This is a genomic window from Bradyrhizobium australafricanum, from assembly GCF_020329495.1.
GTDB classification, from domain to species: Bacteria; Pseudomonadota; Alphaproteobacteria; order Rhizobiales; family Xanthobacteraceae; genus Bradyrhizobium; species Bradyrhizobium australafricanum.
This window is the reverse complement of the sequence record NZ_JAGKJL010000010.1, coordinates 114,687-172,222: the sequence shown is the minus strand read 5'-3', so window position 1 is coordinate 172,222 and position 57,536 is coordinate 114,687. Positions and strand designations below refer to the sequence as shown.

Sequence of the window (57,536 nt, the reverse complement as noted above, 5' to 3'; positions counted from 1 at the left end):
AAAGTCAGGTGAATTCAGTAAAGTCAGGTCAAGGTCGCGCTACACACTCGGTGTCGTCCCTGCTTTCGCACTAGCGTATATACATATCCTCCGCAGTCTTTCCGGAGTCTTCTCAAAGAGTTGGCCGAAAACCGCAGAGAACTTACTCATCTGCACTAGGGTTGCGCCCGCCGATTTCGGCTCTCGCCTAGTAGCTAACCCCTTGATGATGAGTCGGTTTTCTAGCCTCGAAGAGATGTGTAAATGCCCTAGTGCGAAAGCAGGGACCCATACCCCGCAGCGGCTGTCGCGAACCGCGCTCGTCGCTCCCGCGCCGCGCAACAATCAGCATTCGTGGTTATGGGTCCCTGCTCCCGTGCGCAATTGCGCACTAGGCAGGGACGACGTCCTTATGTGGAGGCAGGCTCGCACAACGTTGCCTCACGTAAAGGCCGCTTCCACCTTGCCGAGGCCGTCGAGCTCCATCATGACCGTGTCGCCCGCCTTCAGCCACACCGTCTTGACCAGGCTGCCGGTCAGCACGATCTGGCCGGCATGCAGGCCACGGCCCTCAGTGGCGAGATGATTGGCGAGCCAGGCGAGCGCGTTGTGGGGATGCCCGAGCACGTCGGCGCCGGTGCCGCGGCCTTCTTCCTTGCCGTTGACGATCGCGCGTCCCGCGACCGCGCGCAGATCGGGCACGGTGATGCGCGGCACCTCCTCCCCGAGCACGCAACCGGCGGCGAAGAAGTCGTCGGCAATCAGCGTCGGCGCGCCCAATGTCTCCCATTTGACGTAGCGGTCGTCGACGATCTCGATCGCGGGATAGTAGGCATCGATCGCTTCCGCGACCCATTCGGCGGTAAACGGCGCCTCGCTGGGAGCGAGATTGCGGGCGAGCCGCACCGCGATCTCGCACTCGACGCCGACATGGACGAACTCGGCCGCCGGCAGCCGCACGCCACTGTCATGCACGACCTTCTCGAACACGCCACCGACGCAGGGGTGCGGGATGTTGATATATTCCTGCATCACCGCGCTGGTGCAGCCGATCTTGTAGCCGACGAGGCTGCCCACGTGTGGCTGCATCAGAGCGTGCAGCGCGTACTGCACCTGATAGCCTTCGGCTTCGTCGCGCGGCACCACGTCTTTCGGAAGCGCCTTGAGCGGCGCCCGGCTGCGGCGCGCGCTGGCGATCGCCTTTGCGGCCGCGAGGACCCGATCCATCTGCGCAGCCTCCCTGGTGTTCTCGGCGGCGCGGTGGCGCCTCCGTCTGCTCGCTGCAATTCAGCACTCGCCGACGCGTCTGGCAAGCACGCTGCACGGGAGCTGCGGTCAGGCCTTGACGAGGCCGAGCCGGATCAGGCTCTCGGCGGTCGCGACGATCATCTCCTCATTGCCGCGCGGGCGCCAGCCGAGCAGGTGCTGCGCCTTGGCGCTGGTCGCGCGGCGCACCTTGCCGAGCAGCGGCAGCGCGGCACGGGCCATCGGGTTGCGCCGTGCGGCGAGCCGCATCATCCAGTCCGGCGCCTGGAACCGCGGCACACGCCGCGCCTTGCTGCCGAGTTTTGCGCGCAGCACCCGGGCGACCCCGAGGATCGACATGGTCTCGCCGGCGACCGCCAGGAAGCGCTCACCGCTGGCCTCGGGCGACATCATGGCGCGCAGATGCAGGTCGGCGACATCGCGGACGTCAACGAGGCCGAAATGGATCCGCGGCACCGCCGGCATCGCGCCGTCGAGCAGCGCCTTGATGATGCCGATCGACTCGGAGAAATCGGCACCGAGCGCCGGGCCGAACACCGCGGTGGGATTGACCACGGCAAGCTCGAGGCCATTGCCTTCGCGCGCGACGAAATCCCAGGCGGCGCGCTCGGCCAGCGTCTTGGATTTCGGATAGGCCTGCACGCCGGGACCGTCGAGATTGGACCACACGGTCTCGTTGAACGGCGCCGCTTGCGGCGGATGGCCGTAGCCGATTGCCGCGAACGACGACGTCACGACCACGCGCTTGACGCCAGCGTCACGCGCGGCGCGCAACACCCGCAGCGTGCCTTCCCGCGCCGGGACGATCAGCTCGTTCTCGTCCTCGGGCACATAGGCGCCGAGCGGCGATGCGACATGCAGCACGTAGTCGCACCCGGTGGCCGCTTCGTGCCAACCGTCGTCGCGCAACAGGTCGGCGATGACGAAGCCGACCTGGTCGGGCGCCGACGCACCGCCCTCGCGCAGCATCGCGATCACGTCGTTGCTGCGACCGGGATTGCGCACCGTCGTTCGCACCGCATGCCCGTCGGCAAGCAGCTGCAGAATCGTATGCACGCCGATGAATCCCGATCCGCCTGTGACCAAAACCGTGCTCATGTCCCTGCCCTCTTCATGGTTCGGCGGATGGGCCCAACATTGCACCGCCCGCCCTGCACAGGCCGCATCTGGTCACTATCTGACCTTGGACAAGTAGGATGAAATTCGAGACCGGTATGGAAAACAATACCAGCGATATGTGTGACGGCGGTGAATGCGAGAGCTGTCCCACCGACCCCAATGTGCTGATCGAATTCAAGCACGCGATCCAGGCGCTCGGGGGAAAATGGAAGTTCGAGATCCTGTTCACGCTGATGAATGGCGGCGTGCGGTTCGGCGCGCTGCGCCGCGCGCTCGCGCCGATCACCCAGCACATGCTGACCGCGCAGCTGCGCGAGCTCGAGCGCGACGGCCTGGTGGCGCGCAAGGTGCTCGCCGAGAAGCCGCTGCAGGTCGAATACGAGCTGACGGATTCGGCCTGGAGCCTGACGCCGGCTTTCCGCGAATTGCTGGCATGGTCGAAGACGTTCGGCCCGCGGCGCAGTGCCGCGGCAAGTGCGACGACGCTCGGAGCCGGACTGACCTGAACGTCGTCTCGCCATAAACCGTTTCGGCATAGGAATTACATTCCCTCTCCCGCCTGCGGGGTCCGAGGCGAGCGAAGCTCGCTCTCGAGGCTAGGGTGGGGGTATCTCCACGAGTCACATCGTGGAGAGAGCCCCCACCCGCCGCGCGCCTTGCGCGCGTCGACCTAAGAGCGAGCTTCGCTCGTCTCGACCCCGCAAGCTGGAGAGGTGCAGCGAATGCGTGGCAAGGCTTGACCACGCATCATCGCACTTCACCCCATGCCAAGCGCCTTTCGGATCGCGATCTCGACCGGCGAATACGCACCGTCCGCGCGTTCCAGCCGGTACGGTTCGCCGGCAGCGAGCGACGGCTGGGCCATGAAGCGCGGTGTCGTGCCCCGATGCTTCTGCGCGGCATGCACCAGCAACGGATGGCACAGATAGACCGTGCCGGCCTCGCCGGTCGCGAGCGCGACCTCGCAGTCGGCGCCAACACCGTCGAGCACCATGCGTGCGCGCCCGGCCTCGCCCGCCGGCGCGAGGTAGCGCGCCATCGGCCAATGCGAGCCGACCCTGATCCGGGTCGGCGCGTCGTCCTCGCCGACGTCGGAGAACAGGAACAGCAGCAACAGCGCCCGGCCACGCGAAACGACATTGGCCCGCCAGGCGGAGAAGTCGCTGCGCTCGTTCGGGTCGCAATCCTCGCCGGGGAAGCTGACGTCGACGTGCCAGCCGGCATCGCCGGGATCGTCCGGATGCGGGAAGCGCACCGGAAAGGTTCCGATGTCGTCGCGCGGGCGCCAGCGGCCGGGACCGGCGATCTGATCGAACGCCCGGTGCAGCAGCGGCGTGTTGATCGCTTCGCGAAACGGCGCACCGCCATAGCCGGGCAGCCGGATCACCGGGCGCGTCCAGGTCGCAGGATCGTGCTCGCTGCATGGCAGGTCGCGCCACATGACGGCGCGTCCCTGGTCGGCGAGTTCCCGGGGAAAGGCGCTGTCGATCCGGACAAAGCCCTGTTGGATGAATTGCTCGATCTGCGCGCCGTCAAGCGCACGCGCGTCGTTTCGATGGGTCATGATTGTCTCTCAAACTGTCGCCAGCCATCGATGCTCCGCGATGCGCGGAACCTGACCGGCTCATTCGGTTTCACTGGAATCCCAGGAGCGAAAGCTCGTGGGGCCGCTCGGCGCTTCCAGGAGGAAGCGGGATCAGCCCAGGAAAAACACCGAAGCGATGTTGAGAGTGCGTGTCATCATAGCGGCGCGAACGTACAACCGGTACGCGCCGGTAGCAATCCGTGGCGATCCGTCGCCACTATTCGTCGCGATAGACCTTCTCGCGCTTCTCGTGGCGTTCCTGCGCCTCCACCGACAGCGTTGCGATCGGGCGAGCTTCGAGCCGCTTCAGCGAGATCGGTTCACCGGTCTCTTCGCAATAGCCGTAGGTGTTGTCTTCGATGCGCTGGAGCGCCGCGTCGATCTTGGAGATCAGCTTGCGCTGACGGTCGCGGGCACGAAGCTCGATCGCGCGGTCGGTTTCCGAGGACGCTCGGTCCGCGAGGTCGGGATGATTGACGTTCTCTTCCTGCAACGTCTGCAACGTGACCTTCGATTCGCGGAGGATTTCATCCTTCCAGGCCAGCAGCTTGGCGCGGAAATAATCGCGCTGCCGCTCATTCATGAAAGGCTCTTTTTCAGTCGGCCGGTAGTTCTTCAGCTTTTCCAAAGGCAGCCATGTCCCTGTCAGGCGGAGGGAACACAACTCCTCCGCGCGGCGCCTTATATAGCCACGTCATGTGACAGACAATATCTGCCACCGCGAAAGGCGGGCCGCCCCCAAGGCCTTGCACAGGCAAACTTATCCGCCCTGCCCGGGGACGGCCCTGCCCCCTCAATAACCGATCGTGAAACGCCGGCGGATATGGGCCGGACGCTCGATTTCGTCGGCGAGTGCAACTGCGAAATCCTCGAACGAGATCGAGCTTTTGCCGTCGGCTGCGGTCAAGAGCTGGTCGGTTCCGAGGCGGAACTTGCCGGTCCGCTCGCCCGCCACGAACAGGGCCGAGGGCGACAAGAAGGTCCAGTTCAGGTCCTTCTCCTGGCGCAGCAGGTCGAGGAATTCAGCCCCCTTGGAGGCCTCGGCCTTGTATTGGGGCGGAAAGTTGGGGGTGGTCACCAGGCGGACGCCCGGCGCCACCTCAAGGCTGCCGGCGCCGCCGACCACGAGATAGCGGCCGACCCCGGACGACTTGGCCGCCCCGATCAGCTTGGCGGGGTCGCTGGCCAGGAAATGGATCGAACTGACCGCGGCATCGTGGCCGGCCCACAGCGCAGCCAAGGCGGCCTGGTCGTTCGCGTCACCCTTGCGGGCGGTGACATTGGGCAGGCTGGCGATCTTCTCCGGGTTGCGGGCGATGGCGGTGACGGCGTGGCCGCGGCGGGCGAGTTCCGCGGTGATGCGCGAGCCGGCCTGGCCGGACGCGCCGGCGATGGCGATCTTCATCTCAAGTCTCCGATTGATGGTTTCCAATGGTGACTAGATAGCGAAGAGGATGTAGGTGTGAAGAAGGCACTCTCGCCTCACCTGATCACGCCGGAGTAACCGCGATGAAAGCCACGAGCCTCAAGCCGGACGCCTATGCCGCCAATTGCCCGACGCGCCAGATCCTCGACCGGGTCGGCGACAAATGGGCGGTGCTGATCCTGCTGCTGCTGCGCAGCGAGCCGATGCGCTTCAACCAGCTCCGACGCGCGATCGAAGGCATCTCGCAGAAGATGCTGTCGCAGGTGCTGAAAAGCCTGGAGCGCGACGGGCTGCTGCGTCGCCGGGCGATCGCAACGGTGCCGGTGACGGTGGAGTATTCAATCACGCCGCTCGGATCGACGCTCGCCGAAGCCGTCGATCCGCTGCGCGACTGGGCCGAACGGAATCTGAAGGAGGTGCTGGCCGCGCAGCGCCGCTACGACGCGCAGCGCAAGGCGCTGGCGGCTTGAGGCACCTGCAGGCACTGGCGGCGTGGGACAGGTGAGTTGATCGAGAGGAGCCTAGTATTGCCCGGCCTTGGCGAGCTCGACCTCGACGCGCAGTTCGATCTCGCCGAGCACGGCATCGAGGCCGGGGTCGCCGGAAGATTCCTTCAGGCTCGCCGCGGCGTCACGCAGCCGGTTCACTGTCGAAGAATCGAAATTGCCGGACAGCAGGCCGAGCTTGAGCGCATCGAGCACGTCGAGCGCGCCCTTGCCGCGGGCCACCGAGCGCTTGCGGCGTTCGGTCGGGTCCTCGACGCCCTGCAGCGCGAGCAGCGCATCGAGGCTGGCGGCGGCCTTCGGCGCCGCGGTGGAGCGCACCTCCTCCTGCGCGGTCGTCGCATCCGGCAGCGAGAAGCCGCTCGACGAGGTGCGCCGCGTGGCGCTGGTAGACGTGCCAAGCGTGGTGCCGTTCGGTCCGTAGATGCGCATCGTCGTGATGATCCCGCAGGCCTGAATGGGCCGAGCATCGCTGTTTTATGGTTAACGGCGCGTAAACGACCCGGCAATTTCTGCCGCCGCGCGGCAGTTTCGCGCTCCCTGGCGAACCGGAGCAAAATGACGACCCGACAATTTCGATAAATATATCAACACATTGCCCAAGCGAAGCGGAGTGGCACGCAGCTCGCATGGTTAATGGCGGATCGCCGTCATGGGAGTGTCGCGCAATCCGCGAGTTCAGTTCGAGGGGAGCATCGGGATGCCCGGCATCCGCATCGCAAATCTGTTCGGAGTGGCCTGCGCCGTGCTGCTGGCGCTGGCGGCCTCCGTCATGCCGGCGGCCGCGACGTCGCGGATCAAGGATCTCGCCAATATCGAGGGCGTGCGCCAGAACCAGCTGATCGGCTACGGCCTCGTGGTCGGCCTCAACGGCACCGGCGATACGCTCAACAACATCCCCTTCACCAAGCAATCGCTGCAGGCGATGCTCGAGCGCATGGGCGTCAACATCCGCGGCGCCACCATCCGCACCGGCAACGTCGCCGCCGTGATGGTGACCGGCAATCTGCCGGCGTTCGGCACCCAGGGCACGCGCATGGACGTCACCGTCTCGGCGCTCGGCGATGCCAAGAACCTGCAGGGCGGCACCCTGCTCGTCACCCCCCTGCTCGGCGCCGACGGCAATGTCTATGCGGTGGCGCAGGGATCGGTGGCGGTCGCCGGCTTCGCGGCCGAAGGTGCCGCCGCCAGCGTCGTACGCGGCGTCCCGACCGTCGGCCGGATCGCCAACGGCGCCATCATCGAGCGCGAGATCGAGTTCGCGCTCAACCGCCTGCCCAATGTGCGCCTCGCGCTGCGCAACGCCGATTTCACCACCGCCAAGCGGATCGCCGCCGCCGTCAACGACTATCTCGGCGTCAAGACCGCCGAGCCGATCGATCCCTCCACGGTGCAGCTTGCGATCCCGACGGAGTTCAAGGGCAACGTCGTCGCCTTCCTGACCGAGATCGAGCAGCTGCAGGTCGATCCCGATCTCGTGGCGAAGATCGTGATCGACGAGCGTTCCGGCATCATCGTGATGGGCCGCGACGTCCGCGTCGCCACCGTCGCCGTCGCGCAGGGCAATCTCACCGTCTCGATCTCCGAGAGTCCGCAGGTCAGCCAGCCCAATCCGCTGTCGCGCGGCCGAACAGTCGTGACACCGCGCACCAGCGTCGGCGTCAGCGAGGACGGCAAGAAGTTCGCCGTGGTCAAGGACGGCGTCTCGCTGCAGCAGCTGGTCGACGGCCTCAATGGCCTCGGCATCGGACCGCGCGACCTCATCAGTATCCTGCAGGCGATCAAGGCCGCCGGCGCGATCGAAGCCGACATCGAGGTGATGTGATGGCGAGCCTGATCAACAGCACCACCGGCAGCATGCCGAACAAGGCGTTGATGCCGATGTTCAACGGCCGCCCCGATCCCGTACTGCAGGACGCGCTGAAGAAGGTGACGCCGCAGCAGGCCGCCAAGGCGAAGGCGACCGCGACCGATTTCGAATCGATGTTCCTGAATTCGATGTTCTCGCAGATGACGACCGGCCTGAAGGGCGATGGCCCGTACGGCGACACCGTCGGCACCGGCGCATGGCGGTCGATGCTGACCGACGAATACTCGAAGAATTTCGCCAAGGCCGGCGGCGTCGGCATTTCCAACGAGGTGTTCCGCTCGCTGATCCTGCAGCAGGCGAACAAGGGCTAGGGTTTCAAGGAGCAGCGCGATGAACCAGCGTCCACAGCAGCCGCGGCCAGTAGCATCCGCCCCCGCCGCGCGGTCCGCGACGTCGACGCCGCCGGACGTCGCGCGTCTCGCCAACGAGCTGACCGAGGTGATGAGCGGCCTGCTTGCCGTGATCGAGCAGGAGACCGAGTTCGTCCGCGCCGGCAAGATCCGCGAGGGCATGCGGCTCGAGCCGCAGAAGTCCGAGCTGTCGCGGCGCTACATGTTCGCGGTGGAGCATCTGAAATCGATGCAGAAGATGCTGTCGCAGACCGATCCCGAGCTGCTCGCGACACTGCGCCGTCATCACGAGACGTTCCGCGCCATGCTGCAGGTCAATTTGACCGTGCTTGCAACGGCGCACGCCGTCTCCGAAGGCATCGTGCGCGGCGTCAATGCCGAGGTGCAGCGCCGCAACATTCCGAACACCTATACCGCAAGCGGACAGCGCGCCACGCCGGGCCCGCGCAACATGACGCCGATCGCGATCAGCCGCACACTCTGACGCCTACGCCTACAATTTAGCTCAATTCGACGCCGCCCCGGCAGCGCGGCATTCAGCGTGTTTTCTAACAGCCTATTGAGAGGTTCCCCGTAGAGTTGCGGACCGTGAGGGGTTGGGATTTGACTCAAGCAAACTAGTGCCTGTGCACTACGAGGCTGCCATGAGTACAGATTTCAACATCAAGCCGGTGGGGGCACCGGTCGCGGCGCCGATGGTCTCTCCCACGAGCGATACGGCGCAGAAGGCGGTCAAGACTGAACTGCCGGCGAGCCAGAGCGTCACCGCTCCGGAGCCGAGCGTGCGCGTCACCATCGATCCCAACGCCGTCAACGCATCGATTTCAAATCAGGCTCCGTCGGTCAGCGACCAGGTCATCATCGACCGCGACGCGCGCGCCGTGGTCTATCAGGTGGTCGATAATCGCACGAATTTGGTGGTGAGGCAGTTTCCGGAAGAAGCCGTATTGCGCCGCCGCGCCTATTTCCACGCGCTCGATCTCAGCAAGGACGCGCCGACGCGGGTGCGCGCCACCGATCGCCGCGCCTAGCGCGGAGCAACGACCGCTCAGGTCTTCTGCGTGGCGTAGGCCTTGTCGAGATAGGTCGCCCCGGTGGCCGGATCGGTGACGACATTGGCGATCAACGCCGTCCCCTGCTGCACCAGCGCGAACTTGGTATCGCCGATCCGGAACCCGCCATCCTTGATCAGCACGTCCTGATACTTGCTGGTGCCGTCGCTCTGGTAGTGGACCTTGGCGCGGAAGCCATCGACGTTCGACACCGAGATGTTGAACGACTTGTTGTTGGCGTACTTGCCGCTCCAGCTGCCCTCATAGAGGTTCGGATCGACGGCCACATAGGGCGTCTTCGACGGGACCGTCAGGCCGGCGGCCTTGTAGTTGGCCGACAGGATGCTCAACACGTCGGCCATGCCGAGGGCTCCGTCAGGAATCGATCGATCAGCCGCGACCCGAGAGGCCGGCGGCGATATTGCAGTTGATATCGATCAGCGACTTCAGTTTCGCCGGATCCGGATTCATCTGGATGTCGACAGTCTGCTTCATCACGAACACGCCGATATTGGCGATGTTCTGGCGAATCTCGAGCGGCTGCGGATTGTCGTCGCCCTGCGCGGCGCTGAGAAAGATCGACCACAGCCGGCGGTTGAACAGCAACGCGTGATCGAGCGCCTTGTCGGGACCGTTCCAGTTCGTCTGGACTTCCTGCAGCTGCCGCGCGGCCTTCAACAGCGCCTGCGCTTCGATTTCACGTGGGGACGCCGTCATCGTGGAGGTACGAGCGTAGGCCTGGGCTGCATTCGACATTCAATGACCTCGATGGGATGCGGATTTCTCGAGCCGCGAAGACGCAATTCTAGCGCCCGATATTTATGCATCCGGCGCCTTTAAATATGGTTAGCAGGCGTTACGAAATGCGTCGTTCTGACGGCATGGACAGACACCGTAATATCCCGGAGACAAAAGAAAACGGCGGGGTTTCCCCCGCCGTTCTCGAAGCACTTGTCGGCACGGTTAGCGGAGCAGCTGCAGCACGCTCTGCTGGCTCTGGTTGGCGAGCGCCAGCGCGGAGACCGCGATCGACTGGCGGGTCGACAGCGCCTGGCTGTTGGCCGCTTCCTCGTTGGTGTCGGCCAGCGTCAGGTTGGACGAACCGGTCTGCAGCACGTTGATCAGGTTCTTCGAGAAGTCCTGGCGGATCTGCACGATCGACAGGTTCGAACCGAGCGTCGAGGCTTCGCTGCGCAACGCGGAGCTCGCCGAGCTCAGCGACGAGATGACGCTGTTCGCCGAGTTGTTGTCGAGGAAGTCGGTGCCGGCGGTCAGCGCCTTCAGACCGAGGCCGCTGGCATTGAAGGTGACGCCGGTGATGCTGAGCGTCGACTTGCCGGTCTCGTTGAAAGTCAGCTTCAGGCTGTCGCCGTTCAACAGGTTGATGCCGTTGAACGACGCGTCCTGCGCCGTGGTCGTGATCTGCGCGATGGTGTTGTTGTACTGCGTCACCAGAGCGGCGCGCGCCGACTGCGACGCCTGGTCGGCAACCGGGGCCGTGCCGGCCGCGCTGAACGTCGCGGTGCCGCCGCCGGTGTTGGTGAAGGTCACCGCACCGATCGTCGAGGACGCCGCGTCATTGGTCGTGGTGATGACGAGCTTGTTGGAGCTGTCGAGGCTCGCCGTCAGGTTGCTGGCCGCCAGCGACGTGTTCAGCTGCGCCAGCGACGTGCTGGCCCCGAAGGTGAAGCTGAAGGCGGGTTGGCCGGCCGAAGCCGCGATCGCCAGCACGTCGCCGCTCTTGATCGTGGTGCCGTCGACGAGGTTGGCAGAGGTGCCGCCGAGCGCCGCGGTGGAGGTGACCGTCGACCTGGTGGTGTAGCCGGTCGGGCTCTGCAGCACCTGGTTGGCAATCGACTTCGCGGTATCGACCAGCTTCTGCAGCGAGGTGATGCCGGTGTTGGCGGCCTGCAGCACCTGCACGCCGTTGCCGATGCCGTCGAGCAGGTTGTTGATGTCGCTGGCGCGGTTGTCGAGCGACTGCGCGGTGAAGAAGTTGGTCGGGTTGTCGAGCGCCGTGTTGACCTTCTTGCCGGTGGCAAGGCGGTTCTGCGTCGTGGAGAGCAGATCGGCGGTGGACTGGAGGGAGAGGAGGTTCTGGCGAACGGAGGAGGAGAGAATGATATCGGACATTTTCATACCTTTCTGGTGTGAAACTGAGAAAAAAGCCGCTCCAATCCTTTCTGATCGGGCGGATGGCCGGATCCTGCGGTCAAGCCGCGAAGGAAAAAGAAATCTCCAGCACGGCATTTGAGACAAAGGCCGAAGAATAAAATTGGCGCCATTGGGCGAGGTTCGTCCCGAAAACTACTGACATGACTGTCAATTCCGACGACGTACAGACGTTCGCGCCCGCCCCTCGTTCACCAAGCATTAACCATCATGGGAAAGGATCGCTGTCGCATCGGCCCCTGCCCGCAACGGCGGCTGCTAAGCAGTGCCGAACCACTTCGCTCCGCCAGCGAAGACGTCGCGCGACTGCAGGCAAAGGAGAACGGTCATGGCCCTGAAGGTCGAACTCAAACCGAACGAACGCATCATCGTCGGCAATTGCGTGATCACCAACACCGACCAGCGCGCCCGCCTGCTGATCGACGGCGACCGCATCCCGATCCTGCGCGAGAAGGATATCTTGACGCCCGAGACCGCGGACACGCCGGCGAAGCTGATCTATCTGGCAGTGCAGCTGATGTATCTGTCGCCGGATCCGATGGCGCACCACCCGACCTATTTCAGTTTGGTGCGCGACATCATCACCGCGATGCCGAGCGCGTGGCCCTTCATCGAAAGCGTCAACAACTTCATCCTCAACGGCGACCTCTATCACGCGTTGAAGGAATCCAAGAAGCTGATCGCGCACGAAGAGAAGCTGCTGGAAACCGCGCGCGACCAGCAGAACGCCGATCGCGACGACGCACGCAAGAGCGCCTAGAGCTTCTTGTTTTGACGCGTTTTCTTCACGCGAACCGGCGTCCACGTCGCTTGAAAACGCCCCAGCCCCACTCGCCTCAACGAAAAAGGCCTCCGCGCGGAGGCCTTTTTGCTGGCTGGAGTTCAGGGGCGCGTGATCAGCTGATCGGCAGATATTTCAGCAGCGTCGTCTGATACAGCATCGACGTGGTCTGGTACGACGCCTGCAAGCTGGTTTGCAGCGCCAGGATCTTGGTCGCGACCTCGTCCTGATTGACGCCCTCGACCGAGTCGAGCATCGTTTCCGCCATCCCCTTCAGCTGGGTCTGCCGATCAGTGGCCGCCTTGGTCGCAGTCTGGGCACCGGCGAATTCGGCCTGCACGTCCTGGATCTGCTGCTGACCGTTTTGCGGGGCGAGGTTGGCGCTCACGCGCTGCGCGAGCGCCGTCACCTGCGCGCTCGCATTCGGGTTGCTGGCATTGGTGGTGACCGCTGCGTACACCGCGACGTTCTGCAGCAAATAGCGGAAGGCCTGCTCGTTGGCGCGCGCGCCATACTGCACGGTGATCGACTGATCGACCTGCGCGACCGCGGTGCCGCGCGCCGACCCCGGGCCATTCTCGCCGGTATACCAGTAGACGGTGTTGCCGGGCGTGCCCGCGACCAGGTTGGTCGCGGTGTCGAACGGCGGTCCCCCCACCCTGAGCGGCGCCGGCGCTGCGGTGGTGTTGTTGGCGATGCCGAGCGCGCCGAGTGCGGCTGTATTGGAGCTCGAGATCGACAGGCTCTCGCCGTCGGCGCCGTGCAAGGTGATCGCGCCGTTGCTGATGGTCGACGGGTTCTTGGTGCCGCTGATCTGGTCGATCTTGGCCATCAGCGTCTGCACGCTGTCGGTGACGTTGACCTGGTTGCCGGTGGCGCCCGAGGCCACGAAGGTGATCGGCGTGCCATTCACCGTGATGGTATCGCCGGCGGCAAAGCTCGTCGACAGCGAGTCGGTGCCCGTCGCCCCCGACAGCGCCGTGGCGCCGCTGATCGGCGCCGGCGGCGTGTTATGGTTGTTGACCGCCGCGCCCGAGACGGTAGCGACCGGATTGAAGAAATTGTTCGACGCCGCCACCGCGGACGCCGCGACCAGCGACGTGTCGCTCAACGTCTTGATCGACAAGGTCAGCGTCGACTGCAGGTTGGCCGTCGTCGCCGCGGTGTCGGTGCCGATCAGGAACGAGCCGGCGGGCGGCGGGTTCGTCGTCGTCGCCGTGAGTTCGATCGCTTCGGTGGTGCCGTCGGGCAGCGTGAAGTTGAACTTGATCTTGTCGCCGTCCTTCGGATTGACGGCGCCGAGATCGACCGACGCGGTCTTCGGCGTGCCGGCCGGCTGCGTCACCGTGGCGCCACCCGTCAACGACGACTGCACCGACAAAAGCTTCAGGCCGAACGGCGAGCCGTCCTCGGCGATACTCGTTACCGTCGTGGTCGCCGGCGGCGACGAGACGCTCAGGCGCCCCATCATGCCGGCGCCCTGATCGGCCTGCTTGCGCTCATTGATGAGCTGCGTCAGGCCGGCCTGGGTTGCCGTGCCCTTGAGCATGGTATCGGCGGACACCGTGGCCGGCGTATCCATCGCGCGGCCGGAAAACAGATAGCGGTCGCCGGACTGGCTGTTCAGCATCGCGACCGCGTTGGCGAAGGCCGCCTGCGCCGTGATCTGGCCCGAGGTCTGGCCGCTATCGTTGAGCGTCAGCGTCGCCGTCGTCGCGGCGTTCTTCACCTGGGTCCCGACGTCCGAGAGGCCCTGCAAGGTGAGGTTCGCGACACTCAGGCGCGTGTTGAGGTTGGTGGCGGTATCGGAGAACGCGTTGATGCCGCTGATCTGCGCGCGCAGGCTGAGCGCGAAACCGCGATCGAGCCCCTGCCCCGCATAGGTGGTCGATACCTTGCCGGTCGCAAGCTGCGTGGTCAGGTCATTGAGCTGATTCCGCAGGTTGAGGATCGTGGTGCCGATATAGGAAGTTCTGCCGCTTACGCCGTCGATCGACATGTTACCCTCACGTGAGCTGCAGCAGCGCGTCGTACATCTGCTTGATCGACGACATCACGCGCGCATTGGCGGAATAGGCGTTCTGCAGCGAAAGCAGATGCGCCATCTCCTCGTCCATGTTGACGCCGGAAGTCGAGTCCATCTTGGTCTGCAGCGTGTTCAGCACGACGTCCTGGCCGTCAGCCAGCTGCTTGGCGGCGGTCGCCGACTCGCCCTGCTGGCTGATGAACTGCTTGGCAAAGTTCAGTAAGGTGCCGGTGAACGGCGCGCCTGACGTGCCAAGGCCGGTCTGCGGCGAATAGCTGTACGAGGCGTTCGACAGCTGGTTCAGAACGAGGTTGGCGCGCGTGGTGTCGCCGGCCGGCGTCTGCGGATTGGTCGAGTACACCACCATGCGCGAGGGATCGCCGATCAAGCCGGTGTTGACGCTGATGCGCGCGGCAAGGCCGATGGTCTGCGAGCCGTTCGCGGTGATCGCGCCGGTGTAGAGCCCGCCATTCTCGGTGAACAGCGGAAGGTGCGGATCGCCCGAGGTCAGCGACGAAACCGTCGATGTGACCGACGCCGCGGTCACATCGGCCTTGTTGGCGGCGCCGTCGTCGAGCACGCGCAGCGTCGACCCCGACGGATTGGAGAATTGCAGACCGGTTCCGCCGAGTGCGCCGTTGAGCTGCGACAGCACCGCGCTCATGCCGCCCGAGAAATCAATGCCCAGCACCTCGTCGTTCGGATCGACGGTCGCGGTATTGCTCAGCGGCAGTACGCTCGGATCGTCGACGCGAATGATCGACAGATTATGCGTCAGGCCGGTGGTATTGTCCTTGTAGGAGACGTGGATGGTGTTGCCGTTCTGCAGCCCCGAGAGATCGAGGTCGAAGCCGGACTGCGCCCCCGCCGTCGCCGCGGTGCCCGCGGTCGTCTTGTCCGACAACGCGCTCGACATCGCGGCGGCAAACTGATCGATCTGTGTCTGGGCCTGCGCCAGCGTGTTGTCGCGCAACTCGAGATAGGCGGCGATCTTGCCGGAGCGAATCGAGTTGGTCGACACCATGTCATAGGTGCCGCCATGCGGGAACGTGATGGTGATGGCGCCGACGGTGCTCTTGGTCGGGTCGGTATTGTACAACGTGTTGGGCGTCATCGTGCCCTGGGCGTTGAAGCTGAGCGTCGCGGCCTCGGTGCCGACCAGCTGCACGCCGGAATTGGTGAACACGCTCACCTGGTTCTGGCTGTTGGTGACGGTGCGGATGTCCATCAGCTGCGAGAGCTGCGTGACGTAGCGGTCGCGCTGATCGAGCAATGCCGCGGTCGAGGCATCGGTCGTGCCGCCATTGGCCGCCAGCTGGACATTGAGGCGGGCAATCTGCTGCAACGCATTGTTGGCGCTGTTGATGGAGTCGCTGATGCCGGCCTCGGCGTTGGCGCGCAGCGTCTGGATTCCCTGCGAGGTCGCGTTGAGCTGCTGCGCCATCGATTGCGCGGCATTGATCACGCCGATGCGGGCCGACTGCGATTCCGGGCTGGTCGACAGCCCCTGCAGCGCGGTCAGGAACTTGTTGTAGGCGTCCTCGATCGTGCCGGTGGAGTCGGGATTGCCGTACACGCCCTGCAGATTGGCCAGGAAATCCGAGCGGACGTCGGCATAGGCCGCGCCCGACGTCTCGGTGCGAAGCTGGGTCTGCAGGAATTCGTCGAGCTGGCGGTTGACGCCGGTGATGAGGACGCTCGATCCGTACTGGCCGGTGGTGCCGGTAGTCTGGTTCAGCGTCTTCCTGACGTAGCCGGGCGTCTCCGCGTTGGCGACGTTCGACGACACGAGCGAGAGCGAGGCCTGCGTGGCGCGCAGGCCCGACATCGCGGTGGAAAGGGCTTGGCTCAAACCCATGATGTATACTCGCCTTTACTTCTTCACACGTGCAGCAACGACGCGATCAGCGCACCACGTTCAGGAGGTCCTGCACCATCGAATTGGTCGTCGTGATCACCTTGGTGTTTGCCGAATAGGCCTGCTGGGTCACGATTAGCTTGGTGAATTCGTCGGCAATATCGGTGTTCGAGCTCTCGAGCGAGGAGCCGACGATGGTGCCGGCCTTGCCGAACAGCGCCGCGCCGGACTCGTCGGTCGCCTCGAACGCACCGCCGTCGATGCGCTTGAGGAAGTTGGTGCCGTTGAAGGTCGCCACCGAGATTTCGGCGAGGTCGATGTTGCGGCCGTTGGTGTAGTTGCCGACGATGCGACCGTTGGTCGAGACGCTGACCGACTGCAGCTGGCCGGCGGGGAAACCGTCCTGCTGGATCTGGTTGACCTGAACGTTGCCGTTGGCGTCGGCGAACTGGGTCACGCCACCGGAGCCGAAATTGATCACGGGGCTGCCGAGCGACACGCCGTTGACGACGGCATTGGTGAGCGCCACCGAGGAGATCGCCGGCGACATCTGGCCGTTCGAGGCGAAGGTGAAGTTGACATTGACGTTCTGCCAGGAGACCTGCGTGCCGGTCGCATTGGGATTGACCTGATAGAACAGGTTCCAAGTGTCGGTATGTCCGCTGCCCAGCGAAGAGCTGTCGGTCTTGGCCCAGCGGAATTGCAGGTTCACCGGCGCGCCCGACACGTCGTAGGCCGTGACGGCGCCGCCCGAGACGGATTCGTTCAGGAAGGTCGAGTTGTCGTTGCCGACAACCTGGCCGGTGCCGACCGTGCCGCCGCCGCCGCGAACCGCAACCGCCGACCCGGTGAAGCCGAGCGCCGCAAAGGCGGTCGCGTTCGAGCTCGTCACGTTGAGATCGGCCAATTTGCCGGAGTGCAAGGTGATCTTGCCGCCGCTGATCGTCGATGACGTCGTGGTACCGGTAATCGCGTCGATCTTCGCAAGCAGCGTTCCGATGCTATCGGTGACGTTGAGCTGGTTGCCGGTCGCCCCCGAAGCCACGAAGGTGATGACGGTGCCGTTGACCGTAATCGTGTCGGCGGGCACGACGGGCGGGCCGGCGGAGCCGGCGCTGAAGTTGGTATTGATCGAATCGGTGCCGGCTGCGCCCGAAAGCAGGGTCGCGGCGGTAATGGCCACCGACGGCGTCGCCTTGTTGTTTTGCGCGGTGCCGGTGATGGCGGAATCGGTATACGGCGCCGCCGGCGTGCCCAGCACCAACGGATTATTTCCACTGCTGAACGCGCCCGGCCGGATCAGCTCCGAACCGGGAACCGAAGTGTCGTGCGCCGTGGTCAAGGGATAGGACGCGAGGTTGGCGCGATAGTCGATCTTGGTGGTCTGCTGCGCCGGCAGGAAGTCGTTCTTGAATTGCAGCACCTGCGGCGATGAGCCCGCCGGGTTGCCGGTGGTCGGGTCGATCGGCACGCCCTCGAGATAGTAGCCGGCGCCGTTGACGAGATAGCCGTCCTTGTTGAGCTGGAAATCGCCGCGGCGGGTATAGCGGTCAACGCCGTCGAACACCGGGGCGCCGTCGGTGAAGCTGCCGGGCTTCTGCACCGCGAAGAAACCGTTGCCGTTGATCGCCATGAAGGTCGCGACCGATGCCGACTGGACGTCGCCCTGCACCGAGTTGGTCGAACGGGACTGCGCGGTGACGCCGCCGGCAAGTTGCGCGGTCAGCGCGGTCTGCGGGACGAGGTCGAGGAACGAGGTATCGATGCGCTTGAAGGCGGTGGTCTGCGAGTTGGCGATGTTGCCGGAGATGTTTTCGAGCGCGTACGACCCTGCGCGCAAGCCACCGACAGCCGTCGTGAGAGCGCCGAAGATACCCATGACATGTTCTCCAATTCGATTCCCGGCGGCTGGCAATCACAGGAATGGCCGCATCGGCGGAGCATGTCGCAAAGGTCGTGCCACGAAACAAAACGTAACAAAATCATCCGCTTGAAAAAAATGCCCCGGTCGTTCGACCGGGGCACATTTGCCGGGAGCGGCAACAATTGCCGGGAAGGAATGTCAGGTCGCCGATGGCGCCGCCGGGTGAAACACCAGCGCGAAACCGTCCATGCAGTACCGCAGTCCGGTCGGTTTCGGGCCGTCGTCGAAGACGTGGCCGAGATGGCCGCCGCAGCGGCGGCAATGCACCTCGGTGCGCACCATGCCGAAGGTGCGGTCCGACGTCGTGCCGACCGCATTCTCCAACGGCTTCCAGAAGCTCGGCCAGCCGGTGCCGCTCTCATACTTGGTCTCGGACGAGAACAGCGGCAGGTCGCAACCGGCGCAGGCGAAGGTGCCCTTGCGGTGCTCCTTGAGCAGCGGGCTCGATCCCGGCCGCTCGGTGCCCTGGTTGCGCAGGATCTCGTATTGCTGCGGCGTCAGCTGCGCGCGCCATTCGGCGTCGGTCTTCTCGATCTCGAATTTCTCGGCGGCCTGCGCCGGCGAGGCGCGCAGCCAGCGGAAGGCGGCGAAGCCGAACAGGCCGGCGACGGAAGCAAGCAGGATGCGGCGATCGATCATCAATCATCTCCGGTGCGGACGGCTCGGGGGGCGCGCCCGAGGTTCGTCAACAGATACGAACCCCGCCGGCGGACGTTACATCCGCCCGTCGGAGATCCGCTCACTTTCTTGCGAGGCACCCGGATACGGCGCCTCGCCGTCCTCGATCGGCCTGGGCGCGGACGGACGCGCCGGCCGCACAGCCGACGGGGGTGGACGGCGGGGTGCGGGTCCCCTGGTTCCCGCCCTGAGATTGGCCTCGGCGAGCCGCGCCTCGCGCAGGCGTTCCTTCGCACGTGCACCCTCGCGGTAGCGCGCCAGAACACCCGCCACGGACGAGGCCCCCCTCGCCCACAGGCTGACGAAATGACCGGCGACGCGGCCGGTGGCGCCGCCGGCCCAGACCAGCTCGAACGGCGAAAACAGCCGCCAGCGATCGTCACCCCACAGGATGCTGCGCGCGATCAGTTGCCCGGCGAGCGCCGAGGTGTTGAGTCCCTGCCGGCCGAAGCCGCTCGCCACCCACAGGCCCCGGCGCAACTGGCCGATCTGCGGCATGCCGTGCACGGTGACGCCGACCGCGCCACCGAACATCTCCGCGATCGGAACCTTGCCGAGTTGCGGAAACACCGTGGCGACGCGGCGCTGCACCGCTGAGCCGAGGCGCTCCGGCCGTGCGTCCCAAGTGGTCTCGGGGCTGGCCCACAACAGCCTATCGCCATCGACGACACGGAAATGGTCGATGCCGTCGCTGTCGACGACCGAGCCGGGAAAGGCGATGGTCTCGGCTAGCCGCTCCCCGAGCGGCTCGGTCAATGCCGCGTAGCGCCACACCGGCAGCAGCGTATCGGACAGCCGCTTCAACGGCGCTCCGAGATGGATATTGCCGGCGAGGACAATATGATTGGCGCGCAGCCGCGCCGTCGGCGTCACGATGCGTTTGCGGATGCCGGAAAAATCGATGCTGACGACCGGCGTCTCCTCGAAGATCCGCACGCCAGCTCGCATCGCCAGCGCGGCGAGGCCGTGCACATATTTGCGGCCATCGATCTGGAACGCCTTCGGATAATAGATGCCGTGGAAATAGCGGCCGGTCCTAAGCACGCCGCGCACGCGATCGACCTGCCAGCCCTCGACCTCGGTCGCGAAATCCTCGCCCAGCGTCTGCAGGCGGCTGATCAACGCCTCGCCGACATCGACATTGGAGACTTCCAGCGCGCCATCGCTCGGCTTGATGCCCGGGATCAAATCCTCGGTAGCGGTGGCGCGGACATAATCGGCACCCTCCTTCGACAGCGCCCACAATTCGCGGGCATCGTTGAGGCCGACGCGCTCGATCACATCTGATATCGGCAGGCCGAATCCCGGCATCACGGTGCCGAGATGGTGACCGGAGGCGTTCCAGCCGATCTGGCGGCCCTCGAGCACCGCAACGCTCGCACCGAGCCGCGCCGCCTCACGCGCCACGGTCAGGCCGGCCAGCCCCGCCCCGACCACGCAAATGTCGACGTCGAGGTCGAACGCCAGACGGTCGCGGAACGGCGAGGCCGCCTGATCGGGGCCGTCTGCCGCACTTGTGGAACTCTCGCTCATGGCGTTTCTTACGAACCGCCGCGGCGCTTGTCACCTTGTCCAGGGCATGAGCCTGTAGAATTAATTCGACCTGACCGAATCGAGAATGGAAGTCCATGCGCCGTTTGCTGCTCCTGCGTCACGCCAAAACCGAACACGACGCGCCTTCGGGGCACGACCAGGACCGCCGTCTCGACGAGCGCGGCCACCGCGACGCAGCGGAGATCGGCGGCTGGATCGCCCGTCATCCGCCCCTGCCCAATCTGGCGCTGGTCTCGCCGGCGGTCCGCACCAGGCAGACCTGGGAGATCGTGCGCGAGGCGCTGAAGGACGCCGGGCATGCGCCGAAAGTCGAATTCGTGCCGGACCTCTACGGCGCCGATCCGGTGCAATTGCTGACCGCGATCCGGATGGCTTCGGTCACCGATCCGAAGCGGCTGATGCTGATCGGCCATAATCCCGGCATGCACGAGCTCGCGCTGACCCTGACCGGCAGCGGCGACGAGGCCGCCAAGCGCGCGCTCGGCGACAATCTGCCGACCTCGGGGCTCGCCGTCTTCGACTTCGCGACCGACGACTGGAACGACGTCTCGTTCCGGCGCGGCAAGCTCGTCCTGTTCGTCAGCCCTAAGCTGTTGAAGCAGGCCTCGCGCAGCTGACGCAAGCGGACAGCGCCGCTCCGCCATGCTATATTGACGTCTGCGCGACAGGGGGACCGGTTCGCGTCGATACCAGAACGACTTCAAGAAAAAGAAGGCGCGCGTCCCAGGCACAGGGACCAAACGGCTCCAGACCAATCGCGGACAGGAGGCGCAGATGTACAAGTCCATTCTCGTTCCGATCGACCTCGCCGATACCGATCTGGCGAAGCCGGCGATCGCAACCGCCGCGACGCTGTCGCAGACATGGAACGGGGCGGTGCGTCTGCTCAACGTGCTGCCGATGACGCCGGTGATGCTCGCCGAATACGTGCCGGCGGATTTCGACAGCCAGCAGCGCGAAACGTCGGAAGAGGCGCTTGCGATCGTCGCGCGCGAATCCGGCATCGCGCCCTCCCGCATCTCGGGCGTGGTCCGCCAGGGCGGCATCTATCATGAGATCCTCGAGGAGGCGGCGGCCATGAAGGCCGACCTGATCGTGATGACCTCGCACCGGCCGGCGATGCGCACCTACTTCCTCGGCTCAAATGCCGGCCACGTGGTGCGCTACGCCAAATGCTCGGTGCTGGTGGTCCGGCACTAAAGCGGGATGATTTTATGGGGCCGTCGCAGGCGGCGCTGCCAAAATATCGAAAACAACCCCATGCAAAGTAGCCGGCGGCTGCCGGCGCTCGGCCAGACGACTTGACACGTCGGGCAACTCAGGGATATTCTTCTAATATTCCGAAATTGCTTTCGCGTCCCCTCGCCCCATACGTCGCAGGCGGGAAAGGGAACGCGCCCTATTTGCGGGCGCAGCCTAATCTCAGCCTGCTTTAATCCAACCAGGGACGTGGACTCATTAGCGCGTAGCCACAGCCGGATTGACGCGAGTTGGATGAACGCGAAGCAGTTGGCAGCGCGTTTGTCCGGTATGATGGCCCAAACGCCACAAGCCTGTTGATACAGCACATGCCTTTAAGGGTGAGGCATGAAAATCAAAATGTGAGCAGCCAACACCGCTGTCCCGACGAAGGCGAGAGCTACGTATCCAGCGATTTCCATCCAGCGTGGGTACATGATCTCATTTTAGGATGAGGCGTGGATTTCTTCCAGTGCCACTACCTACTTCGGTCAGGCGCTGAAACTACGGCTCGGCGGTCAGGCTCGATGAGGCGCTGACCGACGGCGATTGGTCGCGATGCACCCGAAAGCGGACGCATTGTGCTCACGTAGAGTTCTTCACCTTTTGGCCCCAACCCCGACATGTCCGCACGCTCGCGGAGTATCCATTGGCTGATTGCGTCGCTACCGCCGCGCCAGATTGAGCCTTCAGCACGCCGCCGGTGGCAGCGTCACCGCTATTGCTATTTCGTGAATCTGGGCCTTGTGGATGTCGGCGGCGTTGGCGCCGTGGGCTGAAGATTGAACGTCAGCCAGACGTTCCAGCCTGCTGGCCGATTTTCATTGGCGAATTCGCCATAGCCCTTCAGGTTCAGATATCCCTGCATGTCTCCGACCGGAAAAATGTAGCCGACCTGCGGGCCGACGCCGGCCACGCGCGACCGGAAGCAGCCGACGCGATCGCCGGAGCCGCTGTCGCAGCCGAGCTGCTGATAGAGGTAACCGACGAGGCCGACCTGCCACTGCTTGGTCAGGAATTGCGATGCGCCCCAGTCGAGGTGCATGTCGACGCCGCTTTGATATTGGGTGGAGGGGTTGACGAAGTTGTAGGTGAATCCCAGCACCGTCGAAAATTCATGCCCGGTCTTTGGATCGAAATAGGTGTAGCCGCCGCCCGCGTCGACCGCCCAGTGCCCAAGCCCCAAATTCGCCAGGCGGCCCGACTGATAGGCGCCGACCGGAAGGTCGGCGGTGACGTACGTCATGTAATTGTTGACACCGGCATTCCAGCGCAGCGCGAACTGCGGGATCAGGTCGCCGAATGCGATGAGCGAGCTGTCGATGCTGTCAAACCGGGAGAAGGGGAACGTGCCGCCGCCCGGTCCCGTCAATGTCCCAACGAGCGATCCCGCCAGCGACGTGGAGTTGGAGCCGTAGGTCGCCAACAAACTGGCAGAGGCCTGACCGCCCAGCACCGGCGTTGCAAAGGTGTAGGTCCCGGCGACAAGTCCAAGATTCACATTCGCATTGACGCTCGCGTTCACGTTGGCCGTCAGATTCGCGGGAAAGCGACCAAGCGTGATTTCGCGCGACCGCGCCACGTCGCCGCCGGCGGAAACAGAGGTGTGATAATAAACCGTGGTCACCGACCAGCCCGGCGCCTGCTGAGGAACGGCCGCGAGGCTGCCAAAAAATCCGGGTAGCCAAAAGCTGATGCCATTTTCATCGGCGCGAGCCGCATCAATGGGGAGCCCAAGTAAGGCGGCGACTGCCGCCGCGCCCAACCGCAAAACGAAACTAGTCCTCGATATCGATTTCCTGCCCTTCATCGCGGATCTCCCACCCCTCCACGGCCTGTAACGGACCGAGGTTGCACGACCACAAATTTCCCGAATCTCACTCGTTGCAGACGGTTTCTATCTCTCCGGGAATAGTAGAGACAATTGGGCTCGCAATTGCCAGTTTGGCGCGCCGGTTGGACGAACGACGTTGTAATAGCCGGCTATATTTGCACTCACTGGCTGGTCGCCGAGCTTGAAGATTCGACCAAGGCCGCCACCGATCGGTACGGTCCACTGCTGACCCGGCGCCGCCAGCCAGTCCGCGGTGATAACTGGTGAGCTTGTCAGGTACCACCCGTGCGCCATGTTGTAGTTGACAAACGGCTGCGCGAGAAACTCGTTCACGGGCGGCCGCAACGGATTGCCGCCAACTGACCACTGATTGTTAACCAGTACGCCGATCACCCAATGTCCGGGCGTTACGAGGGCAACGGCGGTCGGACCGAACAACACCTTACCGGTTCCGAGAATCGGATCGGTCGCGGACGGCACCGTAAAGACGGGACCGACGCCCCAGATTAGAGAGCCAGGATGGGCGGGGGTGAAAAAGAACTGCTGAGTAATGTCCCCAATTCCATTCGTGTTGTTGTTAAAAAGCGGACTAGGTTGACTGATCACGGGCATGATGGTGCGCGAGATCACGTTCCAGTCCGCGTTGATGCGCAGCGGAATGACCGGCTGAATGTTGAGAACTTCCTGGGTGCGGTTGTACGGCCCGGCGTTGAAATTCGTGTTGCTTTGGAACGGAACGCTGACCATATCGGCGATAGGGTTCTGCGATTTCTTGGCTAGGTCTTCGCCTTCGGAGCGCACGGCAGAATGCACGGTACGTGCCGGCGCGACCGTATCGGGAAGCCCGCTCTCGAACTTATAGTTCGCACCGAACTTGACCATTTGGAGGTCGCGGTTCAGGGGGATCGCCGGGACCGTGGCCGAAGTCCAGTGTCCCAGCCCAATGTAATCGTATTCGAGCTTGATCGTCCAATGCGATTTAAAGCCGCACTCGATGCCCACGCCGCCCAGCCAGCCAGAGCTCGTGTTGGAGCCCTGCCAAGTGACGCCGGGAAAATTCAACGAGGCATTGCTCTGCACCCAGCCACCGCCAAACTTGCCGTAGACAAGCCAACGATCCTCGACGAGGCCGACGCGGCCTGCCACCGTTCCGATCCAATTCGGTCTCACCGAGCCGAGAGTCGGAGTCGGAAGTACGGGATGACCAAAAGTCACCCCATCGAAATCGCCTTCCACACCAAGCAAGAGATGGCCGGCTTGAAAATTGTAGCCGGCCTGAACACCACCGATGAATTCGGTGATGCCGCCATACAAGTTGTTACCTGAAATAGGCAGGCTGCCGCTGGTCCACGCTCCGCCGAGATTTGCACCGAGATAAAATCCCGACCAATTGTAGGGTGGCGGTAAAGCGGGCGGAGCCTTCACCGGCAAGTCTGCGGCACGCGCTGTGAAACTCACGCAGACTGCAAACAGACCAACGCTTGCAAGGAATGATTTCATGGAGCCTCCCCAAAAGGGGAATGATGCTGCCACTGCGAAAAAAATCTGCGTCCCAAACCCGGTCCAAAGCACCGCATCGCCGATCCCCGACTCTCGCGAGCCCGCCATCGCTCCGGGCGGGGTAGAAACTCGAAAACAATAAGCTGACGCCGCCGTTCGTCCATGCGAAATCGGCTTACTTGCGTACAGCCGGAGGTTTATTGAAGGGTTGTGTCCATGACGCCACAACTGGCACTTTTTGCATAGTCGTCAGGGGCTCTCGGCTAGGAAGAGGCGACGTGGCTCGATTGATCTAGATCAATAGAAGAAGGTTGTGCCGCTGCGAACGTGCCACCGCTTCAGATGTTCGATTGTCATGTTGACTGACTAAGGTGTTAAGCCGCGCTCCTCCCCGGCAGAATCGACGCTAGGAAGCTGCCGAGAGATTCTTGGGGGCGACGCTCGAAATTTTGAAACTCGTTCACTGCGAGTAGCCCATGCACGACGTTGGCGTTGCGGCAGGCGTACCTTTGTCGGATGGGGCCAGTGAGAGGGGTATGGTCTGGATTCCGGGCGGCACGTTCCGCATGGGCTCAGACAGGCACTATGCCGAAGAGGCGCCGGTCCATCGCGTCTCGGTGAGCGGCTTCTGGATGGACCGCACGCCGGTCACCAATCGCGATTTCCGCAAGTTCGTCAACGCAACAGGCTACGTGACGTCAGCGGAGACGCGGCCTGACGCAAAGGACTATCCAGGCGCACTGCCGCACATGCTCAAGGCAGGCTCGCTGGTTTTCACGCCACCGAAGCGTCCGGTCGATTTGCGCGACTGGTCGCAATGGTGGAATTTCAAATTTGGCGCCAACTGGCGCCGGCCATATGGCCCCCGCAGTTCGATCAGCGGCCTCGACGATCATCCCGTGGTCCACATTGCCTATCGCGATGCCGAGGCCTACGCGACATGGGCTGGCAAGGACTTGCCGACCGAAGCCGAATGGGAGTTTGCCGCGCGCGGCGGCCTCGACGGAGCCGAGTTCGCCTGGGGCGACGAGCTGATGCCCGGCGGCAGGCCAATGGCGAATACCTGGCAAGGTGTTTTTCCATACCAGAATCTTACCGACGATGGTCACGCGCGCACCTCGCCGGTGATGGCGTTCCCACCGAATGGCTACGGCCTTCATGACATGATCGGCAACGTCTGGGAGTGGACCACCGATTGGTGGTCCACCAGGCATGCGCCCGACGCGGCCAAGGCGTGCTGCGTTCCTCAGGATCCGCGCGGGGGGCGAGAGCAAGACAGCCACGATCCGTCTCTGCCCAGGATCAAGATTCCCCGCAAGGTTCTCAAAGGCGGCTCGCATCTCTGCGCGCCGAACTACTGCCGTCGCTATCGCCCGGCTGCGCGCCATGCGGAAGCGGTGGATACGTCCACGAGCCATGTTGGCTTTCGATGCATCATAAGGAAGGGAGCAAGTGATGAGCGACGACAAGGATAATGCCTCACGCGATATGAGCCGTCGAAATGTTTTGCTCGCGACGACAAGCCTGGCGGCGGCATCCGCATTAGGCGCCGCCGCATCGGTCGAAAAGGCACTGGCCCAGGCGCAGCAGACACCGAGCGGCCAGCGGCCCAATATCGTCGTCATCATGGGGGACGATATCGGCATCTGGAATATCGGTGCTTACCATCGTGGCATGATGGCCGGCCGGACGCCGAACCTCGACAAGGTCGCCGCAGAAGGCATGCTGTTTACCGATTATTACGCCGAGGCGAGTTGCACCGCAGGCCGCGCCAACTTCATCACCGGCGAGTTGCCGATCCGCACCGGCATGACAACGGTCGGCCAGGCCGGCGCCCCCACAGGCTTGCCGGCGGAGGCTGTGACCATTGCCACCGCGCTCAAGGGCATGGGCTATGCCACCGGCCAATTCGGCAAGAACCACCTTGGCGACAAGAACGAATTTCTGCCGACCGTGCACGGCTTCGACGAGTTCTTCGGCTATTTGTATCACCTCGACGCGATGGAAGATCCGGCTCACCCTGCCTATCCGCAGGAGCTGTTGAACAAGGTCGGCCCGCGCAACATGATCCATTCATGGGCGACCAATGTGGACGACGCCACCGTGGATCCCCGCTGGGGCAAGGTCGGCAAGCAGAGGATTGAAGACGCCGGAACGCTCTATCCCAAGCGGATGGAAACGGTGGACGATGAAATCCGAGACTTCGCCTTGTCGTTCATTGAAAGGGCCAAGGCCGATAACAAGCCGTTCTTCTTGTGGCTCAATCCGACCCGCATGCACATCGTCACGCATTTGTCGCCGAAGTACGAGGCGATGCGCAACTCCAAGAACGGCTGGTCGATTCATGAAGCCGGCATGGCGCAGCTCGACGACGATGTCGGCCTCGTCATGAAAAAACTCAAGGACATGGGCGTGGATGACAACACCATTGTCATCTTCACCACGGATAACGGCACCGAGGTCTTCACTTGGCCGGATGGCGGACAGACGCCTTTCGCGCAGAGCAAAGGTACGGTCATGGAAGGCGGCTTCCGCGCGCCGGCGATGATCCGCTGGCCGGGCAAGGTGCCGGCGGGCAAGGTCGAGAACGGCATCATCTCCGGGCTGGACTGGTTTCCGACCCTGCTGGCAGCTGCCGGCAACCCGAACATTGCCGAGGAACTGAAGAAGGGAAAGCAGATCGGGGATCGCAACTACAAGTGCCATCTGGACGGCTATAATCAGATGGACATGATCACCGGCAAGGGGCCGTCGAATCGACACGAAATCTGGTACTTCGGCGAGAGCGAACTGGGGGCCGTGCGCATCGACGACTACAAGTATCGTTTCATCGACCAGCCCGGTGGCTGGCTGGGCGAAAAAGCCAAGGTTGACGTCCCCTACCTGATCAACCTCCGTCTGGATCCGTTCGAGCGAACGGGCTGGCCCGACAGCGGGACCAAATACGGCGCCCAACAGTACTTCGACTGGTTCAAATATGAGTTCTGGCGCTTCGTGTTCGTTCAACAGGAGGTCGAGAAGCTGGCCATGACCGCAATCGAGTTTCCGCCGATGCAGAAGGGCGCGAGCTTCAACCTCGATTCCGTGAAGGCGAAAATCGAGGCCGCCAGGACGGCAATGGCAAAATGAGATTCATGATCGTGTTGGGCGGCGTCCATGCCGCCCAACACCGTCTCCTTCGGCCTTTCGGCCGGCGTTCGACCAGGCGACTGTCCGTAGCGGGTGAAGATGTCGTGTTTTTGTAGCTCGTGATCTGTCGCCTTCGTTGTTGATTATCGGCGTGGCCGGAAGGCGCGGACGGCTCGGCCGATTTGGTCATGCCAAGGATATTGTTGGTGGGGACTTTGTCAGTTTCTTTGTTCGACTTGAAGCCCGTTTCTCCGCCCCGACCCGCACGATCTTGACGGCGGCGCGCGCAGGAGCGGTCAAGGACGCGCGCTTGCGCGCCCGCCAGGGCTTGTCCTTGACGGCTCCGAGCACACTGCCAGGCTGAGGCGCGTCGGGGCTGATCTGCTGTCCGTTGGCGCTAAACATCGCCAACAGATGCGGTCCGAGGAACACGCTGACGGTGCCATCTGGATACTCATGGAGGCGCACCACAGCCTTGACGAAGTGAGGCCTGAGCCGGCTCTGCGGCAGCTGCAGCCGCCGACCGTTCCATGCAACGGTATTATCGTTGGCGACGGTTCGCTCCTCGATCACGCACAGCGCCTCGCGCCAGGCCTCATGCCGGTCGGCCACGAATGCCGAGCCTTCCTGTTCGGGCTTGATCGCAAACGCGGCGTTGTGCCCGGGGATGTAATGCGCCTTCAGCCACGCGTTGGCAGCCTCAACCGTCGTGATCCCGGCAAGCCGCAGCTCCTTCGGCAGCCGATCCTGCAAGGTGCCGAACACCCGCTCGGAGCGCCCGCGCGCCTGCGGCGAATAGGCTGCGATATGCTCGATCCCAAGATGCGACAAAGCCCGTCCCACCTGGGTTTGTTGCGTCTTCGAGACCTTCTCGCAAGCTTTTGGGGTAAGGAAATAATGGCTGCCGCGGTCGGTGTAGAGCGCGCAGAACAGGCCATGCTCGCCAATCACTTCGCGCAAGGCCTGGAAGGTCGAGGCCGTTCCTTCTTCCTCGACCAGGACCATCGAGTAGACCTCGCTGGTCGCATCGTCCATCGTGACGATCAGGTCCCTCGCGGGCAGACCTTCGATCCAAACGTGGCGCGATCCGTCCTGATGCAGCAGCATGCCCCGAAGCGGCCGCCGTGGCCGCTTCTTGCGGTGCGCCGAACGCTTCGGAGCCTTCCGCACCAGCCCCGCCGCGTGCAGCGCCAGCTTCGTCACCGTATAGCCCAGCACATAATCATGCCGCTTTTGCATCTGCTCGTGGAAGTGCTTCACAAGTCCGCGTACTTGTCCCGGTACAGCGCAAGCATTCGTTCCAGTTCCTCCCCCGGCGCCCGCCGTGGCGAACGACGCCCCAGCCGGCGGTCGACAGCCCGTCGTCGCCCTCCGCCTCATAGCGCTCCGCCCAGCGTTGAAACGTCCGAACACTGATCCCAAGAACCTCCGATGCTGCCTCCTGCGTCAGTTCCTTCGCCTCCGTCCGATCCAGCAAATCTGAAAACCGCATCCGTCGTACACCCTCGTGAATGGATGCCGTGCCCATCGCGCCCCCTTTGTTCCGGAGCACCAAAAACACGACACTTCACGAGCTACAAACAGGCGACAGATCACGAGCTACTGACACGTTCGACCAGGCGACTTGACACGTCGGGCAACTCAGGGATATTCTTCTAATATTCAGAAATTGCGCACAAAGATGCCGTTGAGGACGCGGCGGTCATTCGCTCGTCGCACGCCGCGCTGCTTGTTGGGCAGCATCGGCTCGATGGCAGTCCATTCGTCGTCGGAGAGTTCGTGGCGCAGGATTCGGCGCCTTCGGTCCGGCGCTGGAACCAGGCTTGCAGTCAGATCAGTGAGGCGCTGACCGACGGCGATTGGTCGCTATGCACCCGAAAGCGGACGCATTGTGCTCACGTTGAGCTCTTCACCTTTTGACCCATCTGGACATTCAGGGGATGCGCGCCTGCAAGACCCGAGTTGCCGTCGACGCAGCGGCTCAGGTGGGAGAATGCGATGGATTGTGACGCTTTGTCGCAGCTGTCCGCGTGCTTCCTGCAGCATCGCAGAATGTCGCCTCGCAGGGTCGAAGAGAGGGCACAACCGATTGATATTTGTGTAGCGAAGTTAAAGATCGAGATCAGAACCCCACGACGTCCGGGCGCGTCAAAGGCTCGCGGAGTTCCACAACTTCGGTCCTGTGACTTTTCGGTTACAGCCGAGTCACACGTCCTCAGTTATCCGATCCTCATTTATTTTATTTGTGTTTGAGGTTGGGAATGCGGGGCACTAGGTGGGGATTGTCGCTCGCCCTTTCGTTGATGGCGACTGCAGCGAGCGCACAGAATTTTTCGAGATCGTATTTTTTCGGAGATAGCCTGACCGATACCGGTTGGTTCTTGTACAAGCCGCTCGGCGGTGCCGGGTTCGGTCTTGCAGGGCCCGGTGCGGGAACGTGGACGACCAATCCTGATCCAGGATGGGCGCAGATTTTCGCGAGCAAGTTTGGAGGAGCGGCGACGCCTTCCGACACGCCCGGCGTCGGCGGCAACAATTATGCCATCGGTGGTGCACGCGTCGTGGCCCAAGGGGGCAATGTTCTATCGACACAAACGCAGATCGCGACCTACTTGGCGAGTACCGGCGGGATTGCTGATCCGAATGCGATCTACACCTATTGGGCCGGCAGCAACGATCTGAAGACCACAACGGTTGCCAACGGCGCTTCTCCCGGCAATATCGTTAACCCACAAAACGTGCCCCAACTCCTCGCCGTTGCGGCACAGGCGGCAAGCCAGGTGACGCAGCTCTGGAACGCGGGTGCCCGGTACATTGTCGTGCCAAACACACCGGCCTTGAACGCCGCGGCCGCGGCCGCGTCTGCCAGGCCCTACGATCCCGTGCTCGTCCAGTCACGGTCCATCTACGATCAGGCACTCTGGAACAATCTCGCTGCGGCGGGAGTCAGGGTTATTCCTGGCGATATTGCGAGCATCTACAACTACGTCCTGGCCAATCCGGCACCGTTCGGAATCACGGTTACGAGCGCGCTGACGCCTGCTTGCGGTAACGTAAATTCCTATCAGTGTACCCCGGCAAACTATGTCGCTCCGAATGCGAACAAGACACATTTCTGGGCGGACGGCCCTGGGGCTCCCGACGGAGGCGGTCATGCGACCGGAGCCGTGCAGCAGATCGTGGCCGACTATCTATACAGCCTCGTCGTTGCTCCCAGCGAGATATCGTTTCTCGCCGAAGCGCCTTTGAAGACGCGGTTCGCGGTCATCAACTCGATCCAGAACCAAATCCCGCTCTCGTTCGGCCAGGCCGGAACATTCCGCGGTTGGGCGAGCGGAGATTTGTCGTGGCTGAAGATGACGAGCGGCGTCAACGGATTCCCCAACGACCCGGGCACGCCGGCTGCGGTCACGGGCGGCTTCGACTACTCGATCACATCCAATTGGCTGGTCGGCGCAGCGTTCTCCGGCCAGACCACCAAACAGACCTTCAGCCTGGGCGGCGACTACAGGCAGGAAGAGTTTGCAGTCAGCCTTTACACGGCCTATCGCCACGATGCCCTCTGGATCGACGCGATCGGGAGCTGGGGCACATTGCGCGATACGGTCAATCGGCAAATTCCCCTGGGGACGACGACACAGTCGAACCTGGGCAGCACGAGGGGAAGCAACATCTCGTTCGCCGGCGAGATTGGATATGATTTCGGCGCGCCGTCTGCCCCGCCGGCGAAGACCGGAGTTTCCTACAAAGCGCCTGTCGCTCCGGTCCCGTCTTTCTTGCTGACGCACGGCCCGGTGGCCGGCGTCATTCTCCAACAGGTCTATGTTGACGGTTTCACCGAAACCAATCCGAGCGGTGCGCCAACAGCGCTCTCGTTCGGCTCGCAGACGCGCAACTCCGCGGTCACCGAATTTGGCTATCGGGCAAGCGTGAAGCTCGGGATCTGGGAACCCTACGCCAAGCTGACGTGGGATCACGAATTCGCCGATCTGAATCGGTTGGTCACCGCCTCCTTGACGTCAATCGTTGCGCCGTCGTTCTCGATACCCGGCGTGATCCTTGGCCGCGATTGGGCAGCCGCAACGATCGGGACGAGGTTCAGGTTGGCAAACAACATCAGTGGATACGCGGCATTGACCGGTCAATTGGGCCAGAACAACGCGACGACCTATGGCGGACAAATCGGCCTGAACGTCGCCTTTGATCCTACAGGTACTGTTGTCGCCAAGTACTAGGAAGTACCACGTGGCGCCTGCCTGAACCGCATCTCAAGCAGGCTGCCGCGCCTCGACCGACTTCGCACGGCAAGCAGTTGATCTCCGCGCCGGCTGCTGCACCTCTGGCGTCCGGTTCTGGGCCCTTCTCGAACCTCCGGCGAGGTCCGCTTTCTCGCGGCTGTCAGGGTGAGAGCGGACATCAAGGGCCCCTCATCCAACTCCGATTTGTGAGTACACAGCCTACTAGCTCATTGGTCAGCTTCCACCATCGAGGCAACGCCACGGGCAAAAGAAAGCTGCCAAAGAGTGTTCGCCTAGAGGCGATTCCGTTTCGGCTGCATCCGGGGCGCCTCGCGCTCGATGCCGGCGGCGACCAGCGGCGCCTTGTCGGCGGCGATCGGCGGGGAAAACACGAAGCCCTGCACCAAATCGCAATCGAGCCCGCCGAGCACGTCCAGTTCGGCGGACAATTCGGCGCCCTCCGCCACGACCGTCATGCCCAGCCCGTGCGACAGGGCGATGATGCCGCCGAGCAGCTTGCGCTTCTCCGGCGCGGTGGAAATGCCATCCACGAAGGCCCGGTCCACTTTCAGGCAGTCGAAAGGCAGGCGCGTCAGGTAGCCGAGCGAGGAATAGCCCGAGCCAAAATCGTCCAGCGCCAGCCGGGCGCCCAAGCCGGACAGCGCCGTCAGCGTGCGACTGATCCGTTGCTCGGTATGATCCACGAACAGGCTTTCGGTCAGCTCCAGGCAGAGCAGCTCCGCCGGAAAGCCGGTCTCTGCCAGGATGGCCGAGACCGCGGTCTCGAAATCCACGCTCCAGATCTGCGCCGGCGAGACATTGACCGAGATGGAGCGCGGCGGCAGCCCGGCATCCAGCCAGGCGCGGCCCTGCCCGCAGGCCTCGCGCAGCACCCACAGGCCGAGATCGACGATGAGACCGGAGCTTTCGGCGATCGGGATGAACTCCGCCGGCGAGATCGGCCCGCGCTCGGGATGGGTCCAGCGCAGCAGCGCCTCGAAGCCGGTGACGCGGCCGGTCTTCAGATCCACCTGCGGCTGGTAATGGGCCTCGAGGGCGCCGGCCTCCACGGCGTGGCGCAGATGGCGGCCGAGATCGAGCCTTTCATCGACCGCCTGCGCATAGACCGGCTCGAACAGTTGCGCCCGGCCGCGCCCGGCCTCCTTGGCCATGTAGAGCGCGAGGTCCGCGTTGCGCACGGCGGTCTCCGCCGTCGCGCCGTGCTCCGGCAGGCGGGCAATGCCGATGGTGGCGCCGACCGAGGCCTCGCCCTCGGCGAGATCGACGGGGCCGGACAGTTTGCCGACGAGCCGATCGGCAAGCCCGGTCAGCGCGGCGTCGGACGTGTCGCATCCATCCGCCAGCACGGCGAATTCGTCGCCGCCGAGCCGGGCGATGAAGGCGCGCGGCCCCAAGTCCTGCCGCAACGCAGCCGCCACCTTGATCAGCAATTCGTCACCGGCGGCATGGCCGAGGGAATCATTGACCTCCTTGAAGCGATCGAGGTCGATGAGCAGCAGCGCACCGGTCCGGCCTCCTTGGGAGCAGCCTTCGATCAGGGCGGCGAGCTGGCGCGTGAACAGTGCGCGATTGGCAAGACCGGTCAACGGATCGCTGTAGGCGAGCTGCTCGAGCTGGCGCTCGGCTTCCTTGCGCTCGGTGACGTCCTGCACGGTACCGATGATGCCGATGACCTTGTCGTGGGCAACCTCCGCCTTGCAAATCATAGCCAGATCGCGGGGCATGCCGTCCGCGTGCAAGATGCGCAGGTCGGTGGCCTCGGTCCGGCGGGTGCGCAGCACCCGTTTCTGCACGTGCCGGAAGCGGTCGGCGTCGCCGTCCAGGAAATAGGGTCCCATGTTCTCGTCGGTCGGCTCGAACGTGTCGGGCAGGCCGAGAAGCTGGTAGAGTTCGGGCGCCCAGATCGTGCGGCCGCTGTCCAGCCGGAAGCTCCAGGTGCCGATCTTGCCGAGGCGGTGGGCCTCCTCCAGCGCCCGCGTGCGCTGGTCAAGCAGCGCCTTGGCCGCCCTGAGCTGGGTGATGTCGCTGGAGGTGCCGCGGTAGCCGAGAAAGCTGCCGTCATCGGCGAAGATCGGCTTGCCGCTGGTGCAAATGCTGACGCGCGAGCCGTCCTTGCCGATCAGCGTATAGGTGAAGTCGCGAAAAAGGCGATGGGCCTCCATATCGGCCCGGTGCCGCGCCATCGCCTCCCCGTCCTCGGGCGCATAAGTCAGTTCCCAGCGCGCCTTCCTGCCAGCGGCCACCGTCTGGAACGCCGCATTGCCGGCAAGCGATTTGGGATAGGGCAGCAGCCGATGCTCGGCGTCGCTCTCCCAGCACCAGTCCGAGGCGGTCGAGACAAAATCGGCCAGCCGTTGCTCGCTCTCCGCCAGGCGCCGCAGCGCGGAGGTCTCCTCCGTGACGTCGCGGACGATGCCGGACACGCGCCGAACCTGGCCGTCCGCGTCGAATTCCGGCTCGCCGTGCACCACGCAATCGAGCAGGCTGCCATCGGAACTGCGGAGCCTCGTCCGCACCGCATAGGGCCGCCCCTCCGCCCAGCAGGCCGCGTAATGCGCCTCCAGGAGCTTCCGGCTTTCGGGCAAATAGCGCTCGCGCACCGTGGCGATGGGGATGTAGCCGTCGGCGGTGTCGAATTCGAAGAATGCGGCGAGCTCGGGCGATATCCACAGATCGGTCGCGGCGGCACTCTGCGACTCCCAGTAGCCCATGCGGGCCAACCGGATCGCACAGCGCAGCGATCGCTCCTCATGCCAGCGGCGACGCGCTTCCCGGGTCGGGGCCTGCCCTTGCGACAATTTGCGAGCGGCCATCGGTCCCCAACTACAACGCTAGCGTACGCAGCCAATACGCTAGCATAGAGCGTCACAACCTTGGAGCGACGGCGGTGACGAGACGGGGCTCTTCCGCTTCTTTGGTGTAGTTTCGGTGAATTCTGCAACCGGCAGTCGGCGCCCGGCTCGAGCGCCGCACCGGCATCTTAACGGATCCGCACCAGCTCCAGGTCGAAGTCGCCGGTGACGGCGGTCTCGATCTGGCAGCGCGAGAGCCCGATATCGCGCAGCGCCCGGTCATCGAGCTGGCGCAGCGTCTTGATCGCCTCGCGGCGCACCCAGTAGGTCGCGAGTGCGTCGCCCCACAGTCGGAGCAATCGGAGTAATCCGCCCAACGTATTAGGCCGCGCGGGCGCTGCGGCGGCTGAGGATATCGCTGACATTGTCATCTCCTTCGCTGCCCATAGACAAAGCTAGGCCGTTGACGCAAATGCCATTTCAGCGCCTGCGTCGTGGGGACCTCGGATTGCTTGCGCGCTCCTCGGTGCAATCATGGGCTTGTTCCCTCTTAGATGATCCGGTACATTGCTCGGAGCAAGTAAAACATTGCTCTCGGTGCAATAATGTCGAGGTTCGAATATCTGAAGCTGGCGGATGCGGTGGCCGCCGAGATCGCCAGCGGCGCGCTGAAGGCAGGCGACCGGCTGCCGCCGCAGCGTCATTTCGCCTATGACCGCAACATCGCGGTCTCGACGGCGAGCCGGGTCTACACCGAGCTGTTGCGGCGCGGGCTGGTGGTCGGTGAAGTCGGCCGCGGCACTTTCGTGTCCGGCGAGGCACGCCGCGGTATCACGGCCCCGACCGAACCGCGCGGCGCCCGCATCGACCTCGAGTTCAACTACCCGCTGCTGCCGCACCAGGCGACGATGATCGCCAAAAGCCTCGAAGGGCTGGAGCGGCCCGAGGTGCTCGAGGGCGCGCTGCGGCCGGCGACCAGTTTTGGCACGCGGGCGGCACGCACCATCTCCTCGGAATTTCTGGCGCGCAAAAGCTGGACGCCGAATCCCGACCAGATCGTGTTCACCGCAAATGGCCGGCAATGCATCGCCGCCGCGCTCGCCGCCGTCGTGCCGCCCGGCGGACGCTGCGGCGTCGAGGCGCTGACCTACCCGTTCGTCAAGGGCATCGCGGCGCGGCTCGGCATCTCGCTGGTGCCGCTCGCGATGGACGAACACGGCGTGCGACCGGATGCGGTGCAGAAAGCGCATCGCGAGGCGCATCTATCCGCGATCTACGTCCAGCCCACGATCCAGAACCCGCTCAGCATCACCATGCCGCCCGAGCGCCGCGCCGAGCTGTTGCGGGTGGTGGAGAAGCTCGGCCTCGTCGTCATCGAGGACGGCGTCTACGGATTCCTCGATGATGAGGCGCCGCTCGCCGCGCTTGCGCCCGACAGCTGCATCGTGCTCGACAGCCTGTCGAAGAAGGTCGCGCCGGGCCTCGCGCTCGGCTTCATCGTGTCGCCGCCGCGGCTGCGCGAGAGCATCATGGCCGCGGTGCGCTCGGGTGGCTGGACCGCGTCGGGCTACGCCTTCGCCGCGGGGCAGCGGCTGATGGCCGACGGCACCGCCGCCGAATTGTCACGGCTGAAACGGATCGATGCCGGCCGCCGCCAGCTTCTGGCGGCCAAGCATCTGGCCGATTTCGAAATCCAGACCAATCCGAAGTCCTATCATCTCTGGCTGACCTTGCCGCCGCATTGGCGCTCGCAGACCCTGGTCGCCGCCGCGGCGCGCCGCGACATCGCGCTGACGCCGTCGACGACCTTTGCCGCCACGCCGGGGCACGCGCCCAATGCGGTGCGGCTCGCATTGGCCGCACCGCCGATGGAGCAGCTCGACCTCGGCCTGCGGACATTGGCGGGAATGCTGAGCGCGACCGAAGAGGATTTTGACTCGACCGAGTGACATCGCACGTTCACTCCGAAGCGGCGCCGCAGTCCAGAATTGGATACGAGTGGCACTCGCAGCGGCCCATTTCCAGTGAGCGCCGGAGCATCAAAAGCCACAGGCCGCATACGTCTTTCTCACGAGGCGAAAATGCGCGCCCTCGGCTACGAAGTCCACGTCCAGGCACTGATTGCCTTTGCGATATTCACCGATCACGCCGCACTGCAGATATTCGAGGTTTATCCGCCAGCGCTTTTCTTGCGGCGAGTAGGTCGCGAAGTCGTGCTGCGCGACCGGCGTTCCCTTGCAGATTCCGGCAACGTATTGCCGCACATCGGGCGGCAAGTCGTCTATGTGATTGGGATCAAGCGGATCATGCTTGTTGCCTACGCTGCCGCCCTTGCAAAGGGCCGGCGAGATGCTCAAGAGCACGAGGCATAGAGCCATACATGGGGTCCGGATTGTCATCTGACGCTCCAGCGGGAAGCAAATCAATCACAAAGCTTACAGCGCGTTGCTTACAGCCCGCTTACAGTCCGGCCGCGCGAACCGCTACCTCACCGATTGCGAACCGCCTTCGGCAGCAGCGCATCGGGCAATTGATCGAAGCTGTAGCGCCGCGGCCGATTGCGCGTGACGAAGCCGCCGACCTGCCAGGTGAACAGCGCCGCAAAGCCGACCAGGAACAGCGCGCCCATCCAGTTCGATGCCAGCAGCGCCGTGAGCAGCAAGCCGATCATTGCCACCGCAAGGCAGGCCAGCAGCGCCAGCGCGGCGGTGTACGTCTTCGGTCCGAGGCCTGCGACCAGCCTGGCGTTGCTGCCCGCCGCCTGCATCCGGCGATGCAGCTCGACGATGAAGTCGCGGTAGAGATGGCCCTGCGGCGCCACCAGCGTCGCGGTCTGCCAGGTGGTCGAGAGGATCGCGATCCGCCCGCCCCTGGCGTTGTCGATGTCGGCGCGAAACCGCTGCTGCTGCATCGAGACCGGGCGATAGGACAGTTTCACCGCGGAGATGTCGGCATAGTCCCACACGCCCGACCTGCCGGCGATCCGCCACGACAGCCCGTCCTCGGTCAGCTCGAACTGGTGCGCCGAGCCGATCAATGAGGCCTTGTAGGCGTAGCGCACTGCCGTGCCCTCGCCTGCCTCCGACCGGTCCTGCAACGTTGTTGGCAATCCGCCGTTCCACCTGTTCAAACGCACACGCAGCTTGCGCAGCCTGTCGCGCCTATCCTACAAGCGAGCCATGCCCGAGACGACCTATTTTCCGCGCTACCTCATCCTCGGCGGCGCGATGATATCCGGCGTGCTGCTGGCGCTTGCCGTGCACATGCTCGGCGCGCGCTACGGGCTCGATCTCGGCGGCCTGTGGCGCTCCGATAGCCACGAGTTCATGCCGGCGGGCGCCGCGATTGCGTGGTGGCTGATCGCGACCGTCGGATTTTCGGGCGGCTACTTTACCGCCAATCTGATGCACAGCGCTGTGGCCGGCCAGATCCCGCAACGGATGCGTAACTTCCTGATCGTCGTCGGCGTGCTGATGCTGGCCGGCGCCGGCCAGGCCGCGTCGGCGCCGAGCACGGTCTCGACCATATCCGCCGTGCTCGCCGGCCTTGCCGCCCTGTGCCTCGGCGCAGTGATGGCGTTCTGCGGCGCCTATTTTGCCCTGCGCAAGAACTAGAGCGTTTTCGAGCGAAGTCGACGCGGTTCGCGTGAAGAAAACGCGTCCAAACCAGAATCCAGCTCTCCGGCCTGCCAACTCAGGCGACCGACCGTTCCGGCACCCTGCGCAACATCTTGGCGACGTCGGCCGCCGGTCGCGGCGGGCTGAACAGATAGCCCTGCGCCTGCGTGCAGCCCTCCCGACGCAGCAGGTCGAACTGGGTATCGGTCTCGACCCCTTCGGCTGTCGTGACGATGCCGAGGCTCTTGCCGAGGCCGGTGACCGCGCGCACGATCGCCATCGAGTCCTCGCGTGTCGCAAGGTCGGTGACGAAGGACCGGTCGATCTTGATCTTGTCGAACGGGAAGCTGCGCAGATAGCTCAGCGAGGAATAGCCGGTGCCGAAATCGTCCAGCGAGATGCGGACGCCGAAGCCGCGCAGCTCATGCAGCACCGCGAGCGTCGCCTCGCTGTTCTGCAGCAGCACCGATTCGGTGATCTCGAGCTCAAGCCGGTCCGCCGACAGGCCCGATGCTTCCAGCGCCGCCTTCACCGACGACACCAAGCTCGGGTTCTTGAACTGCACCGGCGAGAGATTGACGGCAACCGCGACGGCCTCGGGCCAGCCCGCGGCATCCGCGCAGGCCTTGCGCAACACGATCTCGCCAAGCGGAACGATCAGCCCGGTCTCCTCGGCGACAGGAATGAAATTGTTCGGCGCGATCAGGCCACGCAGCGAATGGTTCCAGCGCGCCAGCGCCTCGAAGGCGACGATCCGATCGCCCGCGACATCACGGATCGGCTGATAGTAGACCTCGAACTCGTCATGCTCGAGCGCGAACCGCAGGTCACGCTCCAGCAGGCGGCGCGCCTGCGCACGCGCATCCATCCCGGTCTCGAAGAAGCGATAGGTGCCGCGGCCGTCGGCCTTGGCGCGGTACAGCGCGAGATCGGCCTTTTGCAGCAATTCGTCGGGATCCTTGCCGTCCTCGGGCGCGAGCGAGATGCCGATGCTGACGCCGATCACGAGCTGATGGCCGCCGATCTCGTAGGGCGCGGCGATCCGCTCGACCACGAGACTTGCCAGCGACGACACGACGGACGGCTCGCAATTGCTGCAGAACTGCACGATGGCGAATTCGTCGCCGCCAAGCCGCGCCACGGTGTCGTGCTCGGTGACGCATTCGCCGAGCCGGCGCGCCACTTCGCGGAGCAGCGCGTCGCCGATCGGATGTCCGAGCGTGTCGTTGATTTCCTTGAAATGATCGAGATCGAGACAGAGCACGGCCAGTTGGTCGGCGCGCTTGGCCAGTCGCGAGGCCTTCTCGAGCTGCTCGCGGAACAGCGTCCGGTTCGGCAAATTGGTCAGCGCGTCATGCCGCGCCATGTGTGAAATCTGTTCCTGGGCCTGCTGCCATTCGGTGATGTCCTCGAAGGTCGCAACCCAGCCGCCGCCCTTCATCGGCTGGTCGACGACACGGATCGCGCGCTCGTTGCGGCTGACGATCCGCGTCGCGCTGTGGCCGGCCTTTGCCTCGGCGACGAGAGCATTGCAGAACTCCTCGGGATCGCCGTCCCACTCGCCGATGGAATGGAGGTCCTGCAGGACGTCGATCAGCAGGCGTCCCTGCAGCGGTATGCGACTGCGCCCCATCATCTCGCTGTAGCGCTCGTTGAAGAGCATGATGCGGCCGTCGGCATCGAACATGCACAGCCCCTGCGACATGTTCTCGAGCGCGGTATCCAGCACCACCTTCTGCTTGTGAAGTTCGGTCTTGGCGCGACGGTCGAGGATCGAGGCGATCAGCGAGAGGCCGAGGATCGCGAAGGCCGCAACGGCGGTCATGAACGAGAGCACGCGCGGCGAGACCGTAAGTCCGCCGGAAACGATCGTCGGATCCGGGACGAGCGTCACCGCGCCCATCGCGGTGAAATGATGCGAGACGATCGCGACGGTCAGAAGACCGGTCGCGGCGGCAGTGGTGCCGAAACGTTCGCCACGGGTGGCGACGACGAGCGCGAGCGCGCCGAACAGGCTTCCGAACGCGATCGACGAGGCGACGATGCTGGGCGACCAGAGGATGCGCGCGGGCAGCTCCAGCCCGAGCATGCCGGTGTAATGCATGGCCGCGACACCGGCGCCGACGATCGCGCCGCCGGCCGCAACCGTCCGCCAGCGTCCATCGAGCGTGGCGACGGCCAATCCGACCGCCAGGATCGCAACCGCGAGCACCAGCGACAGCAGCGTGATGGGAATGTTGTAGCCGGCCTCGATGCCGGGATCGTACGCCAGCATGGCGACGAAATGGGTGGCCCAGATACCGCAACCGCCGACCGCCGCATCGAGGCCGATCCAGATCTCGCGGGCCCGCCCGTGGGCGGCGCGGGCACGGTGAAACAGGCTGATCGCGACGGCGCTGGCGAGCAGGCAGATCACCCCGCCGAGGACGACCAACCGCCAGTCATGTTCCAAAGTGAGACAGGTCAGAACGCGATACATATAGGCCCCCTTTATGGACCTATAAGAACAGCCGCATTCGTGTAGGAACGGTAACCGCACCGCAGCAGGGTTCCACGCATGGTGAAGAAGCCTTGAATGCAGGCGATCGGGTCAGGGCAACACGGAGATGCCTCGCTGCGGTTCGTCTCAGCGCCGAGACTCTGACCATGCGCCGATCCAGATCAGCGCAGCGGCCGCAAGCAACACGCCGGCGGAGATGACGAGGGCCGCATGCAGGCCGGCGATGAAGGCCGCGGACCGGCTGACCATCGAGCCGAACAGCGCGACGCCGAGCACGCTGCCGGTCTGCCGGGTCGCGTTCAACACCCCGGCCGCGATGCCGGCATGCTGCGGCTCGGCGCTGCCGAGCAGCGCCGATGTCAGCGGCGGCACCAGCAGGCCGAGGCCGCCGCTCATGGCCAGCAATTGCAGGCAGATCGCGAGGTAATTCGTGCCGGTGCCGATGAACAGCATCGCAAGACATCCGGCGGCCGAGAGCGTGGCGCCGAGCGCGATTGTCGCCGGCGCGCCGATCCGCTCCGCGACATGCGGCGCGATCAGGTTGGCGGGCAGCACGGCGCCGAGCATCGGCACGAACGCCAGGCCGGTGGCGAACGCCGACAGGCCGTTGACCTGCTGGAAGTAGAGGCTGAGCACGAAGATCAGGCCGTAGAACGCGACATTGACCAGGAGGCCGACCAGCGAGGTCAGGGCAAACATCCGGTGGCGGAACAGCGAGAGCGGCAGCATCGGCTGCGGCGCGCGCGCCTCACGCCAGACGAACAGCACGGAGAAGACGGCCGCGAGAACGAAGCCCGCGATCACGAACGGGCTGCCCCAGCCGAGCGCGCCGCCTTCGATCAGCGCGCCGGCCAAGGTGCCGAGCGCGGCGATCGCCGCGACCTGACCCGGCAGATCGAGCCGGTGTTGCTGATGACGCGTGGTTTCGCTGGCAAAGCGCCAGGCGAGCCACAGGCCGGTCAGGCCGATCGGCAGGTTGACCAGAAAGATCGCGCGCCAGCCGACCAGCGCGATCAGTCCGCCGCCGACGAACGGGCCGGCGGTCAGCGCAAGGCTCGCGCCCGCGGCCCAGACACCGACCGCGCGTCCCCGCGCCTTCTCGTCTTCATAGGCATGGCGGAGCAGCGCCAGCGAGTTCGGCACCAGGATGGCCGCGGCCAGCCCCTGAACGCAGCGGGCGACGATCAGCGTCGCCGCATCAGGCGCGACCGCGCAGCCAACCGATGCCGCGGTGAAGATTGCAAACCCGGCCATGAAGATGCGCTTGGCGCCGATCCGGTCACCGAGCGCGCCCGCGGTCAGGATGAAAGCCGCAAAGGCAATCGTGTAGGCGCTGACCACCCATTGCAGTTCGGCAACGCCGCCGCCGAGCGAGGCACCGATCGCATTGAGCGCCGTGTTGACGATGGTGACGTCGAGCTGCACGACGCCATAGCCGAGACTCATCGCGGCGAGCGTCAACGTCGCCGCGAGCCCGCTCGTTTGCTGATGCGACGTTGCACGGCGGTCCGGCATGTGCCGGACGTTCAGGGATGTCTGTTGCATGGTTTCGTCCTTGCTCTCGGCAACCAATGCGAGACATAGGCCTTCGTTTCGCCGCAACACTTCGCCACGGATCGAAGTGTGAAATCGCGTGCCTGGCCGATCCGTCCGACGGCGGCCCGCTTGCGCGGCGTTTTGCCTCAATAGACCTACGGACCCTCGCGCGCCTCACCGGCCCGAGCGCCGGGCGGATCATGCGCATGCGCGCTCGACTTCACACTTTGGTAAACGTCACAGCCGGCTCAGCCGTCCCCATGCTGATGCATATCGTCCATTCGCCTCGCGCCAGCCGACCCGCATCGTCGCCGGGACGGCCGCAAAATCGGCAAAAAAGCCGACGAAACTGCCTGGAACGGCGGAACATGCAGTGGCCCCGTCGCGGTCCTGCGACTCACATTCCGCAGAGCGAGAACATATGTAGCCAATATGACAATGACGCTGGACGAGGGCCGAAGCTTGGCTTGTCAAGGGCTGCACAACGCATCGGTTTTGCCTTATGGGTCATCGCGTACGGTGCGTTTGCCCGTCACCCGTCGCCGTCCGTGACCGGGTCCCACTGAAATTTGCCGCCCCGCCGGGAGGATGAATGCTTCGGCTGCTGACCACGCTCGGGCGTGGTTTCAAGGAAAAGATCGGCTGGAAACGGCTCGGGATCGCCGCGAGTGTGTTGATCATCGCGTTCGCGATCACGTCGCTTGTTCACACCCTGAAGGGCGTCGATACCGGCATCATTCTCACCGCGCTCACCAACATCGCGCCGCACCGGATCGCGCTGGCGGCGCTCTGCGTGGTCGGGGCGTTCTGCACGCTGACCTTCTACGACTTCTTCGCGCTGCGCACGATCGGCAAGATCCATGTCCCCTACCGCATCGCAGCGCTGTCGAGCTTCACGAGCTACACGATCGGCCACAATATCGGCGCCACGGTTTTCACCGGCGGCGCGATCCGCTTCCGGATCTATTCCGATTATGGCCTCTCCGCGATCGACGTCGCCAAGATCTGCTTTCTGTCGGGCCTGACCTTCTGGCTCGGCAATTTGTTCGTGCTCGGGTTCGGCATGGCCTGGCACCCGGCGGCGGCGTCGGCGATGGACCTGCTGCCGCCGGCGATGAACCGGCTGATCGCGCTCGGCTGCCTTGCCGGCATCGGCGCCTATTTCGTCTGGCTCCTGACCGGCGAGAAGCGCCGCGAGCTCGGCCAGAACGGCTGGAAGGTGGTGCTGCCCTCGGCCAAGCTGACGCTGTTGCAGATCCTGATCGGCGTGGTCGATCTCGGCTTCTGCGCGCTCGCAATGTACCTGCTGATGCCGACCGAGCCGCATATCGACTTCGTCTCGCTGGCGGTCGTGTTCATCCTGGCGACGCTGCTCGGCTTCGCCAGCCACGCCCCCGGCTCGATCGGCGTGTTCGACGCCGCGATGCTGGTGGCGCTGCCGGAGTTCAGCAAGGAACAATTGCTGGCGACGCTGGTCGTGTTCCGCATCCTCTACTTCCTGATCCCGTTCGGGATTTCGATCTCGATCATGGGCATGCGCGAGCTCTGGCTCAACGTGGTGCAGCCCTGGCAAGAGCGGAAACGACTAAGCCAAGCCTGCACGGCTTCGGCGACCGTGCGGCAACCGATCGAAAGCCGGCAGCAGCGGGTCAGGCAGCTGAAACGGTAACGGACAACGTGATCGGCCCTTGTGCGGGCCCTTCGACCCCGGATTTTCGATCCTCGCGGCCGCTTCTCTTATTTTCGCCGTACCGCTCGCGTCAAACCGCGCCATGATTGGCTTTTTGGTTCGATTTTCGTTTCGGGTGACGGTCTGCAGCGTGCTGCTCGGCAGCGCGCTGGCCGCGGTCTTCGCATCGGCCGCGGAGGCGCAGGACAACCAGCTGCAGATTTCCTGGGAGGTCCGCAACCGCTTCCGCCTGTTCCGAGAGGAACGCGACTTCCGCCTGCATGTCGAAAGCGGGCTTGGCCGCAGCGTGCTGGCCTCGGAACAGACGCTGGAACTGCAAAGCGACGGCCGCGGCTGGGCGCGCAACACCGTGAACCGGCTCTGCATCGACCTGCAGGGCCGCGTCAGCGAGCCCTGCACGCGCGACAACGTCAAGGAAAGCTATCTGACGCCGATCGATCATCCGATCGTCGTGCGGCTCACCGGGCCGGTTCCGGTCGGCGCGACCTGCGCCTGGTCGTTCGACGACGGCGACGGGCCGCAATCCTCGACATTCGATTGCGCCGAGCCGATCAACCTGCGCGTCCGCTACGGCCGCACCACGGTCGCGACCGTCGACGTCGCAAGCGGCTCGGACGCCAACCAGCGCGTAACGACGCAGATCGAGGTGCGCGACTTGCTGATCGCGGGCCTCGGCGACAGCATCGCATCCGGCGAGGGCAATCCCGACCGCGCGATTGCGCTCTCCGACGAGGGGTTCTGCTTCCGCTCCTATCTCGGCGGAGCGCAATATTACCGGCCGAGCCGCGCCGGCTACAAAGGCGGCCGCGCCTGCGAAGCACCGGATACCCTGACCAACTGGCAGCGCCAGAGCGCGCTGTGGCTCAACTCGGCGTGTCACCGGTCGCTGTACAGCTACCAGACCCGCACGGCGCTCGCGCTCGCCGTGCAATATCCGCACATCGCGGTGACCTATCTGCCGCTGGCCTGCACCGGGGCCACCATCGCCGACGGCCTGCTCGGCTCGCAGCAGGCGCGGGAATGCCTGCCGACGAAGACAGCCAACACCTGCTCGGGCACCGTCAACGGCCAGATCGCGGAGCTGCGCACGGCACTCGCCGCCGCCAAGCGCCGTCAGCCCGACCGCACCCTCGACCTCGTGCTGCTGTCGATCGGCGCCAACGACATCTACTTCTCCGGCCTCGTCGCCAACGTGATCGTCGACACGCCGACCGAGCGCACGCTGTTCAGCCGCGGCGGCTCGATGGCCAGCGTCGACGATGCCCGTTCGGCGCTGGCGCGCGACCTGCCGGCTGATTTTGCCAAGCTGCGCGACGCGCTGAAGCCGCTGGTCGGCGGCGATCTCTCGCACGTGATCTACACGGCCTATGCCAATCCGGCGCTCGCCAATGGCGGCGCGCCCTGCCCCGGCGGCCGCGCCGGCTTCGAGATCCATCCCTCGTTCAATGCGGATCCCAACCGCCTCGCGTCGGTCTCGAGCTTCGTGCAGAACGAGTTCCTGCCGCAGCTCAAGGCGATCGCGCAGTGCCAGTCCGGCATCATCTGCCGCAATCCGCAGGCCGACCGCATGACCTTCGTCGATGCGCATCAGGACGCGTTTGCGAGCCATGGCTTCTGCGCGCGTGCGTCGACCGATCCGGAATTCGACCGCGACTGCTTCGCCGCCAATGGCGACAGCTTCGTGTCGGACATCGTCGCCGCCGCCAACCAGCCGCTCAAATGCGGCCGCAGCGCCGGCGAATACCGCGCCTATCTGCCGCGCGCGCGCTGGATCCGCGACGCCAATGACAGCTACTTCACGGCGATGACCTACCCGCAGGGCCTGCCGTCCTCGATGCAGCCAAGCGACATCCACGACGCGACATGGGGCATCCTGTCGGCGGTGTATGGCGGCGCGGTGCATCCGAGCGCCGAAGGCCATGCGGCGATGGCCGATGCCGCGGTCCCCGCGGCCGCCACAGTGCTGCAGCTGAACACCGCTGTGCCCGAAGTGATTACCGAGCCGGTCGCGCCACTGCCGATGCCGATTGCACCGACGGGACAGCGCTGAACGCTCACGCTGCCACGCAAGAGCGGAGCATGAGCGCGCGCAGATCGGACGTTAGCCAGAGAGAAGTGCTAAAGCATGATCCGGAAAAGTGCGAAGCGGTTTTCCGAAAAGATCATGCTCAAACAAAGAACTAAAGCGCGATGACGATTCAACCTAATCTCATCGCGCTTTAGTGCCGCTTCGTCGCGGGCACCGGCGCCGCCGGCTTCGCCACCGCGGCTTGCGCCGGCAGGTATTTGGCGACGATCGCGGGATCGAGCTGGGCCACCGCGGTGTCAGGCAACCGGGTCCAGACCTCATCCTTGCCGAACAGCGAGATGCCGAGAAAGCCGCGCATCGTCAGCGTCTGACCATCGGCGCTCAACGTCATCTTGGCCTTGTAGACCTTGCCGTTGCGCGGATCGAGCACGTTGCCGCCTTCATAGGCGAGCCCGTTGCGCTTCATGTCGCGGATGAGGGGGATGCCGAGCCACGGCATGTCCTTGCGATCGTCGGTGCATTTCGAGCAGACCGGATTGGGCGGGTCGCCGGGCGATGAAAACATCTTTGCGATCATGCCTTCGAACAGGCCATTGCGCTCGATCACCAGGAACCAGCCCTCGGGCTTGCCGTCTTCGACCTTTTGCCACAGGCCGGCCGCCGACGGGTCGGCCGCCGAGGCCGCAAGCGGAGCAGCTAGCGCAAAGGCCGTGGCGATCGCGAGGATCAGCCGAAGTCTGGATAGCGTGTTCCGCATCATCATCACCTGATCAATCGACCAACTCGACTACAAGCAGACTACGGCCATTTCACGGAGTGTTCCAGTACTCGCGCCGCGCAGGAAATGGCCCATGCCCCTGGCACTGGTCTCCGCTCGAGTGAAATCAGTTCACCCCGAGCTTCTTCTGCAGACTCGATGACGAGGTTGTGTACTGGAACACCAGCCGCTTGTCCGGATACACGTAGCGGTGCGCCTTCTGCGCCATCAGCGCACCCTCGTGGAAGCCGGAGAGAATGAGCTTGAGCTTGCCCGGATAGGTGTTGATGTCGCCGATCGCGAAGATGCCTGACACGTTGGTCTCGAACGCCGCGGTGTCGACCGGCACCAGGTTGTTCTCCAGCGCCACGCCCCAGTTCGCGACCGGGCCGAGCTTCATGGTGAGTCCGAAGAACGGCAGCATCGTATCGCAGGCGATCGTCGAGACCGCATTGTCGTTGCCCTTGAGCGCGGCGCCCGAGAGCTGGCCGTTGGCGCCTTCGAGCCCCGTGACCTGGCCGATCTTCAGATCCATCTTGCCGTCGGCAACGAGCGCACGCATCTGCTCGACGCTGTGCGGCGCCGCGCGGAAATCGTCGCGCCGGTGCAGCAGCGTGATGCGCTTGGCGATCGGATGCAGATTGAGCGTCCAGTCGAGCGCGGAGTCGCCGCCGCCGACGATCAGAATGTTCTTGTCGCGGAATTGCTCCATCTTGCGCACGGCATAAAACACCGACGTGCCTTCATAGGCCTCGATGCCCGGCACCGGCGGGCGCTTCGGCTGGAACGAGCCGCCGCCGGCCGAGATCACGACGACCTTGCACTCGAACTCCTTGCCGGCATCGGTCTTCACCCGGAACAGGGGGTCGCCGATCTTCTCGATGCTCTCGACCATCTCGTTGAGATGGAAGGTCGGATTGAACGGCTTGATCTGCTCCAGCAGCTGTTCGGTGAGGCCCTGACCGGTGACGAAGGGAATTCCGGGAATGTCGTAGATCGGTTTCTCGGGATAGAGCTCGGCACACTGCCCGCCGATCTTGTCGAGGATGTCGACCAGATGCACCTTCATGTCGAGCAGGCCCAGTTCGAACACGGCGAACAGTCCGCAGGGGCCCGCGCCAATAATCAGCACATCGGTCTTGATCGCTTCGCTCATGTCCGCTTCTTTTCAGTTGAAATCGACTGGACGGCTTTTTCGTCTGTCCAGCCAAGTGGGCCGGATCGCGACATGCATAATAGGGACAGCGGCTGGCGCGGCAACCCCTTGCCGAGCCTGCGCAACTCGGCTGTATGGGCGGGAAACCGACGGAGATCCCCCTCGTGAATGCCCCTGTCCGTGCTGACGATGCGCCGCGCCTGGAAGACTTTCCCTATCGCCTGTCCGACAATGTGCGCTTTGCCGATCTCGACCCCAACGGGCACGTCAACAACGCCGTCTATGCGAGCTATTTTGAAACCGGCCGCGTCACGCTGGTAAAGGACCGCAGCATGGGGCTGATGCCGGCGGGGCTCGGCTGGATCATGGTGCGCCTCGACATCCATTTCCGCGCCGAGCTGCACTGGCCGGGTCAGATCGAGCTCGGGCTCGGTCTCGTCAAGTTTGGACGCACATCGACCACCTTCGACCAGGTGGTGTTTTCGGAAGGCAGATGCGTGGCGTCGGCGAAGGCGGTCACGGTGATGATCGATGAGGCCACGCGCAGGCCGACGCCGCTGCCGGCGGAGGTCAAGCAGAACTTCCGCCGCTGGGTCCGTCGCGGAGTGAATCCGGACGGCGAATAGAGACGGCAGAGCGTTTTCGAGCGAAGTGGATAACGGTTCGCGTGAAGAAAACGCGTCAAAACAAAAATCTAGAGCCTCGTTCCGATTCAATCGGAACGAAAGGCTCTAGGCCTGTCGCTCCGGCGTCGACACGACCAGTCCGTCGAGATCGTCGGTCACCTTGATCTGGCAGGACAGCCGCGAATTCGGACGCACGTCGAAGCCGAAATCCAGCATGTCCTCTTCCATCGGCGACGGCGCACCGACCTTCTCGCGCCAGGCTTCATCGACATAGACATGGCAGGTCGCACAGGCGCAGGCGCCGCCGCATTCGGCTTCAATGCCGGGAATGGCGTTGCGGATCGCGCCTTCCATCACCGTCGCGCCGTTCTCGATGTCAACTGTGCGTTTCTCGCCGGAATGGTCGATAAAGTGGATTTTGGCCATGATTGCTCGTGCTGCCGGAATGCGCCGGACGATGGATGGAAAGGTCCCGGGCAGTCGTATAACGGGTCGATCCGCACAGCGCTAGCGCGGAGACCGAAAACCTGCCCGCCGGTTGGGACGCCGCCCAAGCTGTCGCAGCGGGCCGCCGAGACGCCGGACGCCTAGGAGCGGCCCAGGATCAGCTCGATCGCCGTGCGCGCCTCGGCAATCGCGGCGCAGAGCGCGGCAAGCGGCTGGGCCGCATCGGAACCGCCGGACAGCGCGGTCTCCAGCTGGGCAGCAGCCTCGGCGACGCCGAAGGCGCCGATCGCCCGCGCCGATCCTTTCAGGGTGTGGGCATGGGTCGCCGCCTCGGGCGGCAAGGCGGCCAGTTCACCGAGGATCCGGGCCGACTGGGTCGAGAACATGGCCAGCACTTCCCGCTCGAGGCCCGGATCGCCCAGCGTCATGCGCTGAAGATGATCGACGTCGATCGGCCCGGCGCCGGGCGCCAGCGGCGGCGATTGCGTCCATTCGACCCGTTCGAGGTGAAGCGGCATGGCCTGTCCCTGTCGTCTCCGCCGGCCCTCGCCGGCGGATCGTTGCCCCAGCCAATCACGAAACTGGTTAACGGATTGTTGTTGGGATGATCGGCAAAACCGCCCGATTCTGGACAATTTCCGGACACAATCGACGCTCTGCAGCGGGAATTTCGAGTGCCCATAAGGCCTTATGGCGCAAAGCTGTTAACGATGATTAAGAAAGTATTAATCGCAAGCATTTCATTCGCATCGCTCTCCCAATAGGATGTTTGCGGATGTAGCGGACAAGCCGCCGAGGGGGCCGGCTTGCGCTCCGCTTGTGGGCACCGGCTTCGAGCTTGCGTGGGGACGATCGCAGGCTCGCCGACGCGTAAAATAGTGAGAGGGCTCAGACTGAACATGGCGAACACTCCCAAGAAGGTCAAAGACCCCACCGAAGTCGCGCTTTCTGCCATCCAGGAAGCCCTCAACATCAGCGAACAGGGCGCGGAGAATCGCAGCCCCCTCAACGAAGGCGCCGCGCCGCCGAACCTGCCGCCCGCTGCCGATTTTTCAGCCACATCGTTCGAGTCGCGTCCGAGTAATTCCGATCGTTCGGCGTTCGAGCCGATCGAAGAACCGCGCGCGCCGCGCCGCGCCGCCAATGATGATCGCGAAACCATCGGCCAGATGCTGCAGACGCTGCAGGGAGGACGCGCGCGCAACGCCTTCACGCTGTTCTTTGTCTGCTCCGGCGCCTGGCTGCTGGGCGGCGTCATCCTCACCATCGCGTTCTGGCCGGCCCTGCAGGCCTCGATGGCTCAGGGCACCGGCGTCCTCGTGCTCGCCGGCCTTGCCGCGCTGTTCGCCGTACCGATCCTGCTGTTCTACTATCTCGCCAGCCTCGCCGCGCACGGTCAGCGCATGCAGATGATCGCGCAATCGATGGCGCAGGTCGCGATGCGATTCTCCGAGCCGGAAAACGCCGCCGCCGATTCCATGGTGACGGTCGGCCAGGCGATCCGCCGCGAGGTCGCGGCGATGGGCGACGGCGTCGAGCGCGCGATCGCGCGCGCCGGCGAGCTCGAGACCCTCGTTGCCAACGAGGTCGCGGCGCTGGAACGCGCCTATTCCGACAACGAGGTGCGGATCCGCGCGCTGCTGCAGGACATCGCCCACCAACGCGACAACCTGGTCGGCCAGGCCGAGCAGGTGCGCAGCGCGATCTCCGGCGTGCAGATCGACCTGCGCCACGACATCGCGCTGATCTCGGACGCGATCGCCTCGCGCGTCGACGAGGTCGCCAAGAGCATCACCGGCGCGCTGGAAGAGCGCGGCCAGCACATCACCACCGCGCTGAGCCATGCCGGCGACAACATGATCCTCGCGCTCGGCGAGCGCGGCGGCGACCTGCTCGACCGCCTCGAGGAAGCCAGCGCCGAGACCACGCGCGCGGTGATGGACGCCTCCGAGCGGCTGACCACCAGCCTCAACTTCAAGACCGGCCACGTCCATGACGAGTTCGTCGATCTGGCCGATCGCGTCCACGAGTTGCTGAACGAGCGCATCGACCGCATCACCGGTGAGTTCGAGCAGCGTTCGTCCGTCATCGTCGACGGCATCTCCGACCGTACCGAAGAGGTCCACGACTCCCTGAAGAACTCCGCCGACTCGCTGCTGCTCGAGCTCGAGCTGCGCAGCAACGACCTCGTCAGCAAGATCGACGATGCCGGCAACCGCCTCGCCGGCCAGATCATGACGTCCGGCGACAAGGCAAGCGAGGCGCTCGACGTCACCGTCAATTCGCTGGTCGCCAAGGTGGTGGGCCAGACTGAGACCGCGCACGACTCGCTGTCGCTGCAGATGAGCGCGTTCGACGACCTGGTGAAGAATCACGGCAGCGAGCTCGCTGAGAAATTCGCCCGCGACTCCGGCACGCTCGGCGCGCTGATCACCCGCCACATCTCGGAATTCGACCGCACGGTGAAGACCTTCGGCGGCGACATCGTCGAACGCATGGGCCAGCGGACCCAGCACATCGCCGACAGCCTGAAGACCTATGTCGACACCTTCGACCATCGTGTCACCACCAACAGCGGCGAGATCACCGCCTCGCTCGACCAGCGCCTGCTGCAGTTCGAGACCACGCTCGGCAGCCGCGTCACCAATCTCGACGCCTCGCTGACCGACAAGCTGTCGTCGTTCGACAGTTCGCTCGCCAGCAAGATCGGCTCGTTCGATGGCCGTCTGCAATCGCTCGATGACGCGATCGACGGCCGCATGAAGTCCCTCGAGGTCACCTTCGAGAGCCGCGCCAAGTCGGTCACCGACACAATCGACGGCCATCTCGGCACGCTCGCGACCCAGCTGACCGACGGCGCCTCCCAGGCGATCCAGTCGATCGACTCGCGGCTTGGCCTGCTCACCACCACCCTGACCGAAGGCACCGTGCAGGCGATCGCCGCGGTCGACCATCGCATCAACGGCGTCACCGAGACCATCGACGGCCACAGCGTCCGCCTGGTCGACACCCTCAACGGCCACAGCACTCGCCTTGCCGACACCATCAATGGTCACAGCGCGAACCTGACCGACACCATCTCGGCGCGCTTCGCTGACATCCAGCAGGGCATCGAGAGCCGCGTCGGCGTCATCGCCGGCGACATCGACACCCGCGTCGCGCAGTTCGAGGACCTGCTGGGCTCCCGCGTCGAGGCCGTTGCCGGCCGCATCGAGAGCAGCGGCCGCCAGGCGAGCGAGGACCTGATGTCCCGCGCCGAGCTGTTGTCGTCGAGCATCAAGTCCCATGTCGAGGACGCCGAGCGCTCGCTGACCAACCTCGTGGTCAACACCAGCGAAACCATCCAGACCGGCGCGCGCACCGCGCAGCAGGCGCTGCTCACCGTGTCTGCGGACGTCGGCAACCAGCTCAAGCTGAGCTCGGCCGAGGTCGAGAGCGTGCTGACCGCCGTCGGCACCAGCGCCGCCAACTCGATCCTCACCAGTGCTCGCGACGCCCAGGTGTCGCTGGTCTCGGCCTCCGGCGACGTTGCCTCGCAGATCAAGGCGCTGTCCGAGGATGTCGAGCGCACGCTGCAGGCGGCCGGCAGCGCCACCGCAGCCTTCGTGCTGTCGGGCGCCCGTGACGCGCAGACCACGCTGGTCAGCGCCTCTGTCGAGGCCGCAAGCCAGGTCAAGTCGCTGGCCAGCGATGTCGAGCAGTCGCTGTCGATGGCCGGCTCTGCCGCCGCCGAGGCGATCATGACCGGTGCCCGCGAGGCCCAGACCACGCTGATCTCGACGTCGACCGACGTCACCGGCCAGGTCAAGTCGCTCGCCAGCGACGTCGAGCGTTCGCTCTCGATGGCCGGCACCGCGACCGCGGAAGCCGTCGTCACCTCCGCTCGCGAGGCCCAGAGCACGCTTGCCGGTGCATCCACCGAAGCCGCCAACCTGGTCCGCACGCTCGCGGCCGAGGTGCAGCACTCACTCTCGACCGCCGGCACCGCCACCGCGGAATCCATCGTCGGCTCCGCCCGCGAGGCCCAGAGCACGCTGGCCGGCGCGTCGACCGAGGCCACCAATCTGGTGCGCAAGCTGTCGGCCGACATCGAGCGCTCGCTGTCGATGGCCGGCACCGCAACCGCGGAAGCCGTCGTCGCCTCCGCCCGCGAGGCCCAGAGCACGCTGGCCGGCGCGTCGACCGAAGCCACCAACCTGGTCCGCACGCTGTCAGCCGACATCGAGCGCTCGCTGTCGATGGCGGGCTCCGCCACCGCGGAAGCCGTCGTCGCTTCCGCCCGCGAGGCCCAGAGCACGCTGGCAGGCGCATCCACCGAGGCCGCCGATCTGGTCCGCTCACTGGCGGCCGATATGGAACGTTCGCTGTCGATGGCCGGCTCCGCCACCGCGGAATCGATCACATCAGGTGCGCGTGAGGCCCAGAGCACCCTGGTCAACGCGTCGACCGAGGCTGCGACCAAGGTGTCGGCGCTTGCCGCCGACATCCAGCGTGCGCTGTCGATGGCCGGCTCTGGCACGGTCGAAGTGCTGACGGCCGGCGCCCGCGAGGCGCAGAACGCCCTCGTCACCGCGTCGACGGAAGCAGCCAACCACGTCAAGTCGCTGGCCGTCGATGTTGAGCGCACTCTGACCTCGGTCGGCACCAACACCGCGCAGGCGATCGTCGGCAGCGCCCGCGATGCCCAGAGCTCGTTCGTGGCAACCTCCAGCGAGGCCGCAAGCCAGATCCGCGAGATCTCCGCCGAGATCGAGCGCTCGCTGACCACGGCTAGCGCGGAGACTGCGCAGACCATCCTGGGCAGCGCCCGCGAGGCCCAGAGCTCGTTTGCGGCGACCTCCGCCGATGCCGCCGCCCAGATCCGCACGCTCTCGACCGATATCGAGCGCGCGCTGGGTGCGGTCACGGCCAAGACAACCGACAACATCCAGACCTCGGCGCAGAACGCGCAGGCCGCGCTGATCACCATGTCCAACGAGGTCTCGACCAAGGTCAAGACGACCTCCGCCGACATCGAACGTTCGGTGCTGTCGGCCTCCAGCGCCTTCGGCTCGGCGATGACCGGCAAGACCGACGAGATCGTCACCTATGTGCAGCAGCAGACCGAGCGTCTGTCGCAGATGGTCGACGGCCGCCGCGGCTCGCTGGTCGAGGCGCTGACCGCCAAGACCACGCAGTTGTCGAGCGACATGGATCGCGCCACCGCGGATGCGCTGAAGGCGATCGAAACCCGCGGCCTCGCCTTCTCGCAGTCGATGGCGGCCCATGGCAGCGATGTCGCGCGCAACATCACGTCGGCCGGCGATCAGGCGACCGGCGCGGTGGCGAAGTCGCTCAAGGAGCTCGAACAGGCCTCGCGCACGGCGATCGACCAGTCGCGCCAGGTCTCGATCTCGGCCGTCACGGAGATGCAGGAGACCAGCAAGATCCTGCGCACCGATACGGTCGCGCTGTTCGAGCGGCTGCGCGAAGGCAACATCCTCTTGCAGGAAGTCTTGACCGGCGCCCACGACAACCTCAACTCGCTGGAGCGCGCGCTGGTGACCCGCGTGGCCGACTTCGTGTCCGCCATGAACGACGTCACCTCGCGCAACGGCGTGGCAACGCAGACGCTGGAAGACCAGCTCACGGTGTTCAACAGCAAGACCGGCAAGGCGCTGGAAGATCTCGGCGCGCTGTCGAGCCAGTTCGAGACCCATGGCAAGGCGCTGATCGATGCGGCTGCCGTGGTCGAGCAGGCCAACCGCTCGACGACGGCCTCCGTGAGCGAGCGCAAGTCGGCGCTGGAAGCGCTGGTCACGACCATCGACCTGCGCACCACCGATCTCGACCAGCGGCTGTCGCGCTTCACCGGGCTGCTCGATGAATCGCTCGGAGCGGCCGAGGAACGCGCCCGCGACATCGCCCGCGTGGTGGCGGAGACCGCAGGCGCCGGTTCGGCTGCGATCAGCAGGCAGTTCGAGGCGGTGCGCCAGGCGGCCGAGAACGAGCGTCAGCAGACCGTCGACGCCATGAACGACCTCTACCAGCAGAGCAACGCCGAGACCGATGCGATGTTCAAGGAATCGACGGAGAAGTTCTCCGCGATGGTCACGGCGATGAAGCAGATGGCAAGCGAGATGCAGAGCGAGCTCGAGGCCACCCGCAACGAGCTGCGCCGCGGCGTGCTCGAGATGCCGCAGGAGGCCGCCGAGAACACCGCGCAGATGCGCAAGGTGATCGTCGACCAGATCGAGGCGCTGGCCGAGCTGAACCGCATCGTCGCTCATCACGGCCGCGGACTCGACGTGGTCTCGACCAACCGCGCCAGCGTTCGCCACGAGGAGCCGGTGGTGGCTGCCGCCGGCGGCCGCGGCGATGTGCGCATGCGGGACAACGGCAACAGCGCCTCGACGCTGCCGCCGCCGGATCTCGGCATGGCGAGCTCGCGCCGCACCGAGGCCCCGCCGGTCAGCCCGGCAGGCTCCAACAACAACGGCGACGGCTGGCTGTCCGACCTGCTCAACCGCAGCGACGCACCGCCGCCGCCTGCCCCGCAGAGCCGCGACGCCCAGCAGCGCCCGCGTCCGCAGCAACAGCCGGTCAATCCGCTGGAGTCGCTGTCGCTCGACATCGGCCGGCTGATGGACCGCACGCTTGCGGCCGAGATGTGGGATCGCTACCAGCGCGGCGAGAACAAGGCGTTCTCCAAGCGCCTCTACACGCCGGCCGGCCAGAAGGCCTTCGATGAGGTGGCCCGCAAGTATCGCGCCGACCGCGGCTTCAAGCAGACGGTCGACCGCTATATCGCGGAGTTCGAGCGCCTGCTCGACGAAGTCGCCCGCGACGGCCGCGGCCAGCAGGAGCTGAGCAGCCACCTGACCTCGGAGACCGGGCTGGTCTACACCCTTCTCGCGCACGCCGCGGGACGGCTGGGGTGAATTGACGAAGCCAGCGAGTAGCGAATGGAAAACGGAGACCCTTCGGTCTCCGTTTTTGTTTTGGGCTCGAGATTGGACTCGCAGACGACGTATCGAAGGCAACGCGCCAGCATCAGCCGCCGTCATTGCGAGGAGCGTGAGCGACGAAGCAATCCATGCTGCCGAGCAAGCGGAGCGATGGATTGCTTCGCGGAGCCTGTCATCGGGCGCGCGTTCGCGCGACCCGTTGGCTCGCAAGACGGGTGCAGCCGACGGCGAACCCTACTCGCTATTCGCCACTCACGATTCTCACGTCATTGCCGCCGCCGCGGCCCGGGCGCGGTCGGAGCCGGCGCGGGCTCGGGTGTGGCGTTGTTGCTGCCGCCGAAGATCACCCGGCTCGGGTTGCGGTCGAAATTATTCACCGCGCGGCTGATGTCGGACAGCGTCCGGCGACCGTCGTTGATCAGGAGATTGGAGCGCTTGTCGAGGTCCTCGGCGAGTTCGCGGATCGACTTCACCATCAGGTTCAGCTCGCTGCCATTGTTGCCGCCCGCGATCGCATTGAGGCCCAGCATCAGGCTGTCGGCCTTGCCCATCACGCCGTCGACCTTGAGCATGACGTTGTCGATCTTCTCGGAATTGCGCGCTAAGGCCTGGGTGAAGACCTCGAGATTCTTCAGCGAATTCTTCACCGACTGCTGATTGTCGGCGACGATGCGGTTGACGTTTTGCAGGGTGGCGCGGATCGCCTCGGTGACGTCCTGCAGCGCATTCGGGTCGGCAGTCAGAACCGGGATGCCGTCCTCGTCCAGCGGCACCGGCGGGGCGGCCTCCTCGCCGCCTTTGAGCGAAATCGCGGCGACGCCGGTGAGGCCCTGGAACTCGAGACCGACCAGGGTGTCCTTGCGGAGCGGTGCGTTGTTCTCGATCATCGCCAGCGCGACCACGCGCCGCGGGTTGTCGAGCTTGACCGAGACCACTTCCCCTATCCGAATACCGTTAAAATTGACATTGCCGCCGTTGCGCAGGCCTGATGCCGGCCCTTCGAAGATCACCCGCAAGGGGCTGCGCTGCTTGGTCGTGTGCAGGCTCTGGAACCACAGCACGAAGCCGAACGCGGCGGCGATCACCGCCAGCGTGAAAGCCCCGATCAAGACGTAGTTCGCCCGCGTTTCCATCAATTACTCGCGTTAATCACTCTTGGGCCCTCGCGCAGCCGGCTGCGCTCGAGCCCGTCGAATTCCTGTTGGCGCATGATCTCGTCCGAAGTCGGCTCCAGGTTTCGGGATCATGGGCTAGGCCACAACGGCACGGGCGCGCTTGCCGTTGAAATATTGCTGCAGCCATGGATGCTGCGACGCCTTCATGTCGGCGATCGAT

The 57,536-nt window shown here is 64.7% G+C and carries 49 protein-coding genes and 1 pseudogene (2 of these 50 cut by a window edge); 20 read left to right on the top strand and 30 right to left on the bottom strand.

Annotated elements, in window-relative coordinates; all coding sequences use genetic code 11:
- On the top strand, window position 1 holds a 1-nt sliver of the coding sequence (locus J6525_RS12035) for a carbonic anhydrase (protein ID WP_225644596.1). 752 nt of this gene lie to the left of the window's left edge; a 1-nt sliver of its 753-nt coding sequence is all that appears in the window; its start codon lies beyond the left edge, outside the window; the stop codon is cut by the window's left edge — 1 of its three bases falls inside, at window position 1.
- A gap of 419 nt (window positions 2-420) precedes the next feature.
- On the opposite strand, the gene J6525_RS12030 is transcribed toward J6525_RS12035, so the two are convergent.
- Window positions 421-1,206 carry a 2-keto-4-pentenoate hydratase gene (locus tag J6525_RS12030; protein ID WP_225644594.1) on the bottom strand — a complete coding sequence of 262 codons (786 nt, stop codon included), beginning with the start codon at window positions 1,204-1,206 and terminating at the stop codon, window positions 421-423.
- Between the two features lie 108 nt (window positions 1,207-1,314).
- Window positions 1,315-2,343, bottom strand: coding sequence for an SDR family oxidoreductase (locus J6525_RS12025; RefSeq protein WP_225644592.1), 1,029 nt, complete (start codon window positions 2,341-2,343; stop codon window positions 1,315-1,317).
- 98 nt (window positions 2,344-2,441) lie between these two features.
- Between J6525_RS12025 and J6525_RS12020 the strand changes: the two genes are divergently transcribed.
- A complete protein-coding gene (locus tag J6525_RS12020) occupies window positions 2,442-2,870 on the top strand; it encodes a winged helix-turn-helix transcriptional regulator (RefSeq protein WP_225644591.1) in 429 nt (142 codons plus the stop codon).
- 251 nt (window positions 2,871-3,121) lie between these two features.
- Here J6525_RS12020 and J6525_RS12015 read toward each other — a convergent pair whose 3' ends face one another.
- The 3 genes from J6525_RS12015 to J6525_RS12005 form a co-directional block, all read right to left on the bottom strand.
- Complete coding sequence (locus J6525_RS12015) at window positions 3,122-3,928, bottom strand: phytanoyl-CoA dioxygenase family protein (RefSeq protein WP_225644589.1); 807 nt, start codon at window positions 3,926-3,928, stop codon at window positions 3,122-3,124.
- Between the two features lie 238 nt (window positions 3,929-4,166).
- The gene (gene dksA / locus J6525_RS12010; protein ID WP_170991616.1) at window positions 4,167-4,532 is read right to left on the bottom strand and encodes an RNA polymerase-binding protein DksA; all 366 of its coding nucleotides are present in this window, start codon (window positions 4,530-4,532) and stop codon (window positions 4,167-4,169) included.
- Window positions 4,533-4,742: 210 nt separating this feature from the next.
- A complete protein-coding gene (locus J6525_RS12005; RefSeq protein ID WP_225644587.1) occupies window positions 4,743-5,354 on the bottom strand; it encodes an NAD(P)-dependent oxidoreductase in 612 nt (203 codons plus the stop codon).
- Window positions 5,355-5,458: 104 nt separating this feature from the next.
- On the opposite strand from J6525_RS12005, the gene J6525_RS12000 reads away from it, so the two are divergent.
- Window positions 5,459-5,845: a winged helix-turn-helix transcriptional regulator gene (locus J6525_RS12000; protein ID WP_137480133.1), complete on the top strand. Its 387-nt coding sequence runs from the start codon at window positions 5,459-5,461 to the stop codon at window positions 5,843-5,845.
- A gap of 51 nt (window positions 5,846-5,896) precedes the next feature.
- On the opposite strand, the gene J6525_RS11995 is transcribed toward J6525_RS12000, so the two are convergent.
- Window positions 5,897-6,310: a flagellar assembly protein FliX gene (locus J6525_RS11995; protein ID WP_057016669.1), complete on the bottom strand. Its 414-nt coding sequence runs from the start codon at window positions 6,308-6,310 to the stop codon at window positions 5,897-5,899.
- A gap of 268 nt (window positions 6,311-6,578) precedes the next feature.
- Here J6525_RS11995 and J6525_RS11990 point away from each other — a divergent pair, with 268 nt between their 5' ends.
- The 4 genes from J6525_RS11990 to J6525_RS11975 all read left to right on the top strand — a co-directional run bounded on the left by J6525_RS11990 (window position 6,579) and on the right by J6525_RS11975 (window position 9,129).
- Window positions 6,579-7,703 carry a flagellar basal body P-ring protein FlgI gene (locus J6525_RS11990; RefSeq protein ID WP_092085046.1) on the top strand — a complete coding sequence of 375 codons (1,125 nt, stop codon included), beginning with the start codon at window positions 6,579-6,581 and terminating at the stop codon, window positions 7,701-7,703.
- On the top strand, window positions 7,703-8,059 hold the full coding sequence (flgJ, locus tag J6525_RS11985; RefSeq protein ID WP_168854999.1) for a flagellar assembly peptidoglycan hydrolase FlgJ: 357 nt from the start codon (window positions 7,703-7,705) through the stop codon (window positions 8,057-8,059). Before J6525_RS11990 ends, flgJ begins: the two co-directional genes overlap by 1 nt.
- 19 nt (window positions 8,060-8,078) lie before the next feature.
- The gene (locus J6525_RS11980) at window positions 8,079-8,582 is read left to right on the top strand and encodes a hypothetical protein (protein WP_225644585.1); all 504 of its coding nucleotides are present in this window, start codon (window positions 8,079-8,081) and stop codon (window positions 8,580-8,582) included.
- Between the two features lie 160 nt (window positions 8,583-8,742).
- A complete protein-coding gene (locus J6525_RS11975; RefSeq protein WP_028337698.1) occupies window positions 8,743-9,129 on the top strand; it encodes a hypothetical protein in 387 nt (128 codons plus the stop codon).
- A gap of 17 nt (window positions 9,130-9,146) precedes the next feature.
- On the opposite strand, the gene J6525_RS11970 is transcribed toward J6525_RS11975, so the two are convergent.
- The 3 genes from J6525_RS11970 to J6525_RS11960 form a co-directional block, all read right to left on the bottom strand.
- Complete coding sequence (locus J6525_RS11970) at window positions 9,147-9,512, bottom strand: hypothetical protein (RefSeq protein ID WP_016846761.1); 366 nt, start codon at window positions 9,510-9,512, stop codon at window positions 9,147-9,149.
- A 28-nt stretch (window positions 9,513-9,540) separates the two neighbouring features.
- On the bottom strand, window positions 9,541-9,906 hold the full coding sequence (gene flaF / locus J6525_RS11965) for a flagellar biosynthesis regulator FlaF (protein ID WP_225644583.1): 366 nt from the start codon (window positions 9,904-9,906) through the stop codon (window positions 9,541-9,543).
- Between the two features lie 207 nt (window positions 9,907-10,113).
- A complete protein-coding gene (locus tag J6525_RS11960; protein ID WP_092085044.1) occupies window positions 10,114-11,283 on the bottom strand; it encodes a flagellin N-terminal helical domain-containing protein in 1,170 nt (389 codons plus the stop codon).
- 367 nt (window positions 11,284-11,650) lie between these two features.
- Here J6525_RS11960 and flbT point away from each other — a divergent pair, with 367 nt between their 5' ends.
- Window positions 11,651-12,082: a flagellar biosynthesis repressor FlbT gene (gene flbT / locus J6525_RS11955; RefSeq protein ID WP_016847775.1), complete on the top strand. Its 432-nt coding sequence runs from the start codon at window positions 11,651-11,653 to the stop codon at window positions 12,080-12,082.
- Window positions 12,083-12,218: 136 nt separating this feature from the next.
- Here the strand turns inward: flbT and J6525_RS11950 are convergent, their stop codons facing one another.
- The 5 genes from J6525_RS11950 to J6525_RS11930 form a co-directional block, all read right to left on the bottom strand.
- Window positions 12,219-14,102, bottom strand: a complete 1,884-nt coding sequence (locus tag J6525_RS11950) for a flagellin family protein (RefSeq protein WP_092084911.1) — start codon at window positions 14,100-14,102, stop codon at window positions 12,219-12,221.
- Window positions 14,103-14,109: 7 nt separating this feature from the next.
- Window positions 14,110-15,987 (bottom strand): flagellar hook-associated protein FlgK, encoded by a 1,878-nt coding sequence (gene flgK / locus J6525_RS11945; RefSeq protein WP_225644581.1) that lies wholly within the window; start codon window positions 15,985-15,987, stop codon window positions 14,110-14,112.
- A gap of 46 nt (window positions 15,988-16,033) precedes the next feature.
- Window positions 16,034-17,866, bottom strand: coding sequence for a flagellar hook protein FlgE (locus J6525_RS11940; protein ID WP_092084907.1), 1,833 nt, complete (start codon window positions 17,864-17,866; stop codon window positions 16,034-16,036).
- Window positions 17,867-18,049: 183 nt separating this feature from the next.
- A complete protein-coding gene (msrB, locus tag J6525_RS11935; RefSeq protein ID WP_092084905.1) occupies window positions 18,050-18,550 on the bottom strand; it encodes a peptide-methionine (R)-S-oxide reductase MsrB in 501 nt (166 codons plus the stop codon).
- A gap of 75 nt (window positions 18,551-18,625) precedes the next feature.
- Window positions 18,626-20,122, bottom strand: a complete 1,497-nt coding sequence (locus J6525_RS11930) for an NAD(P)/FAD-dependent oxidoreductase (protein ID WP_225644579.1) — start codon at window positions 20,120-20,122, stop codon at window positions 18,626-18,628.
- Window positions 20,123-20,217: 95 nt separating this feature from the next.
- Here J6525_RS11930 and J6525_RS11925 point away from each other — a divergent pair, with 95 nt between their 5' ends.
- Entirely contained in the window at window positions 20,218-20,760 is a 543-nt protein-coding gene (locus J6525_RS11925) for a SixA phosphatase family protein (protein WP_225644577.1), read from the top strand.
- Between the two features lie 157 nt (window positions 20,761-20,917).
- Window positions 20,918-21,343 carry a universal stress protein gene (locus J6525_RS11920; RefSeq protein ID WP_225160142.1) on the top strand — a complete coding sequence of 142 codons (426 nt, stop codon included), beginning with the start codon at window positions 20,918-20,920 and terminating at the stop codon, window positions 21,341-21,343.
- Between the two features lie 763 nt (window positions 21,344-22,106).
- On the opposite strand, the gene J6525_RS11915 is transcribed toward J6525_RS11920, so the two are convergent.
- Together J6525_RS11915 and J6525_RS11910 are read right to left on the bottom strand one after the other, a co-directional pair.
- Window positions 22,107-23,192 carry a SphA family protein gene (locus J6525_RS11915; protein ID WP_225644575.1) on the bottom strand — a complete coding sequence of 362 codons (1,086 nt, stop codon included), beginning with the start codon at window positions 23,190-23,192 and terminating at the stop codon, window positions 22,107-22,109.
- Window positions 23,193-23,279: 87 nt separating this feature from the next.
- Window positions 23,280-24,716: an outer membrane protein gene (locus tag J6525_RS11910; protein WP_225644573.1), complete on the bottom strand. Its 1,437-nt coding sequence runs from the start codon at window positions 24,714-24,716 to the stop codon at window positions 23,280-23,282.
- A gap of 536 nt (window positions 24,717-25,252) precedes the next feature.
- Here J6525_RS11910 and J6525_RS11905 point away from each other — a divergent pair.
- Window positions 25,253-26,191: a formylglycine-generating enzyme family protein gene (locus J6525_RS11905; protein ID WP_312009780.1), complete on the top strand. Its 939-nt coding sequence runs from the start codon at window positions 25,253-25,255 to the stop codon at window positions 26,189-26,191.
- Window positions 26,172-27,845, top strand: a complete 1,674-nt coding sequence (locus J6525_RS11900) for an arylsulfatase (protein ID WP_225644570.1) — start codon at window positions 26,172-26,174, stop codon at window positions 27,843-27,845. Before J6525_RS11905 ends, J6525_RS11900 begins: the two co-directional genes overlap by 20 nt.
- Before the next feature lie 186 nt (window positions 27,846-28,031).
- On the opposite strand, the gene J6525_RS11895 is transcribed toward J6525_RS11900, so the two are convergent.
- From J6525_RS11895 to J6525_RS11885, 3 genes and pseudogenes are all read right to left on the bottom strand, one after another.
- Window positions 28,032-29,105 carry an ISNCY family transposase gene (locus J6525_RS11895; RefSeq protein ID WP_511145409.1) on the bottom strand — a complete coding sequence of 358 codons (1,074 nt, stop codon included), beginning with the start codon at window positions 29,103-29,105 and terminating at the stop codon, window positions 28,032-28,034.
- A complete protein-coding gene (locus J6525_RS47965; protein WP_512699757.1) occupies window positions 29,068-29,337 on the bottom strand; it encodes a helix-turn-helix domain-containing protein in 270 nt (89 codons plus the stop codon). The genes J6525_RS11895 and J6525_RS47965 overlap by 38 nt, the downstream gene beginning before the upstream one ends.
- A 179-nt stretch (window positions 29,338-29,516) precedes the next feature.
- Window positions 29,517-29,633, bottom strand: a pseudogene (locus J6525_RS11885) (transposase); the annotation flags it as partial.
- 494 nt (window positions 29,634-30,127) lie between these two features.
- Between J6525_RS11885 and J6525_RS11880 the strand changes: the two are divergent.
- A complete protein-coding gene (locus J6525_RS11880; protein ID WP_225644565.1) occupies window positions 30,128-32,080 on the top strand; it encodes an autotransporter outer membrane beta-barrel domain-containing protein in 1,953 nt (650 codons plus the stop codon).
- A 296-nt stretch (window positions 32,081-32,376) separates the two neighbouring features.
- Here J6525_RS11880 and J6525_RS11875 read toward each other — a convergent pair whose 3' ends face one another.
- The gene (locus J6525_RS11875; protein ID WP_225644564.1) at window positions 32,377-34,917 is read right to left on the bottom strand and encodes a sensor domain-containing protein; all 2,541 of its coding nucleotides are present in this window, start codon (window positions 34,915-34,917) and stop codon (window positions 32,377-32,379) included.
- A gap of 167 nt (window positions 34,918-35,084) precedes the next feature.
- On the bottom strand, window positions 35,085-35,255 hold the full coding sequence (locus tag J6525_RS11870; protein WP_225644561.1) for a DUF1127 domain-containing protein: 171 nt from the start codon (window positions 35,253-35,255) through the stop codon (window positions 35,085-35,087).
- A gap of 246 nt (window positions 35,256-35,501) precedes the next feature.
- Here J6525_RS11870 and J6525_RS11865 point away from each other — a divergent pair, with 246 nt between their 5' ends.
- Complete coding sequence (locus J6525_RS11865) at window positions 35,502-36,845, top strand: aminotransferase-like domain-containing protein (RefSeq protein ID WP_092084889.1); 1,344 nt, start codon at window positions 35,502-35,504, stop codon at window positions 36,843-36,845.
- A 132-nt stretch (window positions 36,846-36,977) separates the two neighbouring features.
- Window positions 36,978-37,268, top strand: coding sequence for a hypothetical protein (locus tag J6525_RS11860; RefSeq protein WP_143029638.1), 291 nt, complete (start codon window positions 36,978-36,980; stop codon window positions 37,266-37,268).
- 116 nt (window positions 37,269-37,384) lie between these two features.
- On the opposite strand, the gene J6525_RS11855 is transcribed toward J6525_RS11860, so the two are convergent.
- A complete protein-coding gene (locus tag J6525_RS11855; protein WP_225644560.1) occupies window positions 37,385-38,005 on the bottom strand; it encodes a hypothetical protein in 621 nt (206 codons plus the stop codon).
- 70 nt (window positions 38,006-38,075) lie between these two features.
- Here J6525_RS11855 and J6525_RS11850 point away from each other — a divergent pair, with 70 nt between their 5' ends.
- A complete protein-coding gene (locus J6525_RS11850; RefSeq protein ID WP_212057353.1) occupies window positions 38,076-38,510 on the top strand; it encodes a hypothetical protein in 435 nt (144 codons plus the stop codon).
- A gap of 79 nt (window positions 38,511-38,589) precedes the next feature.
- Here J6525_RS11850 and J6525_RS11845 read toward each other — a convergent pair whose 3' ends face one another.
- Window positions 38,590-40,992, bottom strand: coding sequence for an EAL domain-containing protein (locus J6525_RS11845; RefSeq protein ID WP_225644558.1), 2,403 nt, complete (start codon window positions 40,990-40,992; stop codon window positions 38,590-38,592).
- A 147-nt stretch (window positions 40,993-41,139) separates the two neighbouring features.
- Complete coding sequence (locus J6525_RS11840; RefSeq protein ID WP_225644611.1) at window positions 41,140-42,528, bottom strand: MFS transporter; 1,389 nt, start codon at window positions 42,526-42,528, stop codon at window positions 41,140-41,142.
- 613 nt (window positions 42,529-43,141) lie between these two features.
- On the opposite strand from J6525_RS11840, the gene J6525_RS11835 reads away from it, so the two are divergent.
- Window positions 43,142-44,218 carry a lysylphosphatidylglycerol synthase transmembrane domain-containing protein gene (locus J6525_RS11835; protein WP_028337716.1) on the top strand — a complete coding sequence of 359 codons (1,077 nt, stop codon included), beginning with the start codon at window positions 43,142-43,144 and terminating at the stop codon, window positions 44,216-44,218.
- A 103-nt stretch (window positions 44,219-44,321) separates the two neighbouring features.
- Complete coding sequence (locus J6525_RS11830) at window positions 44,322-46,289, top strand: SGNH/GDSL hydrolase family protein (RefSeq protein WP_376708480.1); 1,968 nt, start codon at window positions 44,322-44,324, stop codon at window positions 46,287-46,289.
- 169 nt (window positions 46,290-46,458) lie between these two features.
- Here the strand turns inward: J6525_RS11830 and J6525_RS11825 are convergent, their stop codons facing one another.
- Together J6525_RS11825 and J6525_RS11820 are read right to left on the bottom strand one after the other, a co-directional pair.
- Window positions 46,459-47,025 carry a DUF2147 domain-containing protein gene (locus J6525_RS11825; protein WP_026193022.1) on the bottom strand — a complete coding sequence of 189 codons (567 nt, stop codon included), beginning with the start codon at window positions 47,023-47,025 and terminating at the stop codon, window positions 46,459-46,461.
- A gap of 127 nt (window positions 47,026-47,152) precedes the next feature.
- Window positions 47,153-48,181, bottom strand: a complete 1,029-nt coding sequence (locus J6525_RS11820) for an NAD(P)/FAD-dependent oxidoreductase (RefSeq protein ID WP_225644556.1) — start codon at window positions 48,179-48,181, stop codon at window positions 47,153-47,155.
- A 164-nt stretch (window positions 48,182-48,345) separates the two neighbouring features.
- Between J6525_RS11820 and J6525_RS11815 the strand changes: the two genes are divergently transcribed.
- On the top strand, window positions 48,346-48,807 hold the full coding sequence (locus J6525_RS11815) for an acyl-CoA thioesterase (protein WP_076825837.1): 462 nt from the start codon (window positions 48,346-48,348) through the stop codon (window positions 48,805-48,807).
- 105 nt (window positions 48,808-48,912) lie between these two features.
- On the opposite strand, the gene J6525_RS11810 is transcribed toward J6525_RS11815, so the two are convergent.
- Both J6525_RS11810 and J6525_RS11805 read right to left on the bottom strand, forming a co-directional pair.
- Complete coding sequence (locus J6525_RS11810; protein WP_016841525.1) at window positions 48,913-49,233, bottom strand: 2Fe-2S iron-sulfur cluster-binding protein; 321 nt, start codon at window positions 49,231-49,233, stop codon at window positions 48,913-48,915.
- A 161-nt stretch (window positions 49,234-49,394) separates the two neighbouring features.
- Window positions 49,395-49,772: an Hpt domain-containing protein gene (locus J6525_RS11805; RefSeq protein WP_225644553.1), complete on the bottom strand. Its 378-nt coding sequence runs from the start codon at window positions 49,770-49,772 to the stop codon at window positions 49,395-49,397.
- 381 nt (window positions 49,773-50,153) lie between these two features.
- Between J6525_RS11805 and J6525_RS11800 the strand changes: the two genes are divergently transcribed.
- Complete coding sequence (locus tag J6525_RS11800) at window positions 50,154-56,174, top strand: apolipoprotein A-IV repeat region-like domain-containing protein (protein ID WP_225644551.1); 6,021 nt, start codon at window positions 50,154-50,156, stop codon at window positions 56,172-56,174.
- Between the two features lie 293 nt (window positions 56,175-56,467).
- Here J6525_RS11800 and J6525_RS11795 read toward each other — a convergent pair whose 3' ends face one another.
- Entirely contained in the window at window positions 56,468-57,334 is an 867-nt protein-coding gene (locus J6525_RS11795; protein ID WP_225644548.1) for an MlaD family protein, read from the bottom strand.
- Window positions 57,335-57,451: 117 nt separating this feature from the next.
- Window positions 57,452-57,536: the end of an ABC transporter ATP-binding protein gene (locus tag J6525_RS11790; protein WP_225644546.1), read on the bottom strand. It continues 686 nt past the right edge of the window; only the last 85 of its 771 coding nucleotides appear in the window; the start codon falls outside the window, past its right edge; the stop codon is at window positions 57,452-57,454.

Coding starts and splice junctions, on each gene's coding strand:
- J6525_RS12030 (WP_225644594.1), bottom strand. CDS start 1,206: ATGGATCGGGTCCTCGCGGCCGCAAAGGCGATCGCCAGCGCGCGCCGC.
- J6525_RS12025 (WP_225644592.1), bottom strand. CDS start 2,343: ATGAGCACGGTTTTGGTCACAGGCGGATCGGGATTCATCGGCGTGCAT.
- J6525_RS12020 (WP_225644591.1), top strand. CDS start 2,442: ATGAAATTCGAGACCGGTATGGAAAACAATACCAGCGATATGTGTGAC.
- J6525_RS12015 (WP_225644589.1), bottom strand. CDS start 3,928: ATGACCCATCGAAACGACGCGCGTGCGCTTGACGGCGCGCAGATCGAG.
- dksA (WP_170991616.1), bottom strand. CDS start 4,532: ATGAATGAGCGGCAGCGCGATTATTTCCGCGCCAAGCTGCTGGCCTGG.
- J6525_RS12005 (WP_225644587.1), bottom strand. CDS start 5,354: ATGAAGATCGCCATCGCCGGCGCGTCCGGCCAGGCCGGCTCGCGCATC.
- J6525_RS12000 (WP_137480133.1), top strand. CDS start 5,459: ATGAAAGCCACGAGCCTCAAGCCGGACGCCTATGCCGCCAATTGCCCG.
- J6525_RS11995 (WP_057016669.1), bottom strand. CDS start 6,310: ATGCGCATCTACGGACCGAACGGCACCACGCTTGGCACGTCTACCAGC.
- J6525_RS11990 (WP_092085046.1), top strand. CDS start 6,579: ATGCCCGGCATCCGCATCGCAAATCTGTTCGGAGTGGCCTGCGCCGTG.
- flgJ (WP_168854999.1), top strand. CDS start 7,703: ATGGCGAGCCTGATCAACAGCACCACCGGCAGCATGCCGAACAAGGCG.
- J6525_RS11980 (WP_225644585.1), top strand. CDS start 8,079: ATGAACCAGCGTCCACAGCAGCCGCGGCCAGTAGCATCCGCCCCCGCC.
- J6525_RS11975 (WP_028337698.1), top strand. CDS start 8,743: ATGAGTACAGATTTCAACATCAAGCCGGTGGGGGCACCGGTCGCGGCG.
- J6525_RS11970 (WP_016846761.1), bottom strand. CDS start 9,512: ATGGCCGACGTGTTGAGCATCCTGTCGGCCAACTACAAGGCCGCCGGC.
- flaF (WP_225644583.1), bottom strand. CDS start 9,906: ATGTCGAATGCAGCCCAGGCCTACGCTCGTACCTCCACGATGACGGCG.
- J6525_RS11960 (WP_092085044.1), bottom strand. CDS start 11,283: ATGTCCGATATCATTCTCTCCTCCTCCGTTCGCCAGAACCTCCTCTCC.
- flbT (WP_016847775.1), top strand. CDS start 11,651: ATGGCCCTGAAGGTCGAACTCAAACCGAACGAACGCATCATCGTCGGC.
- J6525_RS11950 (WP_092084911.1), bottom strand. CDS start 14,102: ATGTCGATCGACGGCGTAAGCGGCAGAACTTCCTATATCGGCACCACG.
- flgK (WP_225644581.1), bottom strand. CDS start 15,987: ATGGGTTTGAGCCAAGCCCTTTCCACCGCGATGTCGGGCCTGCGCGCC.
- J6525_RS11940 (WP_092084907.1), bottom strand. CDS start 17,866: ATGGGTATCTTCGGCGCTCTCACGACGGCTGTCGGTGGCTTGCGCGCA.
- msrB (WP_092084905.1), bottom strand. CDS start 18,550: ATGATCGATCGCCGCATCCTGCTTGCTTCCGTCGCCGGCCTGTTCGGC.
- J6525_RS11930 (WP_225644579.1), bottom strand. CDS start 20,122: ATGAGCGAGAGTTCCACAAGTGCGGCAGACGGCCCCGATCAGGCGGCC.
- J6525_RS11925 (WP_225644577.1), top strand. CDS start 20,218: ATGCGCCGTTTGCTGCTCCTGCGTCACGCCAAAACCGAACACGACGCG.
- J6525_RS11920 (WP_225160142.1), top strand. CDS start 20,918: ATGTACAAGTCCATTCTCGTTCCGATCGACCTCGCCGATACCGATCTG.
- J6525_RS11915 (WP_225644575.1), bottom strand. CDS start 23,192: ATGAAGGGCAGGAAATCGATATCGAGGACTAGTTTCGTTTTGCGGTTG.
- J6525_RS11910 (WP_225644573.1), bottom strand. CDS start 24,716: ATGAAATCATTCCTTGCAAGCGTTGGTCTGTTTGCAGTCTGCGTGAGT.
- J6525_RS11905 (WP_312009780.1), top strand. CDS start 25,253: ATGGTCTGGATTCCGGGCGGCACGTTCCGCATGGGCTCAGACAGGCAC.
- J6525_RS11900 (WP_225644570.1), top strand. CDS start 26,172: ATGAGCGACGACAAGGATAATGCCTCACGCGATATGAGCCGTCGAAAT.
- J6525_RS47965 (WP_512699757.1), bottom strand. CDS start 29,337: ATGCGGTTTTCAGATTTGCTGGATCGGACGGAGGCGAAGGAACTGACG.
- J6525_RS11875 (WP_225644564.1), bottom strand. CDS start 34,917: ATGGCCGCTCGCAAATTGTCGCAAGGGCAGGCCCCGACCCGGGAAGCG.
- J6525_RS11865 (WP_092084889.1), top strand. CDS start 35,502: ATGTCGAGGTTCGAATATCTGAAGCTGGCGGATGCGGTGGCCGCCGAG.
- J6525_RS11860 (WP_143029638.1), top strand. CDS start 36,978: ATGCGCGCCCTCGGCTACGAAGTCCACGTCCAGGCACTGATTGCCTTT.
- J6525_RS11850 (WP_212057353.1), top strand. CDS start 38,076: ATGCCCGAGACGACCTATTTTCCGCGCTACCTCATCCTCGGCGGCGCG.
- J6525_RS11845 (WP_225644558.1), bottom strand. CDS start 40,992: ATGTATCGCGTTCTGACCTGTCTCACTTTGGAACATGACTGGCGGTTG.
- J6525_RS11840 (WP_225644611.1), bottom strand. CDS start 42,528: ATGCCGGACCGCCGTGCAACGTCGCATCAGCAAACGAGCGGGCTCGCG.
- J6525_RS11835 (WP_028337716.1), top strand. CDS start 43,142: ATGCTTCGGCTGCTGACCACGCTCGGGCGTGGTTTCAAGGAAAAGATC.
- J6525_RS11830 (WP_376708480.1), top strand. CDS start 44,322: ATGATTGGCTTTTTGGTTCGATTTTCGTTTCGGGTGACGGTCTGCAGC.
- J6525_RS11825 (WP_026193022.1), bottom strand. CDS start 47,025: ATGCGGAACACGCTATCCAGACTTCGGCTGATCCTCGCGATCGCCACG.
- J6525_RS11820 (WP_225644556.1), bottom strand. CDS start 48,181: ATGAGCGAAGCGATCAAGACCGATGTGCTGATTATTGGCGCGGGCCCC.
- J6525_RS11810 (WP_016841525.1), bottom strand. CDS start 49,233: ATGGCCAAAATCCACTTTATCGACCATTCCGGCGAGAAACGCACAGTT.
- J6525_RS11805 (WP_225644553.1), bottom strand. CDS start 49,772: ATGCCGCTTCACCTCGAACGGGTCGAATGGACGCAATCGCCGCCGCTG.
- J6525_RS11800 (WP_225644551.1), top strand. CDS start 50,154: ATGGCGAACACTCCCAAGAAGGTCAAAGACCCCACCGAAGTCGCGCTT.
- J6525_RS11795 (WP_225644548.1), bottom strand. CDS start 57,334: ATGGAAACGCGGGCGAACTACGTCTTGATCGGGGCTTTCACGCTGGCG.